Consider the following 51,508-nt stretch of genomic DNA (forward strand, 5'->3'; position numbering starts at 1 on the left):
GAAGGGGGCCAAGCCGGGCCATGTGCTGCAGGTCGATATATTGGACGTGAAACTGCGCCAGGACTGGGGCTGGAACATGATCCGGCCGCTGGCGGGGACGCTGCCGGACGAATTCCAGACCTATCGGAATGTCATCATCCCGGTGGACCTTGAGGCGATGACCGGGCGGATGTCCTGGGGGCTGGACCTGCCGTTGAAGCCGTTCTTCGGCGTGATGGGCGTGGCGCCGCCGCCGAACTGGGGCCGGATTTCGACGATCCAGCCGCGCGCCCATGGCGGCAATATCGACAACAAGGAACTGGTCGCGGGCACCACGCTCTATCTTCCGGTGCTTACAGAGGGCGCGCTGTTTTCCTGCGGCGACGGCCACGGCGTGCAGGGCGATGGCGAGGTCTGCGTCACCGCGATCGAAACCGCTTTGGAAGGCAGGTTCCGCCTGAGCGTACGGGACGATCTGAAGATTGACTTCCCGCGTGCCGAAACGCCGACGCATCTGATAACAATGGGAATGCACGAGGACCTGGACCGCTGCGCCGAAATGGCGTTGCGCGACATGATCGCACTGATCGTGGACCGCACCGGGCTGAGCCGGGAAGACGCCTACATGCTGTGTTCGCTGATCGGCGATCTGCGGGTTACCCAGACAGTCAACGGCAACAAGGGCGTGCATATGATGATGGAAACCGCTTTATTGCAGTCCAAAGCGAGTTAAGGAGAAAGACACATGGGCGTGAAGACAGCCATTATCGGATTGGGCATCATGGGGCAGCGGATGCTGGAACACATGGTGCGGCACCCGGAATACGAACCGGTCGCCCTGTGGGATCCGTCCGCCGAGGCCTGCGAGGCGGCCAGCCTTCTGGCGCCGGGCGCCGCCGTCACGGACAGCGCGGAAGCGGCCATCGAAGCGGCCAAACTGGTCTACCTGGCCTGCCCGCCGGTGCCGCGCAAAGCCTATGCGCTGGCGGCCGCGGCGGCGGGAAAGGCGGTGTTCCTCGAAAAACCGCTCGGCGTCGACGTGTCTGAGAGCGAAGACCTGGTGGCGCGGCTGGCATCCTTCGGCGTGCCCGCGGCGGTCAATTTCACCCAGGCCGCCGGCGCCGCGCTGACCGATGTGTCCGAAGCCGCGCGAAGCGGTGCCATGGGCGATGTGCTGGGCGCTGATATCGTGGTGACCTACGGCTCATGGCCGCGCGCCTGGCAAAAGGCGGCGGACTGGCTGCGGTTCAAGGACGAAGGCGGCATGACGCGCGAAGTCATTTCGCATTTCCTGTTCTTCTCGGAACGCATCCTCGGGCCGCTTTCGGTGGTCTGGGCGCATCCGTCCTATCCCGACGACCCGGCGCTGTGCGAAACCCATATGCTGGCCCGGCTCGAAACCGCCGATGGCCGGCCTGTCACCATCATGGCCAGCGTCGGCGGCGCCCAGCCGGACCGGCAGGAACTGACCATCAAGGGCGCGAAAACCAGCAGGCGGATCACCGATTTCTATGTCGACGCAATGTCGGATGGCGGCGACTTCATGGAAGTGCGCGAACGGCCTGCAGACCCGCGCGCGGCCAGCCTGAAAGCGCAGCTGGACGATCTGTTGCTGTGCCTTGAAGGCAAGCCCAACCGGCTTGCCACGCCGGAAGAGGCGCTTCGGGTTCAGAAGCTCATCGAGGCGAAGCTGGCCGGCAAGGGTTGAGGGTTTGGAAATCCGGCGGTGTGACCGCCGGGTCGCCTGCTAGCGGCTTTCGGCGTAGCGCTTTTCTTCCTCGAAATAGGCGTCGAAGCCGATCCGGGTCTTCATTTCGTCGAATGACATCAGAGCATCGGGCGCGGGCGTGCCGGTCTTGAACGCCTCCAGTGCCTGCGCCATCGCCTTCATCGCGGCGGCCATCAGGGTCAGCGGGTAGGCGGCGATCTTGAAGCCGATCGCTTCCAGTTCATGCGGCGGCAGGGCAGGGGTCAGGCCGCCCTCGACGATATTAGCCATCTTCGGGCCGTCCAGTTCATCACAGATCCGGCGCATTTCACCTTCGTCACGCGGTGCTTCTACGAACAGGATATCGGCCCCCAGGCGGCGGAAATCGCGGGCGCGTTCGATTGCCTCGTCCAGCCCGTGTTCGTGGCGCGCATCGGTGCGGGCGAGGATCAGGATGTCGTGGCCCTCGACCCGCGCATCCGCCGCCGCGCGGATACGCTCGAACGCCTCATCCCGGCTGACCACCGATTTGCCCGCCGTATGGCCGCAGCGTTTCGGCGCGACCTGATCCTCGATCATCACCGCGGCGAAACCGGCTTGGGCGAAGCCCTTGACCGTGCGCTTGACGTTCAGTGCGTTACCGTAACCGGTATCGCCGTCGCCGATCACCGGGATAGACACCGCGTTGCAGATGTTGCGGCCCTGATCCAGCACCTCGGTATAGGACATCAGCCCGGTATCGGGCATCCCCAGCCGCGCGGCCGCTGTGGCGAAACCGGACATGAAGGACAGCGGAAACCCCGCCTGTTCGATCAGTTTCGCGGAAAGCGGATCGAAACAGCAGGGCATGGTGATCAGGCCGGGTTCGGCCAGCAGGGTGCGTAATTTATCAGCTTGGGTCATGGTAAGGGATCACAGTTTGAAGGGGATGTAGAGGGCCAGATCGGGCCAGAGATAGAGCAGTGCCACCATCACCAGCATCAGCGCCAGAAAGGGCAGGGTGCCGCGCGACACCTCGCCCAGGCTCGATTTGGTGACCGACTGGATGACATAGAGGTTCAGCCCCACCGGCGGCGTGATCAGGGCGCATTCGACGAGGATCACCATGTAGATGCCGAACCAGATCGGATCGAAATGCATCGCCATCGCCGCAGGCAGCAGCACCGGCGTCATGATCAGCACCATCGACAGCGCCTCGAACACCAGCCCCATCGCCAGCAACACCACCGACACGACGAGGATCAGCCCCAGCGGCGTCGCCACCCAGTCGGACAGGAACATCGAGATTTCCTGCGGGATGCGGTAGAGCGTGATCGCCTTGCCGAAGATCTTGGCCCCGGCGATGATCAGCAGGATCGCCACCGTGGTCGACATCGATTCAACCATCGCCTCCCACAGTTTCGCCCAGGTGAGGCTGCGCAGGATGACGGCGGTGATGAACAGCGCCACCGCGAACCCGATCGCGGCTGCTTCGGTCGGGGTGAAGGCGCCGGAATAGATGCCGCCCAGGATGACGCCGGCCAACAGGATAGAGGGGGCCGCACGCAAGGTGGCGCGCCAGCGTTCGTTCCAGCTAACCGCAGGGATCGGGGTGTAGTCGTGCCGGAACCGGGCCGAGATCACCGCGTAGAGGATGAAGAGCGCGATCAGGCCCAGCCCCGGCCCGATGCCGGCCATGAACAGCGCGATCACCGATTCCTCGGTCACGAAACCGTAGATGATCAGCGGGATCGACGGCGGGATCAGGATGCCCAGCGTACCGCCGGCCGCCAGCAGCCCGTAGACGAAGCGCTTGTCATAGCCGCGCGAAATCATTTCGGGGGCGGCGACGGTGCCGATGGTGGCCGCCGTGGCGACCGAACTGCCGGATATCGCGGCGAAGATGCCGCAGGACAGGATCGTCGCCACCGCCAGCCCGCCGGGCCAATGCCCGACCCAAGCCTGGACGGCGGCGAACAGGTCGCGCCCGACGCCGCCTTTCAGCAATATATTGGACATCAGCAGGAACAGCGGCACCGCCAGCAGGATGAACCCGTCCAGCGTCGACAGGATCGCCTGCGGCGCCATCAGCGGCGAAAACCCCCCGAGGTAAAGCATCGCCAGCCCCAGCATGCCCAGCGAATAGGCCACGGGAACGCCGATCAGCAGCAGCGCGAACAGCGCGATCAGGATCAGGATAACGGTCATTCCATCATGCCTTCTTCTTCGGGGATATCGCCCTGAACCGCGCGCCACAGCCCGGTCAGGCAGGACAGGGTCAGCAGCGCGAACCCTGCCGGAACCGCCGCTTCGGGCATCCAGGCGGGCAGGTCCAGCATGGTACCGGTGGTACGGCCGCGCGCGAAACTGTCGTGGAAAATGTCATAGCCGTAGATCGTCACCACGGCCGAAAAGGTCAGGATGATCAGCAGCGACAGGATTTCGGTCACCTGCTTGCCGCGCGGCGGCAGCAGGTCGGTCACCGCCGTGACCCGGATATGCCGGCGATGGCTCAGCGCCCAGCCCATGGCGACCGGGCAGGCCCAGATCAGGCACATCTGGCTCAGCTCCGCCGCCCAGATCGTCGGCGCGTTGAAGAAGTAGCGCGCCACCACTTCATAGCTCAGCATCCCCCCGCTGAGCGTCAGCAGGATCGCCGCCACCCAGGCGGTGGCGGTTTCGATTGCGGCAACCAAACGCATGCCGTTCCCCCGTTATTAAAGGCCGCCCCCACGGTGGCAGGGGCGGCAATCGTGGCCGGATCAGAAGCCCTTGGCGGCGTCCAGCATGGCCGCGCCGGCATCGCCGGTCTTGGCCAGGAAGGCGTCGTAGACGGGCTGCGACACGGCTTTCCACTTGGCCAGTTCTTCGGCGGTGGGGGTGTAGATGGCCATGCCGTTCTGCTTGGCCGCGTCATAGGCGCGGGCCTCGATCGCCGACATTTCATCGCGCACGGCGTTTTCGGCATTGCGCGCGGCGGCGGAAATGATCGCCTGATGTTCCGCCGGCAGGCCGTTCCACCAGTCGGTGTTGGTCACCACGATGAATTCGATATCCGCGTGGTTGCTGACGGTGATCGTATCCATAACTTCCCAAAGCGAGCGCGACTGCACGCCGGACACGCCGGTCATGCCGATATCGACGGTGCCGCGCTGATAGGCGAGGTACTGTTCAGACCCCGAAATGATCGTCGGCGCGCCGCCCGCGGCGGTGGTGAAATCGCCCAGCGTCTTGCCGAAGACGCGGACCTTCTTGCCGGCCATGTCCTCGGGCGTCGCGATCGGGCCGCCGTTGGACAGCATGATCGCGCCGCCATAGGCCTGCCACCACAGCACGGTCGACCCGGTGTCCTTGATCGCGGCGTCGATCGGGCCGCGCACCGGGCTGTTCGGGGCCACAGCCTTGCGCACCTTTTCTTCGGTATCGAACAGGAACGGCTGATAGAAGATGTCGACCATCGGGACATCGCCGACATAGCGGGTCAGCGACGCCACCCCCGCCTCGATCGCGCCGGATCCGACGGCCTGCGGGACTTCCTTGTCCTTGTAAAGCTGCGCGCTGTCGTAAATCTCGACGGCGATGTCACCGTTTGATTTGGCCTCGACCTCTTCCTTGAACATCTTCAGGTTCTGTCCAAGATGGCTTTTCAGCGGCAGCTGAAGCGAAATCCGCATGGTGGTTTCCGCGGCCTGTGCGCCCACGCCGTAGGCCGCAACGAATGCGGCCGAGACGAGCCCGGCAATAAATTTATTCATGATTTCCTCCCTTATCGTAGGCGAAGAATTGATGAAAAGAATAATGAAAACAAGATTTTTTACCCGGGGATCAAAATATTTCGCTCAAGGTGCGGGCTTTGGCCCGGCGGACGCTTTTGAAGAAGGGCGGGTTCTGCGCATGGCCGCCGTCGCGTGGCGGCGGCCATGACGGATCTGGGGCGGGACATGGATGGGGCAGGCGCCGCTTCGGCAATGGCGCGCGTCAGTTGCGATCTTTGCTTTGCGGCCAGTATGGTGCTCCGTGGCCGGGACCGTTCGCGGGTGTAGCCGCGGTGTCACAGCCCGGCCAACGCCGCGCAGAAACTACTGCTTTTTCCCGGCTACTCGGCTAAGGTGGCGCAAAATAGAGGCGGCAGGCAAACCCGCGATAAGGGAAAGCTACCGGGCATTGAAAGAGCAGGTCATGAATTTATTGTCGTCGATCCGGCCCTGTATGGTCGCGTTCGGGCTGGTCCTGGGGGCCGGGGTGGGGCCCTTTGCAATCGCGATGCTGGATGCCCGGCCGGCGCAGGCACAGGAACAGGTGTCGCTGAACTTGCGCGACGCCGAAATCCGCAGCTTCATCGAAATCGTGTCCGAAGCCACCGGCCGGCGTTTCGTGCTGGACCCTGAAGTGCGCGGTACCGTGACTGTTCTGGCCCCCGACGAGATGAGCCCGGATGAACTCTATGAGGTATTCCTCAGCGTGCTTGAACTGAACGGTCTGACCCTGATCGAAGGGGCGGGCGCCGACCGTATCGTGGCGATGCGCAATGCCCGCGGGCTGGCCTCGGGCGGGGCCGTTTCGGGCAGCAAGGGGACCTATGAAACCCGCGTGATCGAGGTCGAAAACGCGCCGCTGCAGGACGTTGTGGAAGTGGTCCGGCCGTTGTTGCCCGCCGACGCGATCCTGACCGCGGTGCCTGGGTCGAAGATGCTGATCCTGTCCGATCGGGGTCAGAATTTCCGCCGCATCGAAGCGCTGATCCGCCGCCTGGATCAGCCGCGCGACGAACCGATTCAGATGATCAGGCTGCGCAATGCCAACGCCGCGGAAGTGGCGCAGGTGATCCAGTCGATGGAAATCCTGCCGCAGGGCGCGGCGCTATCGGTCGATCGCCGCTCGAACGCGCTGGTGGTGTCGGGATCGGCGGAACTGCGCGAAAAGATCAAAGTGCTGGCGGCCCGTCTGGACACCCAGCAGAACAACGTCACCAGCCACGCGGTGGGGCTGAACTACGCCGATGCCGCGGCCCTGGCCGACGTGGTGCTGCGCGCCATCGCCAACGAACAGCAGGGTCCGAACGAAGCGCCGGTGCGCATCGTGCCGGAACCGCAGACCAACACGTTGCTGGTGACCGCGCCGCAGGACCGGATGGACGATATCATAGGGATGATCCGCTATCTTGATCGCCGCCCACGCCAGGTTCTGGTCGAGGCAGTGATTTTCGAAATGTCGGTCGACGGGTTCGCCGATCTGGCGGCGCAATGGGCCGGGATCCTCAACAACGCCGTCGTCGGCGGGGCGCAGTTCACACTGGAAGGGCGTCCCAGCCTGACCAGCCTGGTGGCCTCGGTGCTGAACGGCACCACGATCGATGCCGGATCGGGAGGGATCATCGCCGGCGTGCCAACGCAGGGCGACCGCGGCGTCGCCGGGTTCCTGTCGGCGGTGGCGTCGAAAACCTCGACCCGGCTGCTGTCTACCCCCTCGATCATGACGCTGAACAACAAGGAAGCCGAAATCGTCGTGGCGAAGAACGTGCCCTTCGTCACCGGGTCCTATTCCACCGTCAGCGACAGCGCGGTGGAAAACCCGTTCCAGACCATCGAGAGGCAGGATGTCGGCCTGACGCTGAACGTCACGCCGCAGATCAACGCCGACCGCACCGTGCGGATGGATATCAAGCAGGAAGTGTCGAACCTGACCTCCTCACAGGCGTCTTCGGGCGGCGAAATCACCTCGAAACGGGCGCTGTCGACCTCGGTTCTGGTGCGCGACGGCAACGTGATCCTGCTCGGTGGTCTGCTGGAAAACGGTTCCGGGTCGGTGATCCAGAAGGTGCCGGGGATTTCACGGCTGCCGCTGATCGGCGGCCTGTTCCGGGGCAAGAATGCGACCAAGAACCAGCGGGTTCTTCTGGTGCTGCTGCGTCCGCAGGTGGTCAATTCCGAAGCCGAGGCGAAGCAACTGACCCGCAAGATCACCCGGGAGGCGCGCAAGGCAAGCCTTGCCATCGCACCGCTGGATGACGGAAGCTATCCGCACACGCCGTCGGGGGCGCTGCCTTTTGACGGGGTCGATTTGAACCAACCGTTTGATGCCGGATTTGTTGATGATGTCGCGCAACGCCGAAACTTCCCGCCGCTTCCCAGCCGGCTCCGGTTCGCCAACTAGGCTGCCGTTCGCATTTGCCCGCGACCAGCAGGTGCTGCTGGACGGGGCGCGGCTGATCACCGGGCCGGCGGTCACCCAGATGGGGCTGCGCGAGGCGCAGCGCCGCCTCGGGCTGCGCGCGGGCGTGGACCTGACCGCAACCGATCAGGCCGGGTTCGAAGCCGCGCTGGCGCGGGTCTACAATGACGGTGCGGATGGCACGGCGAAGGACGCCGATCCCGACCTTCTGTTCGACCTTGAAGACATGGGCGCGAATGCCCGTCAGCGCGACCTGCTGGACGATCCCAGCGACGCGCCGGTGATCCAGCTGGTCAACCGGCTGCTGAAACGCGCGGTGCTGACCGGGGCGTCGGACCTGCATGTGGAACCGCATGAACACGGGCTCCGGGTGCGGATGCGGGTCGACGGGTTCCTGCAGGAAGTGATGGACCGCTCCGATGTGCCGGTGAAGCGGATCGTGTCGCGGCTCAAGGTGATGGCGGGACTGGATATCGCCGAAACCCGGCTGCCGCAGGATGGGCGCATTCCGCTGTCGTTGGGCGGGCGAATGATCGACACGCGGGTGTCGTCGCTGCCGGGCCATTACGGCGAACGTATCGTGCTCAGGATCCTTGATCGCGCCGCCGGGTTGATGCCGCTCAGCGATCTGGGCCTGAGTGCGGATCAGCAGGCCTTGCTGCGCCGTCTTTCGGCGCTGCCCAACGGCATCATCCTGGCCACCGGGCCGACCGGGGCGGGCAAGACAACCACGCTGTATTCGCTGCTGCAGTTGGCCGACCGCGCCGAACGCAATATCGTCACCGTCGAGGACCCGATCGAATACGATCTGCCGGGTATTTCGCAAAGCCAGATCAACGCCGATATCGGGATGACCTTCGTCGCCGGTCTGCGCGCCACATTGCGGCAGGATCCGGACGTGATCCTGGTGGGCGAAATCCGCGACCCCGAAACCGCCCAAACCGCCAGCCAGGCGGCGCTGACCGGGCATCTGGTGTTTTCCTCGCTGCATGCCAACAGTTCGATCGGGGCCATCGTGCGGCTGCGCGACCTGGGGCTGGACAATTTCCTGATCGCCGCCACCCTGCGCGGGGTGATCGCGCAGCGGCTGTTGCGCAAGCTCTGCCCGGACTGCCGTCGCCCGCATTCCCCGACAGAAGACGAGGCGCAGCTGTTCCGCCGTCACGGTATCGCGGTGCCAGAGGTACTTTTCGAACCTGTTGGTTGCGACGCCTGCGGCGGGTCGGGCCATGCCGGGCGGATGGGGGTTTTCGAAATGGTCGAACTGGGCGAAACCCTGCGCGGCGCGATCGACCGCGGGGCGAGCGAGACCGAGATGAAGGCGCTGGCGCTTGGGTCCGGTGAAATCCTGATCGGGCAGGGATTGACGGCAGCGGCGGCTGGCCGGGTCAGCCTGACCGAAACCCTGCGCGTGGTGGGGGACGTGGCGTGAAGGCCTATGCCTATACCGCCTATACCAGGGGCGGACGCCGCAAAACCGGAACCGTGGTGGCCGAAACCGAGGCCGACGCGGCGGCGCAACTGGCGCGACAGGAATTGTTCGTGGCCGAGGTCACGGCGGCGCGCGACCGCGCGACGGGGCTGCTGCGGCAAGGGATCCGGGCGCGGCTCAACACCGATTTGCAGGCGGTTTTCACCCGGCAGATGGCGGTTATGCTGGCCGCCGAATTGCCCGCCGAGGCGGCGCTTGAAGCGGTCCGCTCGGGCGGTCACCCGGCGCTTGACGCGGTGGCGGCGCAGGCGCGGGCGGCGCTGATGGACGGCGCGGCCTTGTCCGAGGCCTTGGCCACTGGCGGCGCCGGCTTCCCGCCCTATTACCTTGCCGCCGTGCGCGCGGCCGAGGCGGCGGGCGATCTGGCCGGCGTCTTTGCCGAACTGGCCGATCACCTGGACCAGCTTGGTACCGACAAGGCGCAGATTTCCACCGCGCTGATCTACCCGGCTTTCGTGGCGGCGGTGTCGCTTCTGGTCTGCGGCATCCTGATGACCAGCGTGGCGCCCGAAATCGTGGCGATGTTCGAGATATCAGGCCACCCGCTGCCGCAACTGACCCGTAACGTGCTGGCCGTGTCCGACTGGGTGCAGGCCAACTGGGTGTTTCTGGCCGTGGTGTTCACGGCGCTGGTCGGGCTGGGGCTGGCAACGCCACGGGTGCGGGCTTTGCGCAACCTGCGCGACCGCGTAGTGTTGAGGCTGCCGGTGCTGGGGCGGCTGAAACGGCTGTCCGAGGCGGTGCAATACATGCGTACGCTGGCGCTGGTGCTGGGCAGTCGCCACGCGGTGCTTAGCGCGGCGGACAGCGCCCGGGAGGTGCTGACCGTGGAACGTTTCCGGGGCCAGGCGCGCGACGTCGCCACCGGCGTGCGGCAGGGCGAAAGCCTGTCGGTGGCGCTGGTGCGGCTCGATTTCCTGCCCCCGGTTGCGCGGCAGCTGATCCATGCCGGCGAAACCTCGGTGCGGCTGGCGCGGATGACGGAACGGGCGGCGGCGCTGGTCGAACACCGGCTGGTGACCGAACGCAAACGGATCGCGGCGGTGCTGGAACCACTGCTGATGATGGTTGTAGGGGCGATGGTGCTGGTGATCGTGCTGGCCGTTCTGCTGCCGATCTTCGACCTGCAGACGGTGGTCGCCGGGTAGGGCGGTCGGACTAGGAAACCAAATTGCGAAGGGCTGCCGCCACCGCGGGTGGGGGTAAAGCCCCCTCCCATGGGGGCGGTCGGGGGCTGCCCGGCCTTCTGCCGGGCGGGCGTTTTAATTCAAACGTACGCCGGTGATTTAGCTTCGGAAAATGGAGACGCTCAACGCTGTTCCGGAAACGCCAGTAATTCGGCCTCGTCGCCGTCGCGCGACAGCCAGATTCCGGCCTCGTTGATCCGGGCCACCACGATGCCGCCGCCCAGTTTCTCGCCCCGCCGCAGTAACTTCTCACCGGTGGGATGCGACAGCACCGCCCAGGTGTCCGGTCCGGCCCGCACCACGCCCTTGAGCGTGTAGCCCAGGCTGCTGAGCGGTGGTTTGGGCTGTTTCGGCGGCTGCGGTTCCGCGATTGCCTGTTTCGGTGGCGCTGCCGGGGCAGGCGGCTGGGGTTCGCCGAAAATCGGCGACCAGTGCCGGGTCGCGCGCGGTTGGGCGGGGGCGGCGGCCTGATCGGTCTCAGGCCCTGCTGCCATCGGTTGCAGGTCCTCCACCGGCGCGTTGACCTCCTGCCACAGCGCCTGTCCGGCAAAACCGGCGGCGGCGAGGGTCATGACAGTGCACAGGGCAGCGATCAGGCGCATGGGGTCTTCCGGCTTTCGGGGCATCGCGTCCCAGATGGACGCATTGGTTGAAACATGCTAGGCTATTTTAAAGCAATAACACAATAACGAGCAGACAATGCAGGTAAATCCCATTCTCAAGGCCGGTCTTGCCGGGGCTGTCGTGCTGATGCTGGGCAGTTGTGACGGCGAATTCGCCGGATCGGGCGGGTTTGCCGCCCGTTATGCCGTGGCGCGCGAGGCCTTGGAAACTGGTGATTACAAGCGCGCCAAGCGCAATTACGCGCAGCTGATGTCCGATGCCGGGTCGCTGCGCCCGCGCCTGCAACTGGAATATGCCCACAGCGAATTGCGCGACGGCAATTACGCCGAAGCGGCGAAACTGGCGGGCGGGCTTGCCGAGGGCCAGACAGGCACCGCACGCAGCGCCGCGCTGGCGGTGCAGGGCACCGCGCAGCACGAATTGGGCCTGCAACTGCTGGGCAAGGGCGAAAGCGTGGCCGGCAAGCAGATGCTGATCGCGGCGAAAGCGGCGCTGGCCGAGGTGCTGAAGAACGATCCCCATCTCGATCCGCTGGGGTCGATGGCGGGGCGCAAGGCCGGGATCGAAGCGCGTCTGTCGCGGCTTTGACGGCGCTCTGAATATCTGAAACGGGATCTTATCGGGCCTGAAGCGATCAGAGCGTCGCGAAAGCACCAGTGCTCGGGATGGCGTTTCCTCAGCCCTGCCGCGGTGTCAGCACCAGCCAGGCCGAGACCTTGCCCGGTTCCTCGCCGGCCTCGAAGCGGAAACTTTCGATGTCATATCCCCAGTCGGGATGCGCGGCCGACATCCAGGTCGCCAGCCTTGCGAAATCCACCTGATCGAAACGCAACTCAACGACGCCGTCCGTCCGGGTGCCCAACTCACTCACCGCGCGGCGCAGCTTGGCCTCGATCAGCCCCCGTTCGATGCCGCTCGACCCGATCGGAGTGGCGGGGGAGGCAGCGGGCGCGGCGGCGTATTGACGTTGCTCTGCGACGCGGTCCTGCACCCAGATTTGCAGCGCCTGGGCATCGGCCCGGTCTCGCAGCGCCGCTTCGCGTTTTTCGCTCAGCGGCAGCAGGACCCCCAGCACGATCACCAGCGGCAGAACCACCAGCGCCGCAAACGCCAGCAATCCGCGTTCGCGCGGGCTGAGCCGCAACAGCAGATCGATCAGGCGCGCGTTCATTGGGTCACCTCGGGGGCGATGCGGATTTCGGTGCGAACGCCGGTCTGCGTGTCGCCGACCCTCGATTCCACCAACGTGGCGGGCAAGTCTTCGGCCACCAGCGCGGCGGTGACGGTTTCGGCGGCGGCGAAATCGGGCAGGCGCAGGATCAGGGTCAGGCCGTCATTTTCAGTGAACCGGATGCTTTCGGTCCGGGCCCCTGTCCGGGCGATGACTTCGGCGGCGCGAATGGTCAGGTCCAGCGGATCGCCCCGGTCGCGGCCCGTTTGCGCGGCGGCACGGGTCTGCGCCAGGGCGCGGCTGACCTGCAGGCGGGTGTCCAGAATGGGGCCGGTGGCCACGAAATGCTGCCGGACGAGGGTGTCGGTTTGTTGCGTGATCTGCCGGGTCTGGGTGTCCAGCCGGTCGATGGCTATCCATTGTGCCGTCGCCCACATCACGATGGCGGCGGCCCCGGCCAGTACAGGCCAGCGCCACGGCAGCACCCGACGCGACAGCCGCGCCCGCGCCGCCATCGGATCGGTGCGCAGGTCGCAGGACAATTCGCCATGGGCGAGCAGCTGCGGCAGGGGCAGGCCCTTTTTCGCCAGTTCCTCGACTGACTGCAGGACCAGGACATCCTGCGCGGCGGCCAGTTCCGCCAGTTCCGGCAGCGCTGCCCCGAGATTGAGGATGGCACGCGGTCTTGCCCCGGTCAGCGCCTGTTGCAGCATGCGCAGGGCGATTTCGGGCGCCGCGCTTAACCCGTCCCGCGGGCCGAGCCGGGCCATGATCAGCGGGATGCCGTCGATATCGTCGCGCTGCACGGTCCAGATGCCCTCGGCTGCGGGCAGCGACAGGTAATCGGGCAGCACCGCGCGGCAGGAAAGCCCGCGCCATTGCGACAACGCCTCGGGATCGCAGATCAGAACCTTGTTCCAGCCGTCGCCGCTTTTCCCCGGCGCGAAGGGCCGCATTTCAACGCTGCCGTCGCGCAGCCCGATCCGGTCGGCCAGTTGTCGCCGCGCCACCTGTTCGCGGGCCTGTCCGTGCAGGCCCTTCGGCAGATCAAGGCTATAGAGCGGCGTTTCGACCCCCGGCACCAGCGCCACCTGGCGCGCGCCGGGCACACCCGCACCGAGCCGGACGAATTCGGCCTTGGATTCGGATTTCTGTGCTGCGGCTGTCACTTGCGGGTCCAATCGGATCTGTGTCGGCGGCAGGATGCCGGGTGTTGCGGGCACATGCAATACGTCATGGCCAGCGGCTGATCCGCCAAGCGATTTCCGGGCGGCGCGGCGGGGCGGTGCGTCGGATCACCGTCACCCTCTCGGCCATGCGATCGTCAAGCCGCGCGGTGATGTCGGCCTGGAACCAGTCCGATCCTACCGCGATATCGTCCGCGCTCAGCGTGGCGGGGTCTTCGTCGTTTCCGTCTGCGTCTTCGGTGTCGTTCTCGGGCCGGGCCAGTCCCACCTTGGTCATGAAGGCTTCGACAGACCGGAACGGATCGCGGTCACGCTCCGACACGACCCGGTTCAGCGCGGCGCCGGGCAAGTCGGGCAGGAAGGCGGCGAGGATATGATGCGGCGCGGTATTCACGTTCAAGCGGCTGTCCCCCGGCAGCGCGGTCAGGTAGGGCCTGAGCCGTTCAAAGGCGCGCCGCGACAGGCCGGGCAGGGATCGCAGCTGGTCAAGCATCAGGATACTGCCGCCCACCGGCGCCAGCGGCGGATCGAGGCGCAGGAAGGCGGCGCTGTCGTCCGGCCCGCCGGGGCCGACGAAATCGCGGATCGCGGCGCCGGCATTCGACGGCACCGCCAGCCGCGTCAGCAAACGGTCGAAGGCCTGCGCGGCCAACGTGTTCTCCGGATCGGCCAGCCAGTTGACATTGAACAGTCCCTGCAGGTCGCGGATCTGCCCGGCCACGGCGCCACGCGCCAGCGGCACGTCGTATCCGGCGCTGGCCCAGTCTTCGCCGGGATGATCGACGGCCGGGTTGGTGTCCTGCATCAGCAGGGTGACGGCCAGTGCTTCGAACGCGTCGAGACCAAGGGTCAGCTGTTCCGCCTCGATCCCTGCCTGCAGCCGGGCGCGGCCGGTTTCGGCACGGGTCAACAGCAGCACCGCCACCGCCGCAAGCGCCGCCACGATCACCAGCGCATTGATCAGGACGAAACCGCGATCCTTCATTTCAGCGCCTCCAGCAGGGTAATGGAGCCGTGGCTTTCGGTGTCCAGAGTGAGCTCCACCGCCAGCGGCAGGGCGCTGGAATAAACCTCGGGTGCGGCGCCGGTTTGATCGCGGTCCGTGGCGTGTTGCCCGTCCCCCATGACTGCGCGGGGTGGGGCGACGCCGTCGACCCATCCGATCTGGTCCCAGAAGCTGCGCAGGCGCAGGGCGGTGACGCCGGTCAGCACCGGGATTTCGGGGCTCAGCGCGTCAGCTCGCGCCGGGGTCAGCGCAGCCCAGTGGCGGCGCAGCAGGGTGCCCGTCGTCCGGTCCAGCCGGTATTCCACCCGCTGGCGGACTGAACCGGGGAACCCCCCGTCCTGCCCTGGCCGCATCACCGGCTGCCCGCCCACCGACAGGGCGAAAACATCACCGCGCTGCCGCAGCGCCGATCGCGGCGCGGCGTTGCCCGGCGGGTAGAACAGCATCGGCAAAGCGGCGGACAGGTCGGCGCGGATCAGGCTGGTGGCCAGCGCCAGTTCGGCGTTTCGACCGGACCGGTTCGACAGGTCGTCGCGCATCCGCATCATGCCGGTCAATGCCTGCGCCCCCATCACCGCCACCAGCGCGAAGGTCGCCATCGCCACCACCAGTTCGATCAGGGTGATGCCACGGGTATTTCTGCCGCGCCGGTTCATCGCGGCCCCCCGGGCGGCAGATAGAGGATCAGTTGCGCCCCTTCGCCGGTTTCGGCGCGGGCGGTCACGGTGGCCTTGATCAGGCCTCCGGCGGTGGTGTCCCGTTCGACGCTGAGGCGGAAATCCTGCCCGCCCATGCGCACCGTCCCGGGCAGTTGCGCCGTGGCGCCGAGGAACTGCAATTCCTCGGCCCTGTTGCGCGCGGCGATACGGGCCAGAAGCCGCGGGGTTTCGCCACCGATGGCGATGCGCGACTGATCGGTGGCGCGGAGCGCGGCGATGCTGCCGATGGCCAGCACCGCCACCGCGATGATCAGTTCCAGCAGGGTCAGCCCCCTGTCGCGTTTCAGCCGCCGTCGCATATCAGCCCCGTCCAGCCGTCTGACCTGCATTCCGCGGACCGGCCCGCATGGGAAAACGTCACCCGGAACGGGGTGGTCTGCCCGTTGGCAAGGAACACCAGCGACGGCGTGTCGATCCCACCCGGCCGGGCGGTCGTGGGCACGTCCAGCACCACCCGGCCGCGCCAGAGCAGTTCGTTCTCCGACTGGGTCCATCCGCTGTCGGTATGTTTGGCCAGTCGCATGCCGCGTGCGGTGATGTTCAGCCCCCGGCTTTGCTGCCCGGTGACGGCAAGAAGCCGCGCGGTTTCGACTTGGCTGCGGAACAGGGCCAGGTCGCTTTCTTCGCGTGGCCCGCGCAGCGCTGTCAGGCTAACCCCGACGGCCAACACCGCCATGACCGCGACGGCGATCAGAAGTTCGATCAGTGTGAAACCCGCATCGTGCGGTGGCGGCGTGGCGCCGGGGGCGAGCGTCGCAGGAGGGCGGTCTAGCGCACGTCCCATGATCCGATATCCGCATTGGCGCCGTCGCCGCCGGCGACGCCATCGGCGCCATAGGTGAAGATGTCGAAATCGCCATGCACGCCCGGTTGCAGATATTGATAGGGCTTGCCCCACGGGTCGATCGGCATCCGGTCCATGTAACCGTTCGCCGCCCAGTTCTCCGGCACCGGGTCGGTGCCCGGGCGGGTGACCAGCGCATTCAGCCCCTGTTCCGTGGTGGGGTAGCGAAAGTTATCCAGCCGGTAGAGCTTCACCGCGCTGGAGATGGCGGCGATATCGGTCTTGGCGCGGGCGGCGCGGGCCTGATCGGGGCGGTCGATGACACGCGGCACGATCACCAGCGCCAAAACCGACAGGATCACAACCACCACCATCAGTTCGAGCAGGGAAAAGCCATCGTCGCGGCCTTGGCTGTTCCTGTTGGCGGAAAGCGTTTGAAGCGTCATGGACGAAAAATCCTTTTATTCATGCGCATGATAGGTAAGGCGGTTAACCAATGTCCATGCTTGGATAATCGAACCTGCCCCGGCGCGGCAATGGACAAGAACGGTGCGGAGCCTTTAAACGTCATACAGCCCTCTTAGTGGACCCGTTTGTTGCCAGACCCAAGCTTTTCCGCGATTTTCCTGATCCTGATCGGCCCGTTCATCGGGTCGTTCCTGGCGCTTCTGGCAGATCGCCTGCCGCGGGGCGAAGGCGTGGTGGTCAAACCGTCGGTCTGCCGGAGCTGCGGAAAGCGGCTGGGCGCGCGCGATCTGCTGCCGGTCGTTTCTTTCGCGATGCACCGGGGGCGGTGCCGCCATTGCGGTGCCGCGATCCCGCCTTTCACGCTCTATACCGAAATCGCGGCGGCAGGGGCGGCGGTTCTGGCGGTTCTGGCCGGTGGCGACGCGGTGCAGATGTGGCTGTCGGCGCTGTTTCTGTGGGCGCTGCTGGCCTTGGCGGTAAGCGATCTGATCTGGTTCCGGCTGCCCGACCCCTTGACCGGAGCACTGTTCATCGTCGCCCTGGCGATGGCGGGACGATCCGGCCAGCTGGACCTGGCGCTGATCGGCGCGGCGGTGGGGGCGGGCGCGTTCCTGGCGTTGCGGATCGGATACCGGGCGATCCGGGAGCGCGAAGGGCTGGGCCTGGGCGACGTGAAGCTGATGGCCGGACTGGGGGCGTATGCGGGGCCGTTCGATCTGCCCGCGCTTTTGCTGATCGCGTCACTCGGCGCACTGGCCGTGGCGCTGCTGCGGCAGATGATTTTTTCGGACAGGTCGGGGTCGCCGCTGGGGACGCAGAAACTGCCCTTCGGCGCCGCGTTATGCGCCGCGGCGGCGCTGCTCTGGCTGCTGGATGCGTTGGCTTGAGTGGGGCGTTGATCTTGCCGTGCCGTAACCCTAAGGTCCAACCGGGCTTACAACTTTGACTTTTTCACGGCGAATTGGATTTGGTGTCGCATGAGGCAATTTACACGCATAGTCGTTCTTCCCGTCCTTCTGGCCCTGCCCGGATCGCTTGTGGCGCAAGAACAGGAACAGGCCGCTGACGACGCCCAGAAGGCGACCGAAAGCGCGGTCGCTGACCGGCCCAGCATGGCCGAGATCGAACAGGCCTGGCAGCGCGGCGACTACGTGTTCGTTCGGCAAGGGCTGAAGCGCCATGCCGAAGAAACCGGTACGGCGCTGGCGCAATATCGCTATGGCCGGGTGCTGATCGAAGGCAAGGGCGGTCCGCGCGATGCCACGGCGGCGCGGGACTGGCTGGAAAAGGCAGTGGAACAGAACCACGCCGAAGCAGCGGTCCTGCTGGGGCGCATGTATCTGTCGGCAAAAAAGAATAGCACGAACTACCGGCCCGACCGCGCGGCCGAACTCTTTTCGAACGCGGCGGCCCGGGGGCAGAGCGAAGCGCAATACTACCTCGCCCTGCTTTATCTGCAGGGGGTCGGCATCGAGGAAGATCAAAAGCAGGCTTTCAACTGGTTCCTCGCAGCTGCCGAAGGCGGCCATGTGCAGGCGCAATACGAACTCAGCAAGGCCTTTGCGCGCGGACGGGGCACCAAGAAGAACGACGAGGAGGCTGCGCGCTGGCTGGCCGAGGCGGCTGCAGCGGGCCATGTCGAGGCGCAGTATTTCATGTCCGTTGCGCTGGATACCGGCAATGGCATGGAACGGAACCGCGCGGCGGCGGCGGATTGGCTGCGCCGTTCGGCCGAAGGCGGCCTGGTCGCGGCGCAGCGCGCCTTGGGAAAGAAATACCTGATCGGCGATTACGTCAAAGCGGATGCGGAGGAAGCGGTTCGCTGGCTGACCGAGGCGGCCAAGCGCGGCGACACGCAGGCGATGTTCGAACTGGGGCAAGCCCATCTCGACGGTGGTACCCTGCCTGCCGATCCGGGGCGGGCCTGGGCGTGGTTCCAGCGCGCTTCGGATGATGAATATGGCCCGGCCAGCGCCGCCATGGGGCGGATGTTGGAGCAGAGTACCGGCGATGCGCCCGACCTTCCCAAGGCGGTACGGTTCTACCGCAAGGCCTTGGCGCAGGGCGATGACAGCGTCGCGCTTCGGTTGGGGCAACTGGCGGGGGCGGGCAAGCTCGACGGTCTGGCGCCGCCGCATCATGCGGTGCCGTGGGCGGTGGCGGCGGCCGGGCAGGGCGACAAGCCCGCGCTCGATTGGGTCAAGGCACGGGCGGATGAAGGGCTGCGCCCGGCGCAGGTCGCGCTGGCGCAGATCTATCTGGAGGCCAACGAAAATCTCGAGGAGGCGGCGCAATTGCTCGAATCCGCGGCCTTCGACGGCGATGTGACGGCGCAGTACCAACTGGGCGTCATGCTGACCAAGGGACAGGGTGTGGAACAGGATTACGTGCAGGCGCATAAATGGCTGAACATCGCCGGTGCCAGCGGCCATGGCGAAGCGGCCAAGTTCCGCGACGTGATTTCCGATCTGATGACCGCAGAACAGATTGCCGAAGCGCAGCGCGCCGCAAGGGCGTATTTCGAGGAAATCCGCGCCATGCCGCCCGACGAGGTGACGAAATGACGGCCCGACGGATGGTGCGGGGGATCGCTGCGGGGGCGCTGATCGCGCTTATGCTGGCCGGCACAACCGGCGCGCAGGACGCGGCCGAGTGGGACCGGCTGCCGACCGAACAGTTGCAGCAGGCCGCGCAATCGGGATCGGTCGACGCCCAATTCGCGCTTGCGGTGCGCTATCACAATGGGCGCGGCGTGCTGCAGAATTTTGCCCGGGCGGCCAAGTTGTTCAAAATCGCAGCCGAACAGGGGCATGCGGGCGCACAGAACCGTCTGGGGCAGTACTACTATTCCGGGCTCGGGCTGTCGCGGGACGGCGGGCTGGCGTTGAAATGGCTGGCGGCGGCGGCGGCAACGAATGATCCGCAATTCCTCTACGATTATGCCGCAGCACTGGAAAACGGTGCCGATGGGACGTCGGACCCGGCCAAGGCGGCGGAGCTTTATGCAATGGCTGCGGAACGGGGGCACGAGGATGCCACCGTCAGCCTTGGCGTTCTTTACCAAAACGGTCTGGGGGTCGAAAAGGATCTGGGCCGGGCACTCGAACTGTATCAGGGGCCGGCATCGCGCGATCACGCGCGGGCGTTGAACAATCTGGGTTTGCTTTATGCGCGAGGCACCGGCGTCGCGCAGGATTACGAACGCGCTGTCGACCTGTTCTCGAGAGCCGCCGAACAGGGGCTGACCGTGGCGATGACCAATCTGGCGGTCATGTATGAAAACGGGTTCGGTGTGGAGGTCAACGAACCGCTGGCGACCGAACTCTATCGCAAGGGCGGACGGGGTGGGGATGCCGGGACCAGGACAATACCGGTCTATGATGCCCGCCTTCTCGCGCCCGATACCAGCGACGAGGGACTGAACCTGCTGCGTCAGGCAGCCCAGGCCGGCGATCCGGTGGCCCAGTTCCAGTTGGCCTGGCTGCTGCTGCAGCAGGAACCAGCACAGTTTCAAGACCTGCAATCTGCCGTTTGGCTGTTGCGGCAGGCCGCCGAGGCAGGGCTGGCTCCGGCGATGGCAAACCTCGGTATACTTTATTTCGAAGGCCTTGGTGTGCCGCAGGATTACGCGCTTGGCCACATGTGGCTGATCCTTGCGGGCACGGCGGGCATGCCGGATGCGATTTCGATCAGTTCCGACTTGTCGGCGAGGATGAGCCCGATGCAGATCAACGAAGCGCAGGAAATGGCAGCAAAACGGGCAAGACTGAAATAGCGGTTCCGCCCATCGCAGACGCCTTGTGGGCGAGCCCTTGGTTGATCTCCGTTCTATGTTTGCAAGTTATCGTTGAGCGTCGGGATGAAGGTAAAAAATGTTCCCTGACATAGCCTGTTTTGTTATAGTAAGTGTCAATGATAATAGCTGATTTGCAGCTTATAATTGTTCGGCAATTGGTTAATGGGGGGATTTTTTCAGTGCTTCGGAAACTGACATATTTGTTCTTCGCTTCGGCGATCGTTTGCACGAATGCAGCATTGGCGGCCGAAGTCGAGCCTGTTCAGCAACACAATTCCAATGCCGTCTGGTTCGAGAACTGGACTGGGCTTAGCAATGCAACCATGATCATTGCAGCGCCCAACGGAAAAGTCACATTGATCGAGGCGGCGACGGGGACCCCGGTGTTCCAGCTTTCCGGGCGCGACGTTGTGGATGGCGTTTATCGCTATGAACTGAGCGCGGCGACGGAGGAGACGGTCGAAATCGCCAACCCGATCGACAACGGCCGTGGGGACAACGCCAAGAATACCATGCTGAAACCCTTTCACATGAATGGGCATTTCACTGTGGCACGGGGGGTGATCATCACGCCCGAACTCATCAAGGAAGAAGACGGGTGAAGCCCTTGAGCCACCTTTCAAGCATTTTGGATAGGAAAGAACTGATCCGATGAAATATTTCAAACTAAATGCCTTAAAGTTCATGACGTCCAGCGCCATCGTCGCGATGGCCGGTGCGGCCTCGGCCGACCAGGTTTTCAACGATGACGTGATCATCACCGGATCGCTTTGTGTCGGTTTTGACTGCGTGAACGGTGAAAGCTTCGGTTTCGACACCATTCGCCTGAAGGAAAACAACCTGCGGATCAAGTTCCAGGACACCTCGAACTCGGCCAGTTTCCCGTCGCGCGACTGGCAGATTACCGTCAACGACTCTTCGAATGGCGGTGCCAACAAGTTCTCGATCGATGACATCGACGGTGGCCGTACGCCCTTCACCATCGAAGCGGGGGCCCCGACGAATTCGCTTTATGTCGACGATGGCGGCCGCATGGGCCTTGGCACTTCGACCCCGGGGACCGATATCGACGTGAAAACCGGCAACACACCGACCCTGCGCCTGCAGCAGGACGGGTCGTCGGGCTTCACGGCGCAAACCTGGGATGTGGCCGGCAACGAAACCAACTTCTTCGTCCGCGACGTGACCAACGGTTCGAAGCTGCCGTTGCGGATCAAGCCGAGTGCGCCGAGCAACGCGATTTACGTCGATTCAGACGGCGATGTCGGTCTGGGAACCACGTCGCCGGGCACCGCGGTCGCCCTTGATATTACCCGCGCCGGGGATGCCATCATCGAACTGTCCAACACCTCATCGGGAGTGGATTGGCAGTTGAAGAACCAAGGCGACAATTTCCGTATCACAACTCCGCCGGGGGGGACTGATGAAGTCGAACTGGAAGTTAACACAGATGGGGACCTGATCCTCTCAGGTTTCTTGTCGATCCGGGATGGCGTGGCCGCGCCCGCTGCATCTGCAAACCCCGCACAGGCCCAGATTTATGTGGATTCCGCGGACGGCGACCTGAAGGTCAAGTTTTCTGACGGGACGGTGCGTGTGCTGGCAAGCGACAGCTAAGAAGAAAGGCGGCGGAGCCGTCGTCGGCTTGTCCGGCCGGCTCCGCACTGATGATCGGTAAAATCCAACGATACCGGTCGCAGATGACGGTGGTCTGGACTGCTCTGGACATTGTTCTGCCGGTCGGTGATCATCCCCGAACACACGCACAAGAAGTCCAAACGACCCGCAGATGACCATCATCAGCTTCGAGCATCAGTTCGTTTTCATCAAAACAACCAAGACCGCCGGGACCAGTATCGAAATCGATCTGAGCTCCGTTGTCGGTGACGATGACATCGTTACGCCGATATACCCGCCGGATCCTAGGCACCGCCCGCGCAATCATCTGGGGCCCGATGGGGAACAAAGATTCCGCAATCACATGCCTGCCACGGAGATACGAAATCTTATCGGGCGGGATCGTTTCCGGGATATGCTGTCGTTCTGCGTCGAACGCGAACCCGTGGAAAAATGCATCAGCCATTTTCATATGCTGCGCAACTCGCCATTGCACAACAAGAGAGGGAGTTATCAGCACAGTTGGTCGGAATATGTAGAGGACGGGCAGTTTCCCAACGATATCGCGAAATACTCGGTTGTTTGGAACGGAAAACGGCAGCTTATCGTGGACCGGGTGTTGCGTTATGACAGGCTGGCAAGAGATTTGCCCGCCCTTTTGCAAGAACGTGGCATCCCGGACTTCAGGCTGACCAGCAGGGCGAAATCCGAATATTCGCAAAACCGCCTTGTAACCGTTCAGGAGGTCACCCGAAGCCAGCGCGACCGTATCCATGATGCCTTTCGTCCCAGCCTTGAGGTCACGGGAATCGATTGGGATTGATGCAGGCCATGGGCGCTGTGCGCCTGAGGGTTAAAAACGGGCTTGCCTTCATTCGACACGCCTGTCGAAATTTTCCGGGCGGAGCACAGGGGAGGATTGTGGGCGGTTCCGCGATCTGTTTGCGGGACTGATCCGGGACACGATGGGCAACCCGGTATCGCGCTTTTTTCGTTCGTTGCTTTTTACCAAGTGCCGGTTTAACCAATGCATCTATTGGTTTTCGCGGCTTTGCCAATTTCGACTTCTCTTCACGTATTAGGTGGCAAGATGAAGAACATCGTTCAATCCAGATCTGAAAAACGCTTGATGCATGCATTGCCGATCCTGCTTTGTGGCTGGGCGCCATTTGGCGCCGCCCAAGCCGCCGATGCCCCCTGGCAGGTGATCAGCCCGGATGTCGACCGGATCGAGGTGCAGGCCAAGACCTTCGCGCCGTCCTCGCCCGCGGCCGATACCGGTTTCACCCGGGTCGAAGCCTGGGAGGCCGGGATCGACAAGCCACTGGAATTCAGCCTGCGCGACATGTGGCCGCCGTTCTGGGAAGGGCGCAGCGTGTCGAGCGCGGATATCGACCGCGACGGCGATTTGGATATCGCGATCGCCTCGACCGAAGCGGGCATCTATCTGTTCGAAAACGATGGCAAGGGGCGGTTCTCGCGGATCAACACGGATTTCGGAGAACTGGCGAAGTTGCCGATGTTCAACGCGGTGCTGGCCGATATCGACAATGACGGCTGGCCCGACCTGTTCCTGTCCTCTTACCGGCAGGGCAATTACATTCTGCGCAATGTCGACGGAACCTTCGGGGCCGAACCGCCGGTCCAGGTGGCCAATCGCAAAAGCGCCATCCTGACGATGACCATGGCGATCGGCGATCCCGATGCCGACGGCGATCTGGACATCGCCCTGGGCAACTGGACCGCGGGCTGGTACCGCCGCATCCCGGGCGAGGAGTCGCGCAACCGCATCATCTGGAACGACAACGGCGTGCTGAACGGGGAAAAATTCACCGATCTGCCGGGCATTCCGGGCGAAACCCTGTCGGTGCTGTTTTCCGACATGAACGATGACGGCAAGACCGATCTGCTGATCGGAAACGATTTCGACGTTCCGGATTATTTCTATCTCGGCGATGGTCAGGGCGGATTCAAGGCGATCACCTATGGAGACAAGCTGATCCCGCACATCACCACCACTACGATGGCGATCAAGGTGGGCGATCTGACCGGCGACGGGAAGAACGAAATTTATCTGGCGCAGATCGCGGGACGGTCCAAGCACGCGTCGAAAACCCTGAAGATGCAGGATCAGCGCAAATATTGCGACGGGATCAAGCGCGACGCGGATCGTGAGCTGTGCGAAAAGAACATGGAGATCAAGGACTGGTACCGTTCGGGCAACCAGTTCAATCCGAATTATGCCGAAAAATGCGCCGAACTGACCGGACGGTATCAGGCCGAATGCAAGGCGATGCTGATCAAGGATCTGGCGATCCAGAAGGACGACGCGTCGATCTGCATCCTGATCCCCGCCACTCAACCGGTGCCGCGCAGCTTCTGCGATCTGCATTTCCTGACGCCGCGGCGCCCCACCGCGAACGAAATCGAAGACAGCCTGCAGCAGATCCTGCACCAGAACGTGCTGCTGCGGTGGAACGGATCCGCTTACGAGGACCAGGCCGAGATGCGCGGCCTTGATATCGGCGGCTGGAGCTGGGACACCAAGTTCGAGGATTTCGACAATGACGGCGATCAGGACGTGTTCATCGCCAACGGCACCTGGGTGCCGAACGAAAATTCTCCCTCCAACCTCTATTTCGAAAATGACGGCACCGGACATTTCACCGAAAATTCCGGACCGGCGGGGCTGGAAGATTACCTGATGACCGCCGGGGCCACGTCTTTCGACATGGATAACGACGGCGATCTGGACATGCTGACCCATACGGTGAACGGGCCGCTGCAATTGTTCCGCAACAATTCGCAGCGCCAGGCGATCGGTTTCGAGCTGCGCGATTTCATCGGCAACCGCGACGGGATCGGCGCCAAGATCATGGTGACGGATGAAACCGGCAGGACGCAGCGCCGCGAAATTCAACTCGGCGGCGGTTTCATGTCGTTCGACGCGCCGCGCGCCTATTTCGGGCTGGGCGACGCGACCACTGTGCGCCAAGCACGGATTCTCTGGGTCGATGGTGCCGAAACGGTGATCCAGGGGCCGCTGCTGCCCGGGGCGCTTTATACGGTTACGCGGAACTGATCGGACGGATTGCCGGAAACACGCAGACAAGGCCCCGGATCGGGGCCTTGTCGCTTCCTGGGCTCTATATCGGTGACTAGAAAACGGTCTCCGGCCCGACGCAAGGCCGGTTGCGCCCGGTTGTGCGTCGCGAATCTCTCCGTGTTTTCAAGGGCTCATGCGGATGCTGCACGTTTCCGTCGCGCGATTCCCCGATGGTGCGAGCGGCGTTTTCCATTCCGGGCGCCTTGCGTGAAAACGACGTTGTGTCAAAGGCCTTAATTTAAGGGCACGCCGCCAAATCCGCGTCCAGAGCCCAGCCAGATGTTGTTTGCGCGCCTAAACTGTGCTCTCAATACAAGCGATTATCACCGATATTTTACCGCCGCTTGATGGGCGTGTGTCTTGGTATTTCAGAGGGACTTAGAATGAACCGTTTTTCCGCGCTTGCTGCCCGTTTGGCCCACACTCTTGTGCTGATAGGTTCTATCGTCGTCGCTTTCGTATTGCAGGCGGCTGCGGCGCAGGCGCAACCGACGTGGACATTGACCTTTTCCCCCTCGACCATCGGCGTCAATGGCACCTCGGTTGCCACTTTTACGATCACCAACGGTTCGGGCACCCCGGTCACGTCCCTCGCCTTTACCGACAATTTGACGGCGGGATTGGCAATTGCGAGCACCCCGAATGCGTCTACCACGTGTCCGGTCGACCAGGGCGGCGGACCCTATGCGAGCCTGAGCGCCCCGGCGGGTGGCTCCACGATCGCCTTTTCCGACGGCGCGTTGCCCGGGGGCAGCAGCTGCACCGTCACGCTCAACATTACCGGCACTGCCGCCGGTTCTTTTACCGATACCACCGGGGCCCTGACTTCGTCCGCGGGCAATTCCGGCACGGCCAGCGCCACGCTGACGGTCGACAGCACCCGGCTCAGCTTTTCCAAGACCATCGTGCCCGACACCGTCAGCCTGAACGGCACCAGCACGATGACCTATACCATCGAAAACCCGACATCGACGGTTGTTAGTAGTATCGCTTTCAACGAAACGCTTCCGTCCGGTGTGCAGATCGCATCCCCCGCCAATGCCGTAACCGACTGTACGGCAGGGACGCTGACGGCAACGGCGGGCGGCAGTTCGATCAGCCTTGGCGGCGCGTTTTTCACGGCTGCGGGATCCTGTACCGTGACCGTGGATATCCAAGGGGCCGCCGCGGGCAGCTATACGCTGACCTCGTCGGGGCTTACCTCCAGCCAGGGAACCTCCGGGGTTGCCTCGGCTGAGTTTACGGTAAACGCGCCGCCAGCATCGAGCGTTTCGTTGACGAAGGTGTTCTCGGGCGATCCAGTGGCCCCCGGCGGCACCGTTACTCTGGGCTTCACCCTCTACAACACGAATGCCGCTGACGCCGCCACCAACATCAGCTTCACCGACGATCTAGACGCGATGCTCAGCGGTACGACGATGGTCAGCGCGCCCTCCGAACCCTGCGGCGCAGGGTCGAGCATCAGCGGTTCCGGATTGATCAGCTTAAGCAACGGTTCGCTGGCCGCGCGCGCCTGGTGCAGTTTCGACGTCACCGTGCAAATTCCCTCCGGTGCCACCACCGGCACCTATACCAACACAACCTCCACCGTTTCCGCGACGATCGACGGATCGACGGTGAATTCCGCCAGCGGCGCCAGCGATACGCTGGAGGTCGATGCCAGCGGCGAAGCGCTGCAACTGGGCATGTCCTGGGCCTCGGCCGATGCCGGAACTGACACCACCGTGACCTTCACGGTGACCAACCCGAACGGCAGCTTCGCGGCGACCAATATCGCTTTTTCGCTCAGTAACACAGCGCCATTCCCCGCGCTGCCCAACTATACGCTGCCGCCCTCGACCGACACCTGCGGCGGAGCGATGGGGACGACAGTATTTGGGGGCGTTCTGTTACAGACCTACAATTACACCGGTGGCACCCTCGCAGCGGGCAGCACCTGTACAATCGCCTTTAACATCGAGGTGCCTGCCGGGACGGCATCCGGCATTTATCCGCAAACGACCGGCGCGATCATTGCCACGATCAACGGATCGAGTAAGACCGGCGATGTGGCAACGGCCAACCTGTCGGTCAGCCCCAGCGACCCGAACATGTCGCTGACCAAGGTTTTCGATCAGAGCTCGGCCGCGGCGGGCAGTGCCGTCGGGCTTAGATTTACCCTCACCAACGGCAGCGAATCCATTTCCGCGACCGATATTTCCTTCTCTGACGATCTGGACACCTTCCATAGCGGGGCGACTCTGAATTCTGTGGTCAGCGACGGTTGTGGCGGAACGCCCAGCGGCGTGGGGACCGGTACGTTCAGCTATTCCGGCGGATCGCTGGCGGCCATCAGCACCTGCGACATCGATGTCACGGTCACCCTCGGGGCGGCTGTAGGGACGCCGGTGAACACGACCTCGAATCTGTCCGCGTCGCTGGACGGCGGCGGCGTATCCGAATTGGCCAATACGGCCGCCAGCGACACGATCACGGTACTATCCACCACGCCGTTAACCGCCTCGCTCGAAATCATCGACGATCCGGTTGTTGCGGGCGGCACTGCGACCGCGCGCTATACGATCAACAATCCGAACTCGGCCCCCTACGACGCCACCGGTCTTTTCTTCACCCACCCGCTAAGCGCGTCGCTGAGCACCCTGCAGGCCTCAGCGCCGCTGCCGACGGATCCCTGCGGGGCGGGATCGACCCTGAGCGGCACGACCACCCTGACCCTTTCCGGCGGCAGTATCGTTGCCGGAGGTAGCTGTAGCTTTGACGTGACCCTTGCGGTGCCGGGCGGCGCGGCTGACGGGGACTACTCGCTGCTGACCAGCTCCATTTCCTACACCATCGACGGTGGCGGAACGTCGATCGATCCGGTGAGCGATACGCTGAGCATCGGGCTGAGCGGCGAAGGATCCTCCACATTCGCGCTGAGCAAAACCTTCGACAGCAGCTATGTCATGGCCGGGGCAAGTGCCGGGCTGACCCTGACGCTGGAAAACCTCGGAACCGAGGACGCGACCGGTATCACCTTCACCGACGATCTGTCGGGCTTCCTCAGCGGCACCAGCTTCGGCACCATGACCGCGAATGATTGTGGCGGCGCCCTGACCGGGGAAGGCGGAACGCTGCTGACGGTGTCCGGCGTGGCGCTGACCGCCGGTACCAGCTGTACCATTCGGATCCCGGTGGATTTCGATGCCGGCGCGTCGCTGGGCGTCGCGACCAACACCACCTCGGATGTCAGCGGCACCACCGCTTCGGGCGCTGTCGGCGGGCCTGCGGCCAGCGACAGTATCGAGGTACGCTCGGCCACGGTTCCGACCTTCACCAAGTCGATTGTGCCGTCCACCACCAACACCAATAGCAGTGTTGTGATCAGCTATTCGATTTCCAACCCGGTTGGTGGGATTGCACACACCGGTCTGGCCTTCACCGACGATGTGGCGACCGATATCCCCGGGGCGGCGGCGACGGTGCTGCCGGGCAGCGATCCCTGTGGTGCCGGATCGACGGTGACCGGGAGCGGGATCATCGCAATGACGGCGGGCACCCTGGCGCCCGGCGAAAGCTGCAATTTCGACGTCACGATTTCGGTTCCGACCCCGCCCTCGACGACCTATACCAGCACCACCAGCGCCCTGACGGATGCCGGGATCGTTCTGGTCGGCGGGGCGTCCGATACGCTGACCATCAACCCCTGGCCGCCGAGCTTCTCCAAGGTGTTCGCACCCGACAGCATGGCGCAGGGCGATGTCACGACGCTGACCTTCACCGTGGATGCCAGCCTCAGCACCGGTGCGGTGCCGGGGCTGAGCTTCACCGACAACCTTCCGGCCGGGGTGGTTCTTGCCCCGTCGGTGAATGCCGCCACCACTTGTACCGGCGGCACGCTGACCGCGGCTCCAGGCGGATCGACGGTCAGCTATAGCGGCGGTCTGGTGAACGCTGCATCGACCTGTACGATCTCGGTCGACGTGACCTCGGTCGCGGTGGGCGCGCATCTCAACACCTCCGGCACGCTGACCAGCGATTATGGCGACGGCGGCACCGCCAGCGACACTCTGACCGTCACCGCCGCACCCGCGCCGAGCTTTGCTAAGGCGTTCGCGCCCGCCAGCATCGTTCAGGGTGACGTGACGACGCTGACCTTCACCATCGACAACAGCGCGTCGCTGATCGCGGCGACCTCGGTCGAGTTTACAGACAATTTCCCGGCCGGAGTGACCTTCGAGTCAGGGTTCAATATGGGTTTTGATGCGAGCCAATGTGGCGACGCGCTCTGGGAAGCGGCGCCGACCTACGTTCATTTCACCAGCACGTCCATTGCTGCGGGCGCGATCTGTACGCTATATGTCGATGTCACCTCGTCCACTATTGGTTCCGCGTTGAACACCTCCGGCGATTTGACCTCGTCGCTGGGCAACAGCGGCACGGCCAGCGCCACGCTGACCGTCACCGCCGCGCCCGCGCCGAACTTTGCCAAGGCGTTCGCGCCCGCCAGCATCGCGCAGGGCGCTGTGTCGACGCTGACCTTCACCATCGACAACAGCGCCGCGCTGGTCGAGGCGTCATCGATTGATTTCACCGATAATTTCCCGGCCGGCATGACCGTCGCGGCGACCCCGAATGCCTCGACCACCTGTACCGGTGGCAGCGTGACCGCCGCGGCGGGGGCGGGATCGATGTCCTATAGCGGCGGCACGGTCGGCGCGGGCAGCAGTTGTACCGTTTCGGTCGATGTGACTTCGGCCACCTTGGGACCTGCCGCGAATACCAGCGGAGACCTTACTTCGTCGCTGGGCAACAGCGGTACCGCCACTGACACGCTGACCGTCACCGCCGCACCCGCACCGCGTTTCAGCAAGAATTTCAGCCCGGATCGTATTTTCCAGGGCGGAGAAACGGTGTTGACGTTCACCATCGACAACTCCAGCGCCTTCGTGGCTGCGGGCGACCTTGCCTTTGTCGATGTCTTCCCGGCCGGCATGACGGTTGCCTCCACCCCGGGGCTTTCGACGACCTGCACTGGCACGACAATCGCCGCGCCCGCAGGCAGCGACCGGATCGAGATGACGGCAGGAACCGTCGCGGCCAACAATTCCTGTTCCGTTCAGGTCGCCGTCACAACAGCCACCGCGGGATCGGTCAACAACGTGAGCGGCGATCTGACCTCGACGCTGGGCAATAGCGGCACCGCAAGCGCGACCCTGAGCGTGCGGCAGCCGGGTGCGCCGGACTTCACCAAGGCGTTCGCGCCCGCCAGCATCGCGCAGGGCGACGTGTCGACGCTGACCTTCACCATCGACAACGGCCTGGCCCCGATCGATGCCAGCGCGCTCGATTTCACCGACAGCTTCCCGGCGGGGTTGAGCGTCGCGCCGACGCCGAACGCCTCGACCACCTGTACCGGTGGCACGCTGACGGCAGCGGCCGGGGCGACTTCGGTGTCCTATACCGGCGGCACGGTTTCCGCGCTCGGCAGCTGCACCGTTTCGGTCGACGTGACCTCTGTAACGGTAGGCGATGCCGCGAATTCCACCGGTGACCTGACCTCGTCTCTGGGCAACAGCGGCAGCGCTGCCGCGACGCTGAGCGTGACGGCAGCCGGCGCGCCGGGCTTTGCCAAGGCGTTCGCGCCCGACAGCATCGTGCAGGGCGACGTGTCGACGCTGACCTTCACCATCGACAACAGCACCGCGTTGGTGTCCGCCGACAACCTTGATTTCAGCGACAACTTCCCGGCGGGCATGACGGTGGCTGCCACGCCCAACGATGCCACCACCTGTAGCGGCGGCACCGTGACCGCGACGGCGGGCGCGTCGTCTGTGTCCTATAGCGGCGGGTCGGTTGCCGCGCTCGGCAGTTGTACCGTTTCGGTCGACGTGACCTCCGCCACGGCGGGGGCCGCCGCGAACACCTCGGGCGACCTGACCTCGACGCTGGGCAACAGCGGCAGTGCTGCGGCCACGCTGACGGTGACGGCGGCCGGCGCGCCGGGCTTCACCAAGGGCTTCGCGCCCGCCAGCATTGCGCAGGGCGACGTGACGACGCTGACCTTCACCATCGACAACAGCGCCACGTTGGTGTCCGCCGACAACATCGATTTCAGCGACAGCTTCCCGGCGGGAATGACGGTGGCCAGTACCCCGAATGCCGCCAGCACCTGTTCCGGCGGCACGCTGACGGCGACGGCGGGGGCCGATACAGTAACCTATACCGGCGGCACGGTCGCAGCCGGGGCCAGTTGCGAAATCACCGTCGATGTGACCTCCGCGACGGTGGGAGATGCCACCAATACCAGTGGCACGATGACCTCGTCTCTGGGTGATAGCGGCACCGCCTCGGCCACGCTGAGCGTGACGGCAGCGGATGCGCCGATCATGACCCAGCGGTTCGATCCCGACACCATTGCGCAGGGCGGCACCTCTACCCTGATCGTCACCATCGACAACACCGCCAACTTCATCAACGCCAGCAGTCTTGCTTTCGGCGGAACCTTCCCGAGCAACCTCACCATCGCCGATCCGACCGGGGCAAGTTCGTCCTGCGGCGGGGCCTTGGTCGCGACGGCGGGGGCAAACGGCTTCAGCTTCAGCGGCGGTACGGTGGCGGCGCAGGACACTTGCGAGGTCCGCCTCGATGTGACCGCGACATCGGTCGGGGCGCTGGCCAGTTCACTGTCCGCGCTGAGTTCTTCGCAAGGGGCAAGCGCGGCACCCGCGGATACCGAAGTGACGGTGATCGTGAACACCAACGCCTATGTCACCTTCGTGCAGCAAAGCAGCGAGGACGGAACCTTCGGCTTCAGTTCGACCGAATCCGCGCTGAACTTTTCGATCGTCACCTCCGGGGGCAGCGGCGCGATCGGACCGATTGAGGTGCCGTCGGGCAGCTACACCGTGGCACAGAGCCGCCCCAGCGGGATCGGCAATGAATCGATCAGCTGTAGCGATGACGACAGCGGTGCCGATGTGACCGGCGGTCTGATCAACCTGGAACTGGACAACTTCGAATCCGTGACCTGCACGATCTCCAGCGTGGCGTCGCTGCAGCAGACCGTGGACACCATCCACAACTTCCTGCACCGCCGTAACAACCTTCTGCTGTCGAACCAGCCGAGCCAGTCGCGCCGGCTTGCGCGGCTGAATTCCGGCGGCACGGGCGGCCAGCGACTGAACTTCGCCACCGGTGATATCATGTCGATGTCGCCGCTCGAATTCGATCTGATGTCGATCGGGTCTGGCAATTACCGCGTGTCGACGTCGTCGCAGCGGATGCGGACCTCGCGGGTGATGGCGCTCTTGGCGCACAATCCCGACCTGGACAACATGTATGTGCAGAACACTTCCTGGGATGTCTGGTTCGAAGGGGTCTTCAACAGGTTCGAAGGCGGCCAGGGCGCGGGCGGACATTTCGCGCTTGGTTACTTCGGGGCCGATTACGTGCTGTCCAAGGACTTGCTGATCGGGGCCCTGATCCAGTTCGATTCGATGCGGGACGCCTCGGACCTGACCGGCAGCACCGTCGAAGGGCGTGGCTGGATGGCTGGGCCTTACGTGACCGCGCGGCTGGCGCCGAACCTGATCTTCGACGGTCGTTTCGCCCTTGGCCGCTCGACGAACGATATCAGCCCGTTTAACACCTATACCGACACGTTCGAAACCGAACGGTTCCTGGTCGATGCCAGCCTGAGCGGTCAGTACGAGTTGCAGAACAACTGGACGATGTCACCTAATTTCGCGGTTTCCTACATCCGTGAAAACCAACAGGCCTACGTCGACACGCTCGGCGTTTCCATTCCCGGCCAACGGGTGGCCTTGGGGCAGTTGCGGTTCGGGCCCAACTTCTCGCGCCGGGTCGTGATGCCGGGCGGCGACGTGTGGGAACCGCATTTCACCGTCGACGCGATCTACAACTTCAGCGACGGATCGGGCGCGATCCTGTCCAGCAACGCCACGACGGAAACCGACGGGCTGCGGGCGCGGATCGAGGGCGGCTTCAACTTCATCGACCGCAACGGCTTGGAACTGCGGATGAGCGCCAATTACGACGGGATCGGTCAGTCCGATTTCGAAAGTTATGGCGCCAGCCTGCAGATGACGATCCCGTTGCAGTAACGGCGGGTTTCAGCACCTGACGCGAACGGCCCCCGCCAGACCCGGCGGGGGCCGTTTCGCATTCGGGCCGTTCCGGGGGCGATATCTGTTTCCCGTGCCGTGAAAAGCGCATTAGTCTGCCGCCATGGAAACGTCGCAGAACAGTCTGAGCCCGACGGCACTTGTCCTTCGCTATGCCGGGTTTGCCGGGCTGGCAACGCTGGCCAATCTTGCGGCGCAACGCCTGGTGCTGGCGGGAATTCCCGGACAGCCGGGTTTCGTGCTGGCCGTCATTTGCGGCACCGGCGCGGGGCTGGTGCTGAAATACCTGCTCGACAAGCGCTGGATCTTCTTCGACCAATCGGGCGGCATCCCGACCCACGCGCGCAAGTTCGCGCTTTATACCGCGATGGGGATCGTCACGACGCTGATCTTCTGGGCTGCCGAGACCGCCGCATGGGTGATCTGGCAAACCCACGCGATGCGCGAAGCGGGGGCGGTTGCGGGGCTGACGGTCGGGTATGTGGTCAAGTACCGGCTGGACCGGCGTTATGTCTTCGGCCGCGCCGGCCGAACCGTCTAGACCGGGATCGCCAGCAAGGTCAACGCGAGCCCTACGGCGATGATCGCCAGCCCGGCCCGGTCGCGGGTAACGAAGCGCAGGGTATCGAAATCCTCGCGGCCTTGCAGGCTGAGCCACACCATCCGGACAAGCCACAGCCCGATCGGCAGCGCTACCAGAGCGAACAGGGCAGGGCGGCCGTAAAGCGTCAGCGCCGCGGCGCTGGAGGCATAGGCAAGGAAGGTCGCGACGGCCAGGGCGATCGACAGCCCCGCGACCACCGCGATCGTGGTCCTGTCCTTCTGGCCATAGCCCCGTCCCGGCAGGTGCGACCGGGTGGGAAGCCGGGACAGCCCGGTCAGCCGCTTTACGCTGGCAAGGGCGAAGAACACCGCCGCCACGAACAGCAGCAGCGTCGGCAGCACGCCGACCTCGGCCGCCGCGCCACCGGTCAGAACCCGCAACAGGAACATCACCGCCAGCGCGATGAGGTCGATCCATTTCACGTGTTTCAGCCACAGCGAATAGGTCAGTGACAGCAGCAGGTAGATGGCAAGGAAGCCCGCGACCTCGGCGCTGACCGATCCTGCCAGCCCGAGCGACACCAGAAGCAGAGCGCTGCCGGTCCACATGGCGGTGCCGATCGGCAGGCTGCCCGCCGCCAGCGGACGGTGGCGTTTTTCCGGGTGGCTGCGGTCGGCGGCAAGGTCCATCAGGTCGTTGAGGATGTAGAGCGATGAGGCCCCGGCGGCAAAGGCCGCGACGGCGACCAGCACCGGCAGCACGGTTTCCAGCGACACCGCGTGGGCGGCCAGAAGCGGGAACAGCAACAGCGCGTTCTTGATCCATTGCAGCGGGCGCAGTTCGGTCAGCAGCACGGCGAACCGGCAGGGCCGGGGATCGCGTGGCATCGGGATCGGTTCGGCGCCATCGGTCACGTCGCCCGGACCCGCCACCGCATCTGCGCCGAGGCCCAGCCGCCGGGCCAACGCCAATCCCATCCCCCGGTCATCGGTCGCTAGGATCACCTGACGCCCTTGCGCCTGCGCCGCCTCGATGCTTTCGACGGCATCGGCGCGCAGCGGCAGCAGGTCCGGATCGGGGCCGGCGATCCGCCGCATGGCCTGCATCCGTCCCGGTGCGGTGAGCGCGCGCAGCGTTGCCCCGATATCCCGTCCCAAAGCCGCCCAGAAGGTTTCGAGCCGAAGGTCACTTTGCAGCAAAGCGGTTTCCACGTCCACGACGAGGGCAGGCAGATTACCGTTCTGGACTGTCATCGGGTCTTCCTTCGTTGCCGTCGCTTTGGGCGAATGTTGACAAGTATCCCGTCTTCTTGACAGGGATCAATAACCCTGACGGCGAATGCGATTAGCCTTGTCCCAACTTTCGCATGAAAAGGATTTCAGCAAGATGCGGTTTCTCGTCACCGGCGGCGCCGGTTTTCTGGGCATCAATCTCGTGCGGCACCTGTTGGCGCAGGGGCATCAGGTCAGAAGCTATGATATCGCACCGTTCGATTATCCGGAAGCAGATCGGATCGACGTGCTGACCGGCGATATCCGCGACCTCGACCTGCACGACAAGGCGTTCGAGGATGTCGACATGGTGGTGCATTGCGCCGCCGCCCTGCCATTGTGCACGCGCGAGGAAATCATGTCCACCGATGTCGGCGGCACCACCAAGCTGCTGCAAACCGCGCAGGCGAAAGGAACCCGGCGGTTCATCCATATCTCTTCCACCGCCGTTTATGGCGTGCCCGATCACCATCCGCTGTATGAGGACGACAAGATGATCGGCGTCGGTCCCTATGGCGAAGCGAAGGTCGAGGCCGAAAAGGTCTGTGCCAAGTTCCGTGACAACGGACTTTGCGTGCCGGTGCTGCGGCCGAAATCCTTCGTCGGGCCGGAACGGTTGGGGGTGTTCGAACTGCTTTACGACTTCGCCTATACCGGTCACGGGTTCCCGATCCTCGGCAAGGGCGATAACCTCTATCAGCTTCTCGATGTCGAGGACCTGTGCGACGCGATCAGCCTGTGCGCCGACGGCGACCGGGACGCGGTTAACGATGTCTTCAATGTTGGCGCGGCAGAATTCGGCAGTTTCCGCGATTCCTTCCAGGCGGTGCTGGACCGGGCCGGGCATGGCAAGCGGATCAAGGGTATCCCCGCCGGTCCCGCGATCCTGACCCTGCGCCTGCTGGAAAAGCTGCACCTGTCGCCGCTTTACGCCTGGATCTACGAAACCGCCGCCAAGGACAGTTTCGTCAGCATCGACAAGATCTGCGACCGTTTGGGCTTCGTGCCGAAATATTCCAACCGCGACGCGCTGATCCGCAACTACGACTGGTACGTTGCCAACCGCGATCACATCGCACGGCGCGCCGGTGTCACCCATCGCGTACCGTGGAAGAAAGGAGCCTTGGAACTTGTTCGGCTTTTCATGTAAATCCGCCCGCGCCGCGCTGGTCGCGGGGATTGCCGCCATGGCAGGCAGTGCCGCCGGCCAAAGCGCCGAGGTGCTGGAAACGCAGCGCGCCGACTATGACGCGGTCAAACCGAAATCGGTGATCGAGCTGCAGTTGTTCCGAGATACCACCGACGTGGCGCTGCTCGGCGATGAGGGCGGGCAGCTGCGCCTGATTTCTTTGAACCCGGCGGTAAATGCGTGGTTCCTGCTGCAGGTCGGCACGGCGGACAACCCTGCACAGCAGAGTTACCACATCGAAAACCCCGATCCGGCAGGGCAGCAGGTCGTACTGGTTCCCGGCGACGACCCCGCGTTGAAACTGATCCGGGGGCCCAAGACCTTGACCTGCCGTCCCTGGGCCGGCGAACCCTCGTCATTGGCCGAGGCGCGGAAAAAGGGCATCCCCTATGCGCCGATCTGCGACAAGCGCTTGTTCCTGCGCAACAAGGCCTCGGGCGCGCGCACCACGCTGGAGGCCACCACCGAATTCCTGCGCGATCATGTCTGGGGCGGCGAAAGCATCCTGAACCTGGCCAAGGGGACGCTGTTCAAGGACAGCGAAATGGAAACCGCCAAGGTGGAGGGCATGGCGGCGGAGGGGCGCGAAGCGGTCGGTCCCGGTGCCGCCGCGATGCTGGAAACTCTGGGCGCGCGGCCGGTGATCGGCCACCAGATGGACGTCACGGTCTACGGCGCCGAAGGCGGCCGCATGGCCGGCGGGCTGTGGTATTCGGTACAGGGCGTGCCGGGCGTCTTCGCCAGCGTCTATCAGCCCCGTTGGGTGCCCGAGGCGATCCTGAAAGGTCCGGGCAAGGCCAACTGGCTAGACGGTACCGAATCCCGTGCGAACGGGTATTTCGTCGCCTTCGACCTGTCGCGTTTCGATCTCGGCTTTGCCGTCGGCACCGATCATCCCGGCGTCGGCTGGTCGTCGCGCCCGCCGGTATCGGTGCGCCCGCGCGGCATGCCCGGGCCGGACGGGATCAGCAACGTGGCGCCGCTGATGCGGCTTGGCATGGTCAACCCGAAGGTGGCCGAACAGGTGGTCGCCACCTTCACCGCCGGATTCAAACGCCATCACGGCGCCTTCAAGTTCGGCGATTACCGCACGGTGGATTACGGCAAGCATTACGGCTTCATCGAAAACGGCGCCATCCTGTCCAAGCTGTGGCCCGGCCTGTCGACGCTTTATGTGCTGAACGACGGGACCGTCGGCATGCGGACCTGGACGGAGGCCGACAACGCGCTGCTGCCGCGCATCCGCTTTGCCCGGCAGAACGGCGTTCCGATCGTGGTCACCGACAGCGAAACCGGCCTGCCGGTGCCCGGTGACCGGGTCACCCTGTGGGGGCCCGGCAACTGGTCGGGATCGGCCGAGGCAAAACTGCGCACCCTGCGCGCGGGGGCCTGCATCAAGCACAACGAGGGCCGGCAATACCTGATCTACGGCTATTTCTCGACCGCCACGCCCTCGGCCATGGCGCGCGTCTTTCAGGCCTATGGCTGCGAATATGCTATGCTGCTGGACATGAACGCGCTGGAACACACCTATCTGGCGCTTTACGCCCGCAATCAGGAAGGGATGCATGTTCAGCATCTGGTGCCGGGCATGAAGCTGATCGAGAAAAAGGCGCGAGACGGCAACCTGATTCCGCGCTTCCTGGGCTTCGTGGACAATCGCGATTTCTTCTATCTGACACCGAAGGAGGACGGGAAATGATCTGGCGAATTTTCATGACGGCACTGCTTGCCCTGACTTTGGTCTGGGGCAACGGGGCGGCGGCGGGGACGCTGGCGGAAAATAACGAAATCCTGTTCCGGCAATTGCAGAAAGTACACGGGTTGAGCGCGTCGGAGATGCAGGCGATCCGCAACATCTTCGCCAAGTCGGGGTTCATGGGGCAGGGCAATCCCAAGATCACCCGCCACCCGATGACGCCGGAACAATGCGCCGCGCGGGTGCCGGGGGGCGTGCGCAGCTATGACAAGGCGCGCAACCGGCGCATCTGCGGCGACCGTTACATGGCACCACTTTACGACCCGGCCACCGAACGTCCGGAGGATGCCAAGGCCTGTATCGACATGTTCGAATTTCCCAACATCCCCTGCACCTACCCGGTGGTCTGGGTGAAGGCGGTGGAGGCGGCGCAGGTCTGTTCCGCGATGGGCAAGCGGCTTTGTGATGCGCATGAATGGGAAGGCGCCTGCGACGGGGCGCTGCAGGCGCCCGACTATCCCTTCGGCGCCGGGTCGGTCGCGGCGATGCGCGGCATTCATAACAGAAAGTACGCGGCCAGCGCGCATTGGGCATATGGCCCGTCCTTCAAGCGCGGGGTGTGCGCGCAGAACAGCGAAAAAAGCGCCTCTTGCGGTGGCGGCGGCTATAACAGCTGCGGATCGAACACCTATCCCACCGGCGCCTTTCCCGACTGCGTCAGCAAGCTCGGCGTTTATGACCAGCACGGCAACGCCGCGGAGCACATGAACCTGCCGATGACCAAGGACCAGATGTCGAGCCGCGGTTCGACCAAGCTCGGCGTCACCGAGATGAAAGGCAGCTGGTTCATCTGGGACAAGTACCGCGCCCATCCCGACTGGTGCCGCTGGCGCGCGCCGTACTGGCACGGCAGCCGGGTGATGAGCCCGGCAAGCCACGAAAATTACCATCTCGGTTTCCGCTGCTGCAAGACGGTGAACTGAGATTGTTGCGGTGCCCCCGCGAAAGCCGGGGCGGCGATCGGGTCAAGGCGAACTTAAAACGCCAGCCCTGGGGGGAGGGCTGGCGCTGGCGCGGCGGCCTGGGGCCTTCGATCCGCGCGGGGGGGACTTCTGAAACTTCTGAGGAACGGGCGGCTTGACGCCGCGCCTTAGCGATACAGCGACGCCATCAGCCGGTCGGGATTGGCGATCGGGCCTTCGCTGGAAATGATCCCGGCCAGATCGCGGTCGGCCAGAACCTTGGCCAGCGGCTGCGGTTTGCCGTTCACGATGGCGGTGGGCGCGACCAGCCGCACGCCATGGCTGTAATCGGCATATTGCGCGCCGTGCACGGTGGATAGCGGCTGGATCGGGCGGCCGTTGCTGCGGTGCCAGCCATAGATCGCCACGCGACCGTGGGCCTTCAGCAGCCGCCGGGTCAGCACGATGTCTTTCTTCTGACCGGCAGTCAGGCGGCCCGGGGTGCGGGCGGCGCGGGTGCGCGCCTTTTCCACGGTCACGTTGTGGCGCAGCAGGTAGTCGGTCGAACTCATCTGCCGGGTCGGTTTCATCGGGCTCGGTGCCAGGTGGATTTCGGCCTGGTCATAGATCGCGTCGACCATCCGCGGCGTGGGCAGGAAGAAACCCATGCTGTCGGCGATGCGCGCCGCCGCGGGCAGGCCCAGCGGCACCCTCACGTAATCGTCGTTCGATCCGACCGACAGGTATTCCGGCGTGACGCAGATGGTGATGTCGGTGATTTCGCCTTTCGCGTTCTTGCCCGACAGGGTCACCGGGGTCAGTTGGCGCTGGAAGGCGGGCATGTTGCCCCGCAGGATCTGCCGTTCGATCACCGCGTCGCGTTCCGGCCCCGAGATGTTCAGCACCTGTTGCATCACTTCGCTGCCGCCGGCGGCGCCGAGTTTGCGTTTCGGGAGCGAATGGGAAACCGCATCCTTGCAGCCGGCTGTCGCGGCATGGCTTGCGTTGGCGGAGATGGTGACACTCAATACGACAGCGACGAAGGACGCGACACGCCCCAGCGAACTCAACTTATTCATTGTCCCAGCGGTCCTGCACTGTTTCTGTTCCGCCCAATATGGGGATTGCGTTGCAAAGGTCGAGCCGGCGCGCCCGATTGGCCATGAAATGGGCGATTTCCCGCCATTTCCGGCCCGCCCGACCGGCGCTTGCCCGCCGCCGGCCTGTCCGGGAAAGGGGGGCGTCGGCGCGATTGAACCATTGATGAACGCCGAGATTTCCGTTCTAGTCGGAGCAGATAAGGCAAGGAGAAGGCAGCATGGAAGAACTCCCGTCCGAAAAATTGCGCAACCGCTGCGACCCGGCGACGCTGCCGTTTCGGACCACTGCGGAGATCGAGGATCTTCGCGACCTGATCGGGCAGGACCGCGCGCTTGATGCTATCCGCCTGTCGTCAGAGCTGCCGCATCGCGATTTCAACCTCTTCGTGCTGGGGCCTAGCGGTACCGGCCGCCATTCCGCCGTCGACAAACTGCTGCGCGAACAGGCGTTGAAACGGCAGGTTCCGTCGGACTGGGTCTATGTCAACAATTTCGCCGCCGCGCACAAACCGGTCGCGATGCGGCTACCGGCGGGGACGGCGACGACGCTCCGGCGCGCGATGCAGGATCTGGTCGATGACCTGGCCAGCGACATCCCGGCGCTGTTCGAATCCGACGACTACCAGACCCAGCGGCGCGCCATCGAACAGGAACTGGGCGAAGCGCACGAATCCGCGATGACGGAATTCGCCGAACGCGCCAAGGCCGAAAAGGTCGCGCTTCTGCGTACGCCGATGGGATTCATGCTGGCGGCGCTGCACGAAGGCCAGATCGTCAAACCAGACGACTTCCAGAAGCTCAGCCCCGAAGAACAGGAAGAGATCGAGGAAAAGATCGAACGCCTGCAGGAAGAGCTCGCCGTGGTGCTGCGCGAAGCGCCAAAGTTGGAAAAAGAACATCGCAAGCGGGTCGAGGACTTGAACGCCAACATGGCCGAACGTGCGGTTTCGGCCCGGGTGGCCGAGGTCAGCGCCGAGCTCAGGGCGATTGAATCTGTGGCCGATTACCTTGAAAAAGTGCGGCAGGACATGATCGCCCATGCCGAACTGTTCCTGGTCGCGGCGTCGCAGAAGCAGGAGGGCAACTTTCCCGATGCGATCAGCCGGTCGCATCACCGGCCCGAATTCGACCGCTACGTCGTCAACGTGATGGTGACGCAGAACTGCGCCGAAGATGCCGGCGCCCCGGTGGAGGGCGAACACCTGCCGACGCTGGACCGGCTGATCGGGCGGATCGATCACGTGTCGCAGATGGGGTCGCTTGTCACCAACTTCACCATGATCAAGCCCGGCGCGCTGCACCGGGCCAATGGCGGCTACCTGGTGCTGGACGCGCGCCACGTGCTGTCCGAACCCTATGCTTGGGATTCGCTGAAACGCTGCCTGCGCAACCAGTCGGTCAGCATCAACTCACTGGCCGAACGGCTGAGCCTGGTGTCGACCACTTCGCTTGAACCGGATCCGATCCCGCTCGACGTGCGGGTGGTTCTGATCGGCGACCGGATGCTGCATGCGCTGTTGGTCATGCTGGACCCGGATTTCAACGAATTGTTCAAGATTCAGGCCGACTTCGAAGAAGTGGTGGACCGCAACCCGGACAACATGGTGCTGTTTGCCCGACTGATCGGCAGCTATGCCAAGCGCGAAGGGCTGCGCCCGGTCACCGCTGAAGGCGTCGCGCGGCTGCTGGACGAAGCCACAAGGGTGGCCGAGGACAGCGAAAAGCTGTCGCTGCGCCTGCGTGCGGTGGGCGATCTGCTGCGCGAGGCGGAACACTACGCCGGCGGGCGCGGCTGCGACAATGTCGAGGCCGCCGATATCGAACGCGCCATCGCGGAAAAGGAACGGCGGTCGTCGCGGATCAAGGACCGGATGCAGGAAGCGGTCACCCGCGAAACCATCCTGATCGATACCGAGGGCGAAAAATCCGGGCAGATCAATGGATTGTCGGTGATCGGGCTGGGCGATTACCGGTTCGGCAGACCGTCGCGCATTACCGCGCGGGTGCGCATGGGCGCGGGCAAGCTGATCGATATCGAACGCGAGGTCGAACTGGGCGGGCCGCTGCATTCCAAAGGGGTGATGATCCTGTCCGGCTACCTTGCCTCACGCTATGCGCTGGACGTGCCGTTTTCGCTGCATGCGAGCCTCGTTTTCGAGCAAAGTTACGGCGGGGTGGATGGCGACAGCGCTTCCTCGGCGGAACTCTACGCGCTGTTGTCGGCGCTGTCGGACCTGCCGATCAAGCAGGGCTTCGCGGTGACCGGGTCGGTCAACCAGAGCGGCGAGATACAGGCGATCGGCGGAGTGAACGAGAAGATCGAAGGCTTTTTCGAAACCTGCCTGGCGCGTGGCCTGACCGGCGATCAGGGCGTGATGATCCCGAAATCCAATGTCGAACACCTGATGCTGCGCGACGACGTGGTGCAGGCGGTCGAGGATGGCAAGTTCCGCATCATCCCGGTGGCAAGCATCGACGAGGGGATCGAGGTGCTGACCGGCACGCCGGCTGGGGTACGGAACGCAGACGGCGTTTTTCCCGAAGACAGCGTCAATGCGCGGGTCGAAGCGAAGCTGCGTGGCTATGCCGAGATGCGCCGCGCCTTCGCCAAGTCCGGGAAATCCGGCCAGAACGGCAACGGGGAAGACCAATGAGCGGCGGGCGCACAGGGCCGCGCCGCATTCTTGTTGGTGCGGGCTGTTTCGCCGATGCCCGGGCGGCGTTGCGGCTGCTGGAACGGCTGGAAGGGCCGCATATGGCGGAAATTCACGGCGTCCTGGTCGAGGAAACCGCGATCTCCGGCGCCGCGATGCCCTGCCAGCGCGTGGTCACCATTGCCGGGGCGCTGACCGTGGTGCCCTCGGCGCAGCAGTTGCGCCGACAGTTTGAAAGCGATGCCCGCGCCTTCCGCCGGATGCTGTCGGAGATTGCCGGCAGCGGGAAATGGAGCTTCGAGCAGCGCGAGGGCGAGCTGATCGGCCACCTGCGCGAAGCGGCGCGCGGCTGGGATATGCTGCTGGTCGGCCATCGCAAGACGCAGCCCTTGACGGGCAGGGTGATCCTGATCGCGCCGCCCGCCGGGGCCTCGCCTCAGGCTGCCGATTTCGCCGCCGAACTGGCCGATGTGCTGGGCGCGCCAGTGCAACGGCTCGCGGTGACGCCGGAGGACGATGCGGACCATGCCAGCGCCGCGGCGCTGCTGGAGCGGTTGGGGCGAATCCCTGCGGCGGCGGTCGTCATCGACCTTCCGGCAGGCGGGCTTGCCAGGCCGGACCGTTTGCAGGCGGTGATTGACGCGGCGCGTTGCCCGACATTCGTGCTTGGGCCGGATGGCAACGGGGCGGACAGCGGCGAGGGTTAGCGGCAGCATCTTGGCAGGCCGGGGAGGGATCATGACCGAAACAGGCAACGGAATGGACGACATGATTGCGGGCCGTTCGCGCGGGCTGGCCATGTCGGCGATCAAGGAAATGTCGATCCTCAGCGCCAAGGTGCCCGGCGCGGCTTCGCTGGCTTGGGGGTTGCCGTCTTTCCCCACCCCCGAACCGATCCGCGCCGCCGTCGCCCAGGCGCTGGAAAGCGACCCGAAAATCGGCATGTACGCGCTGCCGGGCGGTTTGCCCGAACTGACCGAGGCCGCGGCGCGGGAACATGAACGCCGCACCGGCCTGCGTGTCGACCCGAACCGGCAGGTGATGATTTCGGCGGGCAACATGGAAGGGATGCAGACCCTGTTCCAGTCGATCATCGACCCGGGCGACGAGGTCATCGTCACCGATCCCGGCTTCGTTTCGCATATCAGCCAGATCCGGTTCAGCGGCGGCGTGCCGGTGTATTGGAAGATGGACGAAAGCAAGGGTTGGGAGCTCGACATCGGCAGCCTGCCGGGTCTGATCGGTCCGCGCACCAAGGCGATCGTGCTGGTCAATCCGTCGAACCCCACCGGCGCGATCCTGTCCGAACAAACCCTGCGCGCGGCGGCAAGGATCGCCCGCGACCGGGGGCTGCTGATCATTCTCGACGATCCCTACAGCCCCTTCGTCTATGACGACCGGGACCGGTTCTTCAACCTTGCTGCCGCACAGGAATTCGCCGACAGCATCGCCTATCTTTTCACCTTTTCAAAGGCGTACGCGATGAGCGGCTGGCGCGCCGCCTACATGGTCGTGCCCGAGGCGCTGCGCACCCAGATCGTCAAGGTTCACGACCTGTCGATGATCTGCACGCCCCGGATCAGCCAGGTGGCCGCGCTTGCCGCGCTTGATCATGGGCCGGATCACATCGACGGGTTCCGCGCCACGCTCGATCGCCGCCGCGTCCTGATCTGCGACCGCCTCGACCGGGTGGGCCATGTGTTCGACTACGTCCGGCCGCAGGGGGCGTATTACGTGTTTCCGCGGGTGCTGGCGGATCATCAGGACGACGTGCAATTCGCCCATGACCTGCTGCGCGAGGCACGGGTGACGGTGACGCCGGGCAGCGCCTTCGGCCCCTCGGGGGCAGGGCATGTACGGATGGCCTATTGCGTCGAGGACGACGTGATCAACCAGGCCTTCGACCGGATCGAGGCGCATTTCGGCACCTGAGCGGCCTTATGCCGGTCAGACATCCAGGGACTGGGTCAGCAGGTAGAAATCTTCGTCGACGCTGTACACGACGCCGTCGGGGAATTGGTGCCAGTTCTCGTCGCTGAGCGGCTCCGATGCGATTTCGACTGCGCGGTAGTCCTCGCTGGTTTCGTGGTGAACATGCGGCTTGTGACAGATCGGGCATTCGAAATCTATGTCACGCTCCAGATGCCACAGGGTCCGGCCCAGCCTGCTGCCGACGAAGGTGGTGCCGTCGGTCAGCACGATGTTCAGGCCGATCTTGCGCTCGGGGTCGACTTCGCGCGACCAGGCCACGACCTGGCGCAGTCCCCGGGCCACCAGATCCAGCATCGGCATTTCGGGATGCTGAAGGTGCAGCGTCAGCAGGTAGTAGAAGACATGTTCGCTGTCGGTGGTGCCGCGGATGTCGTTGCGCAACATCGGGTCGATTTCCGGGATCATCAGGTCGCGCACCTTCAGGAAATTCGGCACCGTGCCGTTATGGGCGAAGATCCAGCGCCCGTAATGAAACGGGTGGGTGTTTTCGATCGACGGTTCGCCCACCGTGGCCCGGCGCACATGGGCGACGACAGTATGGGCATAGACCTTGGCCGCGGCCTTGGCGAAATGTTCGCCGTGAAAGGCCGCCCAGGTCTGCTTTTCGATCATCGGAACACCGTCCGGATAATCGGCGACGCCCCAGCCATGGCCGTGAACCAGACCCTCGGCGTCGCCCGCGCTCTGCGCCATCAGCGCGTTCTGCGCATGGACGAGGCTGCATTCCACGCGGGTCGGTTCATTCGCCTTCATCGCATATAATCTGCACATGGCTTTCCCTTTCGAAAATGGATGGACCGTCTTTCCTTCCGGGGTTTGGGAAAAATACTAAGCAGACTGAGGCCTATCCTGATAGGGTATTTGTGAAATGTTACCATTCCATAGCGGCTTTGGAGGCGGAAACTGGCAGAACGTTCACGCCTTGCACAGACAATTTCCGGCGGCGGCTTCCCGATCATCCGGCGCCACCGTGCCCGGCTGTCCCAATCGGATCGCCGGCGCGCCCTAGCCGTCGCGCGGCAGCTGCAGGGGGCAAAGGCCCTGCGGGAACGGCGTTATTTCGGGCCGCATGTGTCGGAAGGCGACGCCCCCGGGCCTTATGTCTTTTTCGGCGACGCTGGTGAAATCCCGTTGCTCGACCGGCCAGATAACGTCGCGCTGGAATACCGCCTGTCCATGCTTGCCGGCGACGGAGACCTGGTGGTGCTGGGCAGTGACAGGAATGTGGCGTTCGAAGAATACAAGGCGTCCGTGCTGAATTTGGGACAGTGCCGTTATCTGCCGGTCAGGGGGCGTGAAAACGGCCGTCACGTGCCGGTGCATATCCGGTGCCTGAACGATGTCGCCGCTTTTGACGCGCTGGCGGGCTTCGTATCTGCGGCCGGGGGGGTGACCCTGGTTCCGCATATCGCGACGGGGGCGATATGGGCGCTAGCCCGCAAGCTGGCTCGGGATACGGGTAAGACCGTGCATGTAGCCGGCCCGCCGCCTGCCGTGACCCGTTTTGCCAATGACAAGATGTGCTTCTCGGAGCTGGTGCGGGCGTTGTTCGGTCCCTATTCCGGCATGTCCGAGGTTTCGGCCCATGGCATGGCCGCGCTGGTTGGCCGGGTGCGGGAGATGGCGCGGGGATGCGACAAGATCGTGCTCAAGCTGCCCAGCAGTGCCGGATCGGCGGGGAATTTCCCGATCTTTTCAAACGATGTTGTCGCCCTGTCGCCCATGGCGCTGTGGACCTATCTGCAGCGGTTGATCGGCCAGGTCGTGATGCCGCCGGAATTTCCGATGATCGTGCAGGTCTGGGAAAACAATGTGCTGAGCAGCCCTTCGGTGCAATTGTGGATTCCCAGGCCCGAGGCTGGCGACCCGGTGATCGAAGGCCTGTTTGAACAGGTCTTGACCGGCGCCGGCGGGCAATTCGCGGGCGCGCGGCCCTTGCCGGGCGATCATCCCCGGATCGCCGATCTGTGCCACGAAGGCGCGATGCTTGGGCTTGCCCTGCAGGCGATGGGCTATTTCGGCCGTTGCAGCTTCGACGCTGTGCTGACCGGAGACAGCATCGAAACGGCGGCGCTGCACTGGATCGAATGCAACGGCCGCTGGGGCGGCGTTTCGGTGCCGATGACCCTTCTCAACCGCCTGTTCGGCGAGGAGGGGCCGCCAAGTTATGCGATCATGCACAATTTCGGTCAGGGGGGCGGGGTGGCAGGCTTCGCGGACGGGCTGGAGGTGCTTGGCGATCTGATCTGGCGGCCGGGGCGGGACACCGGGATCATTTTCAACACGCCTTCGGGTTTCGAGGCCGGAACGAGCTTTCATTTCGTTGCGCTGGCAAGTTCCGACGAGGCGGCAACGGATCTGGCCGATGTGATGAAAAGGCGGCTGGCCCCCGGCGCAAACCCGCCCTGATGGCCCGGCCGGGGCGCATTTGACATCGGTCAAAGGGCAAACGCCATCGCCGGTGCTAACCTGTCTTCAACCGTTCGGGTGATATCAGGCGGGAACGCGCCCCTTCTTGGGACGCAGAAGGAGGAGGGCCTGCGATGCAACGACCCTGGGAGGCAGCCACGAAGGACGCGGGACGCTGGCGCGCGGCGGGAGGGCATTCGTGATGCCCGATCCGAACGTAGAGATGATCCGCTATCTCGACGCGGACGGCACCCCGGTGCAGGATCTGCCCGATTTCGCACGGCAACGTGACACGCTGGTCGATCTTTACGCCGCGATGGTCAGGACCCGCGCTTTCGATGCCAAGGCGGTGGCGCTGCAGCGTACCGGGCGGCTTGGCACCTATGGATCCAGCCTCGGTCAGGAGGCGATCGGCATCGGCGTTGCCAGCGTCATGCTGGCCGAGGATGTCTTCATCCCCTCGTTTCGCGAACACGGGGCGCAGATGATGCGCGGGGTGAGCATGGAGGAACTGTTCCTCTACTGGGGTGGCGACGAACGCGGCAACGATTTCGCCGCCCCGCTTGCGCGCCGCGATTTCCCGGTCTGCGTGCCGGTCGGATCGCAATTTCCCCAAGCCGCCGGGGTGGCGCTGGCGCTGGTGCAGAAGGGCGCGCGGGGCGTTGCCGTGGCGGTGGCGGGCGACGGGGCGACCTCCAAGGGCGATTTCTACGAGGCGATGAACATGGTCGGGGTCTGGCAGTTGCCGGCGGTCTTCGTGATCAACAACAACCAATGGGCCATTTCGCTGCGGCGGCAGGATCAGACGGCGGCGGAAACGCTGGCGCAGAAATCGGTGGCGGCGGGTATCCCCGGTGTCGTGGTCGACGGCAATGACGTGATCGCGGTGCGACAGGTGACGGCGCAGGCGTTGTCACGCGCCCGCGCGGGGCCGGGCGGCACCCTGATCGAATGCGTGACCTACCGGCTTGGCGATCACACCACCTCGGACGATGCCAGCCGGTATCGCGAGGACGAAGAGGTCAGCCCGCATTGGCGGCAGGAACCGGTCCTGCGCCTGCGCAACCACCTTGTCGCGGCCCATGGTTGGAGCAAGGACGAGGAGGAAGCGCTGCTGCGGGAAAGCAACGACAGCGTCGACAAGGCGGCGGAGGTCTATCTTGCCACGCAGCCCGACCGGCCCCGTGCGATGTTCGAGCACATGTTCGCCCAAATGCCGACGGAGCTGGCACAGCAGGCGGGGGACGTCGCCGATGACTGAAATGACCATGATCGAGGCGATCCGCACCGCGCTTGCCCGCGCGATGGACGATGACCCGGACGTGATCCTGATGGGCGAAGACGTGGGCATCAACGGCGGCGTATTCCGCGCAACCGACGGGCTGATCCAGCGTTTCGGCGCATCCCGCGTGCGCGACACGCCGCTGTCGGAAACCGCCATTGCCGGTGTCGCGGTGGGCGCGGCGGTACAGGGGCTGCGCCCGGTGGCCGAGATTCAGTTCATGGGATTTCTATATCCCGCTATCGACCAGCTGGCGAACCATGCTGCGCGGTTCCGTAACCGGACGCGCGGGCGGCTGACCTGCCCGATGGTGCTGCGCGCGCCCTATGGCGGCGGCATCGGGGCGCCGGAACACCATTCCGAAAGCATGGAGGCGATGCTGGCGCATATCCCGGGCCTGCGCGTCGTCAGCCCCAGTTCCCCCGCCAAAGCCTATGGCCTGTTGCTGGCCGCGATCCGCGATCCCGATCCGGTGGTCTTTCTGGAACCGAAACGGCTTTACCGGGCGGGCAGCGAAACGGTGACGGATGACGGCGCGGCGCTGCCTCTCGACACCGCGTTCAGGCTGCGCGAGGGGGCGGACCTGACAATCGTCGGCTGGGGCGCGATGCTGTCCGAGGTGAACGAGGCCGCCGATCAATTGGCCGGGGAGGGGATCAGCGCCGAGGTGATCGATCTGGCCACACTGAAGCCCTATGACCGGGCGATGGTCCGCGCCTCGGTCGAAAAGACCGGGCGCTGCGTGATCGTTCACGAAGCCCCGCTGACCGCCGGGTTCGGCGCGGAAATCGCCGCCGATCTGGCCGAACACAGCCTGACGAGCCTGCTGGCACCGGTACACCGGGTGACCGGTTACGACACGGTGATGCCCTATCCGCGGCTGGAGGCGCATTACATGCCCAGCACCGAACGCATTCTGAAAGCGGCCCGGGCCGTGATGGAGTTCCAATGACCGTTTTCACGCTCCCCGATCTTGGTGAAGGGCTGCAAGAGGCCGAAATCGTCACCTGGCATGTCGGCGAGGGCGATCACGTGATCGCCGATCAGCCACTTGTTTCGGTCGAAACCGACAAGGCGGTGGTGGAAGTCCCGGCGCCTTATTCGGGCACGATTGCCCGGTTGGTGGCCCGGGTGGGGGATGTCCTGGCCGTGGGGCAGCCGCTGGTGGACATCGATACCGGCAAGGCCGAAGACAGTGGCGCGATTGTCGGACGGCTGGACGCGGACGAAAAGCCGCGCCCGGTCCAGCCCGTGGCGCCGCCTGCCGGGGGCGATGTGATCCGCGCCACCCCGGCGGCGCGGAAACTGGCGCGGGAACAAGACATCGATCTGTCGCGGATCGAAGGAACCGGCCCCGGCGGAGTGATCCAGACCACCGATGTTGCCAGTGCCACGCCGCGCGGCGTGGCGGGCGAGGGCCTGCGCGGTCCGCGGCGCGCGATGGCCCAGGCGATGGCGCGATCGCATGAAACCGTCGTGCCGGCCACGATCATGGACAAGGCCGATGTGACGGCCTGGGACACGGATGAAAACCCCACCTTGCGGCTGATTTCGGCGATCGTCGCGGCCTGCGCTGTCGAGCCGGCGCTGAACGTCTGGTTCGACGGGAAAAACCGGCAGCTTCATGATCATGTCGACCTGGCCGTCGCGGTGGATTCCGAGAACGGGCTGTTCGCCCCGGTCCTGCGGCACGCGGAGAACCCCGAAGGCATCGCCGAACGGCTGTCCGCCCTCAAGGCGGCGGTGAAGAACCGCACGCTGACGCCCGAGGCCTTGAAGGGGGGCACCGTCACGCTGTCGAATTTCGGCATGATGGGGGGCGAACACGCGGTTCTGGTCGTGTCGCCGCCGCAGGTGGCCATCATCGGGGCCGGGCGGATCGGCGATGCCGTCGTCTGGCATCAAGGGCAGCCGCAAAAACGCCGCCTGCTGCCGCTGTCGCTGAGCTTCGATCATCGCGTGGTCACCGGCGGCGAAGCGGCGCGGTTCCTGGCCGCCTGTCGCGCCGATCTGGAACGGCCGTCCATTGCCAACACGGAAACATAGCATGACAGAGTTCTTTTCGCTCACCGATGATCTGGGCCCGGCAAAGGTCATTCATATCAGCAATGCCGAAGCCGGATTGAAAGCCATCGTCGTGATCGACAACATTGCCGCCGGCCCGTCGATCGGCGGCACCAGGATGGCGCCCGACGTGACGCTGGACGAATGCATGCGGCTGGCCCGCGCCATGACCTTGAAAAATGCCGCCGCCGGGTTGCCCCATGGCGGCGGCAAGTCGGTGATCATGGCCGATCCAGACATGCCGGCGGCGCAAAAGGAAGGTCTGATGCGCGCCTTCGCCGATGCCATCGCCGGGATCGCCGATTACATCCCCGGTCCCGACATGGGCACGAACGAGGTCTGCATGGGCTGGGTGCTGAGCGAGACAGGCCGCGCCGTCGGCCTGCCGCGGGTGCTGGGTGGCATCCCTCTCGATGAAATCGGGGCGACCGGATACGGCATCAGCGTGGCCGCGCAGGCGGCCGAACCGTTCTGCGACGTGACCCTGAAAGGCGCGCGGGTCGCCATTCAGGGATTTGGCGCGGTGGGCACGCATGCGGCGCTCTGCCTGCAAGACCTGGGCGCGAAACTTGTGGCCGTGTCCGACAGCCACGGCACCGTGCGGAACCCGGAGGGGCTGCCGCTGGCCGATCTGATCGCCCTGAAACAGCGACATCGAAGCGTCACCGCGCTGCCCGGTGCCGACACCGTGGCGGAAGAGGCGGCGATCACCGCCGATTGCGACATCCTGATCCCGGCGGCCCGTCCCGATGCGATACATCCCGGCAATGCGGCGGGGGTGAAGGCGCGGCTGATCCTGGAAGGGGCCAATATCCCAGCCTCGGCGGAGATCGAAAAGGACCTGCACGACCGGGGCGTGATGATCGTGCCCGATTTCATCGCCAACGCCGGCGGGGTGATCTGCGCCGCCGTCGAATATCAGGGCGGTGCGGAAAGCCAGGCGATGCAGGTGATCGGAGACAAGATCGCGCTCAACACGCGCGAAGTGCTGACCCGGGCGCGCGACAAAGGGGTCATGCCGCGCGACGCGGCGACGGAAATGGCGGCGGAACGGGTGAAGCAGGCGATGGCGCTGCAGCGGCGCTTCGGCTGAAACCCGGGGGCGGGTCTGCCCGCCCACGGGCGCAGGCTTATTCGGCGGCGATGGTTTCCTGGCGCTGGCTGCCCAGCCCTTCGATTTCCACTTCCATGACGTCGCCGGGGCGCAGGTAGCGCGGCGGTT

Annotated in this window: 42 protein-coding genes (1 of these 42 only partly in view); 27 read left to right on the plus strand and 15 right to left on the minus strand. The window is 64.6% G+C overall.

The genetic code is table 11. The features are described 5' to 3' along the window. Nucleotides 1–712, plus strand: partial view of an acetamidase/formamidase family protein gene (locus IT775_RS10090; protein WP_212700980.1) — the 3' portion only. Its footprint begins 239 nt before the window's first position; the window shows 712 of its 951 coding nt (coding positions 240–951); its start codon lies off the left edge, out of view; it ends in the stop codon at nucleotides 710–712. A 12-nt stretch (nucleotides 713–724) separates the two neighbouring features. Further along, nucleotides 725–1,687: a Gfo/Idh/MocA family protein gene (locus IT775_RS10095; RefSeq protein ID WP_212700981.1), complete on the plus strand. Its 963-nt coding sequence runs from the start codon at nucleotides 725–727 to the stop codon at nucleotides 1,685–1,687. Between the two features lie 39 nt (nucleotides 1,688–1,726). Here the strand turns inward: IT775_RS10095 and IT775_RS10100 are convergent, their stop codons facing one another. Genes IT775_RS10100 through IT775_RS10115 form a run of 4 tightly spaced genes read right to left on the minus strand, consistent with a single transcriptional unit; the run spans nucleotide 1,727 to nucleotide 5,421 of the window. Then, nucleotides 1,727–2,590: an isocitrate lyase/PEP mutase family protein gene (locus IT775_RS10100; RefSeq protein ID WP_212700982.1), complete on the minus strand. Its 864-nt coding sequence runs from the start codon at nucleotides 2,588–2,590 to the stop codon at nucleotides 1,727–1,729. Nucleotides 2,591–2,599: 9 nt separating this feature from the next. Next, complete coding sequence (locus tag IT775_RS10105) at nucleotides 2,600–3,874, minus strand: TRAP transporter large permease (protein WP_212700983.1); 1,275 nt, start codon at nucleotides 3,872–3,874, stop codon at nucleotides 2,600–2,602. Next, nucleotides 3,871–4,368 carry a TRAP transporter small permease gene (locus IT775_RS10110; protein WP_212700984.1) on the minus strand — a complete coding sequence of 166 codons (498 nt, stop codon included), beginning with the start codon at nucleotides 4,366–4,368 and terminating at the stop codon, nucleotides 3,871–3,873. The genes IT775_RS10105 and IT775_RS10110 overlap by 4 nt, the downstream gene beginning before the upstream one ends. A 60-nt stretch (nucleotides 4,369–4,428) precedes the next feature. Then, entirely contained in the window at nucleotides 4,429–5,421 is a 993-nt protein-coding gene (locus IT775_RS10115; RefSeq protein ID WP_212700985.1) for a TRAP transporter substrate-binding protein, read from the minus strand. Between IT775_RS10115 and IT775_RS10120 the strand changes: the two genes are divergently transcribed. The 4 genes from IT775_RS10120 to IT775_RS10135 all read left to right on the plus strand — a co-directional run bounded on the left by IT775_RS10120 (nucleotide 5,420) and on the right by IT775_RS10135 (nucleotide 10,477). Beyond that, the gene (locus IT775_RS10120) at nucleotides 5,420–5,590 is read left to right on the plus strand and encodes a hypothetical protein (RefSeq protein ID WP_212700986.1); all 171 of its coding nucleotides are present in this window, start codon (nucleotides 5,420–5,422) and stop codon (nucleotides 5,588–5,590) included. The two genes, IT775_RS10115 and IT775_RS10120, sit on opposite strands and share 2 nt — an antisense overlap. 255 nt (nucleotides 5,591–5,845) lie before the next feature. Beyond that, nucleotides 5,846–7,819: a type II secretion system secretin GspD gene (gene gspD / locus IT775_RS10125; RefSeq protein ID WP_246525459.1), complete on the plus strand. Its 1,974-nt coding sequence runs from the start codon at nucleotides 5,846–5,848 to the stop codon at nucleotides 7,817–7,819. Further along, nucleotides 7,743–9,269, plus strand: coding sequence for a GspE/PulE family protein (locus tag IT775_RS10130; protein ID WP_246525461.1), 1,527 nt, complete (start codon nucleotides 7,743–7,745; stop codon nucleotides 9,267–9,269). Before gspD ends, IT775_RS10130 begins: the two co-directional genes overlap by 77 nt. Then, nucleotides 9,266–10,477: a type II secretion system F family protein gene (locus tag IT775_RS10135; protein ID WP_343231128.1), complete on the plus strand. Its 1,212-nt coding sequence runs from the start codon at nucleotides 9,266–9,268 to the stop codon at nucleotides 10,475–10,477. The genes IT775_RS10130 and IT775_RS10135 overlap by 4 nt, the downstream gene beginning before the upstream one ends. 161 nt (nucleotides 10,478–10,638) lie before the next feature. Here the strand turns inward: IT775_RS10135 and IT775_RS10140 are convergent, their stop codons facing one another. Beyond that, nucleotides 10,639–11,118 (minus strand): type II secretion system protein N, encoded by a 480-nt coding sequence (locus IT775_RS10140; RefSeq protein WP_212700987.1) that lies wholly within the window; start codon nucleotides 11,116–11,118, stop codon nucleotides 10,639–10,641. Between the two features lie 97 nt (nucleotides 11,119–11,215). On the opposite strand from IT775_RS10140, the gene IT775_RS10145 reads away from it, so the two are divergent. Next, nucleotides 11,216–11,728, plus strand: a complete 513-nt coding sequence (locus tag IT775_RS10145; protein WP_212700988.1) for an outer membrane protein assembly factor BamD — start codon at nucleotides 11,216–11,218, stop codon at nucleotides 11,726–11,728. A gap of 88 nt (nucleotides 11,729–11,816) precedes the next feature. Here the strand turns inward: IT775_RS10145 and gspM are convergent, their stop codons facing one another. The 7 genes from gspM to gspG form a co-directional block, all read right to left on the minus strand. Next, nucleotides 11,817–12,311, minus strand: a complete 495-nt coding sequence (gene gspM, locus IT775_RS10150) for a type II secretion system protein GspM (protein WP_212700989.1) — start codon at nucleotides 12,309–12,311, stop codon at nucleotides 11,817–11,819. Further along, complete coding sequence (gspL, locus tag IT775_RS10155) at nucleotides 12,308–13,480, minus strand: type II secretion system protein GspL (RefSeq protein ID WP_212700990.1); 1,173 nt, start codon at nucleotides 13,478–13,480, stop codon at nucleotides 12,308–12,310. The genes gspM and gspL overlap by 4 nt, the downstream gene beginning before the upstream one ends. 64 nt (nucleotides 13,481–13,544) lie before the next feature. Continuing rightward, a complete protein-coding gene (gene gspK / locus IT775_RS10160; RefSeq protein WP_212700991.1) occupies nucleotides 13,545–14,483 on the minus strand; it encodes a type II secretion system minor pseudopilin GspK in 939 nt (312 codons plus the stop codon). Then, a complete protein-coding gene (locus IT775_RS10165; RefSeq protein ID WP_212701026.1) occupies nucleotides 14,480–15,160 on the minus strand; it encodes a type II secretion system protein GspJ in 681 nt (226 codons plus the stop codon). Before IT775_RS10165 ends, gspK begins: the two co-directional genes overlap by 4 nt. Continuing rightward, nucleotides 15,157–15,522, minus strand: coding sequence for a prepilin-type N-terminal cleavage/methylation domain-containing protein (locus tag IT775_RS10170; protein ID WP_212700992.1), 366 nt, complete (start codon nucleotides 15,520–15,522; stop codon nucleotides 15,157–15,159). Before IT775_RS10170 ends, IT775_RS10165 begins: the two co-directional genes overlap by 4 nt. Further along, nucleotides 15,507–16,007, minus strand: a complete 501-nt coding sequence (locus IT775_RS10175) for a prepilin-type N-terminal cleavage/methylation domain-containing protein (protein WP_212700993.1) — start codon at nucleotides 16,005–16,007, stop codon at nucleotides 15,507–15,509. The genes IT775_RS10170 and IT775_RS10175 overlap by 16 nt, the downstream gene beginning before the upstream one ends. After that, complete coding sequence (gene gspG / locus IT775_RS10180) at nucleotides 15,992–16,453, minus strand: type II secretion system major pseudopilin GspG (RefSeq protein WP_212700994.1); 462 nt, start codon at nucleotides 16,451–16,453, stop codon at nucleotides 15,992–15,994. The genes IT775_RS10175 and gspG overlap by 16 nt, the downstream gene beginning before the upstream one ends. 150 nt (nucleotides 16,454–16,603) lie before the next feature. Here gspG and IT775_RS10185 point away from each other — a divergent pair, with 150 nt between their 5' ends. From IT775_RS10185 to IT775_RS10225, 9 genes are all read left to right on the plus strand, one after another. Beyond that, nucleotides 16,604–17,362 (plus strand): prepilin peptidase, encoded by a 759-nt coding sequence (locus IT775_RS10185; protein WP_212700995.1) that lies wholly within the window; start codon nucleotides 16,604–16,606, stop codon nucleotides 17,360–17,362. Nucleotides 17,363–17,452: 90 nt separating this feature from the next. Next, nucleotides 17,453–19,039, plus strand: coding sequence for an SEL1-like repeat protein (locus tag IT775_RS10190; RefSeq protein WP_212700996.1), 1,587 nt, complete (start codon nucleotides 17,453–17,455; stop codon nucleotides 19,037–19,039). Continuing rightward, complete coding sequence (locus IT775_RS10195) at nucleotides 19,036–20,250, plus strand: SEL1-like repeat protein (RefSeq protein ID WP_212700997.1); 1,215 nt, start codon at nucleotides 19,036–19,038, stop codon at nucleotides 20,248–20,250. The genes IT775_RS10190 and IT775_RS10195 overlap by 4 nt, the downstream gene beginning before the upstream one ends. A 221-nt stretch (nucleotides 20,251–20,471) precedes the next feature. Further along, nucleotides 20,472–20,873, plus strand: a complete 402-nt coding sequence (locus IT775_RS10200) for a hypothetical protein (protein WP_212700998.1) — start codon at nucleotides 20,472–20,474, stop codon at nucleotides 20,871–20,873. Nucleotides 20,874–20,955: 82 nt separating this feature from the next. Next, a complete protein-coding gene (locus IT775_RS10205; RefSeq protein WP_212700999.1) occupies nucleotides 20,956–21,888 on the plus strand; it encodes a hypothetical protein in 933 nt (310 codons plus the stop codon). Nucleotides 21,889–22,060: 172 nt separating this feature from the next. Further along, nucleotides 22,061–22,711, plus strand: coding sequence for a hypothetical protein (locus IT775_RS10210; RefSeq protein ID WP_212701000.1), 651 nt, complete (start codon nucleotides 22,061–22,063; stop codon nucleotides 22,709–22,711). 306 nt (nucleotides 22,712–23,017) lie between these two features. Next, on the plus strand, nucleotides 23,018–24,970 hold the full coding sequence (locus IT775_RS10215) for a CRTAC1 family protein (protein ID WP_246525463.1): 1,953 nt from the start codon (nucleotides 23,018–23,020) through the stop codon (nucleotides 24,968–24,970). A gap of 407 nt (nucleotides 24,971–25,377) precedes the next feature. Further along, the gene (locus IT775_RS10220; protein ID WP_212701002.1) at nucleotides 25,378–33,099 is read left to right on the plus strand and encodes an autotransporter outer membrane beta-barrel domain-containing protein; all 7,722 of its coding nucleotides are present in this window, start codon (nucleotides 25,378–25,380) and stop codon (nucleotides 33,097–33,099) included. 124 nt (nucleotides 33,100–33,223) lie between these two features. After that, nucleotides 33,224–33,661 carry a GtrA family protein gene (locus tag IT775_RS10225; RefSeq protein WP_246525465.1) on the plus strand — a complete coding sequence of 146 codons (438 nt, stop codon included), beginning with the start codon at nucleotides 33,224–33,226 and terminating at the stop codon, nucleotides 33,659–33,661. On the opposite strand, the gene IT775_RS10230 is transcribed toward IT775_RS10225, so the two are convergent. Then, nucleotides 33,658–34,917 carry a UbiA family prenyltransferase gene (locus tag IT775_RS10230; protein ID WP_212701003.1) on the minus strand — a complete coding sequence of 420 codons (1,260 nt, stop codon included), beginning with the start codon at nucleotides 34,915–34,917 and terminating at the stop codon, nucleotides 33,658–33,660. The genes IT775_RS10225 and IT775_RS10230 overlap by 4 nt on opposite strands. A 133-nt stretch (nucleotides 34,918–35,050) precedes the next feature. Here IT775_RS10230 and IT775_RS10235 point away from each other — a divergent pair, with 133 nt between their 5' ends. From IT775_RS10235 to IT775_RS10245, 3 genes are read left to right on the plus strand one after another with little or no spacing between them, the layout of a single operon-like run. Continuing rightward, nucleotides 35,051–36,085, plus strand: a complete 1,035-nt coding sequence (locus tag IT775_RS10235; protein ID WP_212701004.1) for an NAD-dependent epimerase/dehydratase family protein — start codon at nucleotides 35,051–35,053, stop codon at nucleotides 36,083–36,085. After that, a complete protein-coding gene (locus tag IT775_RS10240; RefSeq protein WP_212701005.1) occupies nucleotides 36,066–37,826 on the plus strand; it encodes a hypothetical protein in 1,761 nt (586 codons plus the stop codon). Before IT775_RS10235 ends, IT775_RS10240 begins: the two co-directional genes overlap by 20 nt. After that, nucleotides 37,823–38,806: an SUMF1/EgtB/PvdO family nonheme iron enzyme gene (locus tag IT775_RS10245; protein WP_212701006.1), complete on the plus strand. Its 984-nt coding sequence runs from the start codon at nucleotides 37,823–37,825 to the stop codon at nucleotides 38,804–38,806. Before IT775_RS10240 ends, IT775_RS10245 begins: the two co-directional genes overlap by 4 nt. A 167-nt stretch (nucleotides 38,807–38,973) precedes the next feature. On the opposite strand, the gene IT775_RS10250 is transcribed toward IT775_RS10245, so the two are convergent. Beyond that, entirely contained in the window at nucleotides 38,974–39,864 is an 891-nt protein-coding gene (locus tag IT775_RS10250) for a hypothetical protein (RefSeq protein WP_212701007.1), read from the minus strand. A gap of 239 nt (nucleotides 39,865–40,103) precedes the next feature. On the opposite strand from IT775_RS10250, the gene IT775_RS10255 reads away from it, so the two are divergent. Genes IT775_RS10255 through IT775_RS10265 form a run of 3 tightly spaced genes read left to right on the plus strand, consistent with a single transcriptional unit; the run spans nucleotide 40,104 to nucleotide 44,471 of the window. Then, nucleotides 40,104–42,539, plus strand: a complete 2,436-nt coding sequence (locus IT775_RS10255) for an AAA family ATPase (protein ID WP_212701008.1) — start codon at nucleotides 40,104–40,106, stop codon at nucleotides 42,537–42,539. After that, the gene (locus IT775_RS10260) at nucleotides 42,536–43,246 is read left to right on the plus strand and encodes a hypothetical protein (RefSeq protein WP_212701009.1); all 711 of its coding nucleotides are present in this window, start codon (nucleotides 42,536–42,538) and stop codon (nucleotides 43,244–43,246) included. The genes IT775_RS10255 and IT775_RS10260 overlap by 4 nt, the downstream gene beginning before the upstream one ends. A 31-nt stretch (nucleotides 43,247–43,277) precedes the next feature. Then, entirely contained in the window at nucleotides 43,278–44,471 is a 1,194-nt protein-coding gene (locus IT775_RS10265) for a pyridoxal phosphate-dependent aminotransferase (RefSeq protein WP_212701010.1), read from the plus strand. A gap of 15 nt (nucleotides 44,472–44,486) precedes the next feature. On the opposite strand, the gene IT775_RS10270 is transcribed toward IT775_RS10265, so the two are convergent. Next, complete coding sequence (locus tag IT775_RS10270; RefSeq protein ID WP_212701011.1) at nucleotides 44,487–45,302, minus strand: class II glutamine amidotransferase; 816 nt, start codon at nucleotides 45,300–45,302, stop codon at nucleotides 44,487–44,489. 300 nt (nucleotides 45,303–45,602) lie between these two features. Between IT775_RS10270 and IT775_RS10275 the strand changes: the two genes are divergently transcribed. The 5 genes from IT775_RS10275 (at nucleotide 45,603) to IT775_RS10295 (ending at nucleotide 51,379) form a co-directional block, all read left to right on the plus strand. Further along, the gene (locus tag IT775_RS10275) at nucleotides 45,603–46,940 is read left to right on the plus strand and encodes a preATP grasp domain-containing protein (RefSeq protein WP_212701012.1); all 1,338 of its coding nucleotides are present in this window, start codon (nucleotides 45,603–45,605) and stop codon (nucleotides 46,938–46,940) included. A gap of 202 nt (nucleotides 46,941–47,142) precedes the next feature. Then, a complete protein-coding gene (gene pdhA / locus IT775_RS10280; RefSeq protein WP_212701013.1) occupies nucleotides 47,143–48,201 on the plus strand; it encodes a pyruvate dehydrogenase (acetyl-transferring) E1 component subunit alpha in 1,059 nt (352 codons plus the stop codon). Then, on the plus strand, nucleotides 48,194–49,174 hold the full coding sequence (locus IT775_RS10285) for an alpha-ketoacid dehydrogenase subunit beta (protein WP_212701014.1): 981 nt from the start codon (nucleotides 48,194–48,196) through the stop codon (nucleotides 49,172–49,174). The genes pdhA and IT775_RS10285 overlap by 8 nt, the downstream gene beginning before the upstream one ends. Beyond that, nucleotides 49,171–50,268 (plus strand): dihydrolipoamide acetyltransferase family protein, encoded by a 1,098-nt coding sequence (locus IT775_RS10290; protein WP_212701015.1) that lies wholly within the window; start codon nucleotides 49,171–49,173, stop codon nucleotides 50,266–50,268. The genes IT775_RS10285 and IT775_RS10290 overlap by 4 nt, the downstream gene beginning before the upstream one ends. 1 nt (nucleotide 50,269) lies before the next feature. Continuing rightward, nucleotides 50,270–51,379 (plus strand): Glu/Leu/Phe/Val family dehydrogenase, encoded by a 1,110-nt coding sequence (locus tag IT775_RS10295; protein WP_212701016.1) that lies wholly within the window; start codon nucleotides 50,270–50,272, stop codon nucleotides 51,377–51,379. Nucleotides 51,380–51,508 lie beyond the last annotated feature (129 nt).

It is taken from the genome of Thalassovita aquimarina (assembly GCF_018219815.1).
GTDB lineage: Bacteria > Pseudomonadota > Alphaproteobacteria > Rhodobacterales > Rhodobacteraceae > Thalassobius > Thalassobius aquimarinus.

Bases quoted from the DNA above. Each gene is read 5' to 3' on its own strand.
- gspG (WP_212700994.1), bottom strand. From the start codon at position 16,453: ATGACGCTTCAAACGCTTTCCGCCAACAGGAACAGCCAAGGCCGCGAC.
- IT775_RS10250 (WP_212701007.1), bottom strand. From the start codon at position 39,864: ATGAATAAGTTGAGTTCGCTGGGGCGTGTCGCGTCCTTCGTCGCTGTC.
- pdhA (WP_212701013.1), top strand. From the start codon at position 47,143: ATGCCCGATCCGAACGTAGAGATGATCCGCTATCTCGACGCGGACGGC.
- IT775_RS10210 (WP_212701000.1), top strand. From the start codon at position 22,061: ATGACCATCATCAGCTTCGAGCATCAGTTCGTTTTCATCAAAACAACC.
- IT775_RS10100 (WP_212700982.1), bottom strand. From the start codon at position 2,590: ATGACCCAAGCTGATAAATTACGCACCCTGCTGGCCGAACCCGGCCTG.
- IT775_RS10130 (WP_246525461.1), top strand. From the start codon at position 7,743: ATGCCGGATTTGTTGATGATGTCGCGCAACGCCGAAACTTCCCGCCGC.
- IT775_RS10220 (WP_212701002.1), top strand. From the start codon at position 25,378: ATGAACCGTTTTTCCGCGCTTGCTGCCCGTTTGGCCCACACTCTTGTG.
- IT775_RS10285 (WP_212701014.1), top strand. From the start codon at position 48,194: ATGACTGAAATGACCATGATCGAGGCGATCCGCACCGCGCTTGCCCGC.
- IT775_RS10095 (WP_212700981.1), top strand. From the start codon at position 725: ATGGGCGTGAAGACAGCCATTATCGGATTGGGCATCATGGGGCAGCGG.
- gspM (WP_212700989.1), bottom strand. From the start codon at position 12,311: ATGAACGCGCGCCTGATCGATCTGCTGTTGCGGCTCAGCCCGCGCGAA.
- IT775_RS10265 (WP_212701010.1), top strand. From the start codon at position 43,278: ATGACCGAAACAGGCAACGGAATGGACGACATGATTGCGGGCCGTTCG.
- IT775_RS10120 (WP_212700986.1), top strand. From the start codon at position 5,420: ATGATTTCCTCCCTTATCGTAGGCGAAGAATTGATGAAAAGAATAATG.
- IT775_RS10270 (WP_212701011.1), bottom strand. From the start codon at position 45,302: ATGTGCAGATTATATGCGATGAAGGCGAATGAACCGACCCGCGTGGAA.
- IT775_RS10255 (WP_212701008.1), top strand. From the start codon at position 40,104: ATGGAAGAACTCCCGTCCGAAAAATTGCGCAACCGCTGCGACCCGGCG.
- IT775_RS10235 (WP_212701004.1), top strand. From the start codon at position 35,051: ATGCGGTTTCTCGTCACCGGCGGCGCCGGTTTTCTGGGCATCAATCTC.
- IT775_RS10105 (WP_212700983.1), bottom strand. From the start codon at position 3,874: ATGACCGTTATCCTGATCCTGATCGCGCTGTTCGCGCTGCTGCTGATC.
- IT775_RS10165 (WP_212701026.1), bottom strand. From the start codon at position 15,160: ATGAACCGGCGCGGCAGAAATACCCGTGGCATCACCCTGATCGAACTG.
- IT775_RS10260 (WP_212701009.1), top strand. From the start codon at position 42,536: ATGAGCGGCGGGCGCACAGGGCCGCGCCGCATTCTTGTTGGTGCGGGC.
- IT775_RS10110 (WP_212700984.1), bottom strand. From the start codon at position 4,368: ATGCGTTTGGTTGCCGCAATCGAAACCGCCACCGCCTGGGTGGCGGCG.
- IT775_RS10205 (WP_212700999.1), top strand. From the start codon at position 20,956: ATGACGTCCAGCGCCATCGTCGCGATGGCCGGTGCGGCCTCGGCCGAC.
- IT775_RS10225 (WP_246525465.1), top strand. From the start codon at position 33,224: ATGGAAACGTCGCAGAACAGTCTGAGCCCGACGGCACTTGTCCTTCGC.
- IT775_RS10170 (WP_212700992.1), bottom strand. From the start codon at position 15,522: ATGCGACGGCGGCTGAAACGCGACAGGGGGCTGACCCTGCTGGAACTG.
- IT775_RS10295 (WP_212701016.1), top strand. From the start codon at position 50,270: ATGACAGAGTTCTTTTCGCTCACCGATGATCTGGGCCCGGCAAAGGTC.
- IT775_RS10195 (WP_212700997.1), top strand. From the start codon at position 19,036: ATGACGGCCCGACGGATGGTGCGGGGGATCGCTGCGGGGGCGCTGATC.
- IT775_RS10290 (WP_212701015.1), top strand. From the start codon at position 49,171: ATGACCGTTTTCACGCTCCCCGATCTTGGTGAAGGGCTGCAAGAGGCC.
- gspD (WP_246525459.1), top strand. From the start codon at position 5,846: ATGAATTTATTGTCGTCGATCCGGCCCTGTATGGTCGCGTTCGGGCTG.
- IT775_RS10230 (WP_212701003.1), bottom strand. From the start codon at position 34,917: ATGACAGTCCAGAACGGTAATCTGCCTGCCCTCGTCGTGGACGTGGAA.
- IT775_RS10140 (WP_212700987.1), bottom strand. From the start codon at position 11,118: ATGCGCCTGATCGCTGCCCTGTGCACTGTCATGACCCTCGCCGCCGCC.
- IT775_RS10245 (WP_212701006.1), top strand. From the start codon at position 37,823: ATGATCTGGCGAATTTTCATGACGGCACTGCTTGCCCTGACTTTGGTC.
- IT775_RS10215 (WP_246525463.1), top strand. From the start codon at position 23,018: ATGCATGCATTGCCGATCCTGCTTTGTGGCTGGGCGCCATTTGGCGCC.
- IT775_RS10175 (WP_212700993.1), bottom strand. From the start codon at position 16,007: ATGGGACGTGCGCTAGACCGCCCTCCTGCGACGCTCGCCCCCGGCGCC.
- IT775_RS10145 (WP_212700988.1), top strand. From the start codon at position 11,216: ATGCAGGTAAATCCCATTCTCAAGGCCGGTCTTGCCGGGGCTGTCGTG.
- IT775_RS10115 (WP_212700985.1), bottom strand. From the start codon at position 5,421: ATGAATAAATTTATTGCCGGGCTCGTCTCGGCCGCATTCGTTGCGGCC.
- IT775_RS10190 (WP_212700996.1), top strand. From the start codon at position 17,453: ATGAGGCAATTTACACGCATAGTCGTTCTTCCCGTCCTTCTGGCCCTG.
- gspK (WP_212700991.1), bottom strand. From the start codon at position 14,483: ATGAAGGATCGCGGTTTCGTCCTGATCAATGCGCTGGTGATCGTGGCG.